This is a genomic window from Pseudomonas sp. MWU15-20650 (assembly GCF_023242475.1).
GTDB lineage: Bacteria > Pseudomonadota > Gammaproteobacteria > Pseudomonadales > Pseudomonadaceae > Aquipseudomonas.
This window is the reverse complement of sequence record NZ_JALJFG010000037.1, coordinates 1-56,457: the sequence shown is the minus strand read 5'-3', so window position 1 is coordinate 56,457 and position 56,457 is coordinate 1. Positions and strand designations below refer to the sequence as shown.

Genomic DNA, 56,457 nt, shown 5'->3' with positions numbered 1-56,457 from the left:
CCGCGCCAGCAGGGTCAATGATGCGACGCTTTGATCGTATTGCACGCCGACGCCGTGGGCGAACCGGTTCACATGGCCGCTTTGGCTCATGCGCTGCAGCACTTGCTCGGCAGTGCGTCGAGCGAGAGCCTGGTTCCCCGTGAAATGCTGGGCCAGCGCACGTAATCGCTGGGCACTCAGATCCAGCAACGGCTCGGTGCGCGGGTCGAGGCGTTCAAACTGCGCGCTCTGTTGCAATGCTTGAGCATAGCGCCCGGCACACAGGTTCACGGCCATATGCCCGGAGACCGCACGCAACTGCCCGGCAAGGTCGTGGCAGGCGATGGCCAGGCGTTCGGCACTGACAAAGGCCGCAATGGTGCGGGGCGCAGCGCCCAGGGCGTGGTAGGAGAGGCTGCCCAGGGCCAATTGCAGTTGCAGCGTCAATTGGATGCTGGGGGTGTTGACCTGGCCTATCAGCGCCAATGCCTTGTCCACATAGCCGCCGTGTTCACGCAGCAATGACAATTCCTGCCACAGGGGCATAGCGCTGACCGTCAGGCGGATGGCCAGCAAGTGCCCGCGGTCATCGGCAAAACCCCAGTCGAGTGCGGCGCGCACGTCTTCGCGCAGCGGCGCATAACGGTCGAGCCAAGGCTGCGTGGCAAGCTGTTCCCAGTCGGCCTGGGCCTGTTCCATCAGCGCCAGGCAGCGGGCCGCGTGGCGCTCTCGCGTGGCTGGCAACTCGGCGGCGAGGCTGAGCTTTTCCAGGGCGTAGGTGCGGGTGATATCCAGCAGGCGGTACACCATCTCGTCATCACCGGCTTCCACATTCAACAACGACTTGGCCACCAATTGGGTGATGGAGCCCAGCACTTCGGCGGGGGCGATTGTTTCCCCGGCGATCACCGCCGCCGCACTGGCCAGACTGAAGCCTGTGCGAAAGACCGCGAGGCGACGCAGGCAGATTTTTTCGCACTCGGTGAGCAGGTCAAAGCTCCAGTCGAGGGTCGCCCGCAGGGTTTGCTGGCGGGGCAGGGCGCTACGCCGCCCGCGGGTCAGCAGGCGGAAGTTGTCTTCCATCTGTACCAGCAGCCCCTGCAAGCCGAAGCGCTCGATTTGCGCGGCCACCAGTTCGATCGCCAGGGGAATGCCGTCCAGGCGCTGGCAGATATCAATTGCCAGGGGGAGTTCGGCTTCGCTGAGGGCAAAGCTGTCCAGATGGGACATGGCCCGCTCGATCAGCAATTGCATGGCCGGGTAGCCCAGGGCCTGGGCACGGTTACCGGTGGCGGGCGGGCAGGCCAGCGGCTCGAGGCGTTGTACAGACTCACCGTCGGCACGCAGCGCTTCGCGGCTGGTGGCGAGGATGTGCAGGTGCGGCGCATGACGCAACAGGGTTTCGCTGATCAGGGCGATGTCGTCGAGCAAGTGCTCGCAGTTATCGATCACCAGCAGCATCTGGCGTGCCTGCAGGCCACGGGCGAAGCTGTCCAGCGGCGCATTTGCGTCAGGTGTCAGGTCGAGCAGGGTGGCGAGATTGGGCAGGATCATCGAGGCTGCGCTGAGCGGCGCCAGGTCCAGCAGATGAATACCGTCGCGGTAATGCCCGATCAATAACTCGGCGACGCGCAGGGCGACGGTGGTCTTGCCGATGCCACCGGCGCCGGTCAAGGTGATGAAGCGCTGTTGCGGCAGTTGCTGCACCAGGGCGTCGATCAGGGCCTGGCGGCCGATCATGCGCGTGCGCCGCAACGGCAGGTTATGGCGCGGGCGTTGGGGCATGCCGTCGGTGGGGAGCGTCATCGGTTCGATGCTCAGTGGCGCAACAAAACTGTAGCCGCGCTGGGCGACGGTGATGATGTAGCGCTGCCCGGCCTGGCCATCCCCCAGTGCCTTGCGCAAGGCCGCCATGTGCACCCGCAGATTGCCGTCTTCCACCACGCTTTTGGGCCAGACCCGCGCGATCAGCTCCTGCTTGCTCACCACATTGCCGGCGTGCTCCAGCAAGATCAGCAGAATATCCACCGCGCGCCGTCCCAGGCGCAGAGGGCGACCGGCCTCCAGCACCAAGCGTTGGCGCGGGTGGATGCGGTAGGGGCCGAAGTGCACGGCCTGGTCGCTCAAGTCGGTCATGGCTGCCCAGGTTCTGTAGTCAGGGATGGGCCAGCATATTCCAGGTGCGTGAAGACCACTAGGCGGCGATCACGTCGGGCTTGCGGCGCGACTGGTGGTTTCGCCAGGTCATCGGGTTCACGCCTTCGCTGCGTGTGAACATATGGCAGAAGTGCGCCTGGTCACAGAAACCACATTCCAGGCTGATTTGCGTGAGGCTCAAGGACGAACCGGTGATCAGCTCCTTGGCGCGCTGGATGCGTTGCTGGCGAATCCATTCCTGAGGCGACAGCCCGGTGGTGCATTTGAATGCGCGGGAAAAATGGCTGCGCGACAAGGCGCAGGCTTGGGCCAGGTCGGCGATGGCCAGGCTTTCGCCGAGGTTGGCGAGGATCAATTGCTTGGCGATTCGCTCGCGCCGGGGGCACAGGCCGCCGGTGGTGGACAAATGCGGGGTGTATTGCTCGAGTCGGGCCATGACAGATATCCGTAGTCGAGGGGAGCGTTCCCGGTGGATGGGTGCAGTGTAGATGCCTCCATTCTTGGCGCCGGACCGCCGGCCTGACGAGTTAATCGTTGTTAATTTCGCCAGCTGTGGAGCTGAAAAAGACAGCACGGGCATGCAAGCGCAGGCGTCCCGGGCATGCTTCCCTGGCCGTCTGGAAACTGTTTGGAAACCGCCATGAACCGCAACGACCTGCGCCGCGTCGACATGAACCTGCTGGTGATTTTCGAAGCGTTGATGTTCGAAAAAAACCTGACCCGGGTCGCCGAAAAACTCTTTATGGGCCAACCGGCGGTGAGCGCCGCGTTGGGCCGCCTGCGCGACTTGTTCGACGACCCATTGCTGCTGCGCAACGGCCGCGGCATGGAACCCACGCCCCGTGCGGTGGCGATACTCAAGGAGCTGCAACCGGCCATGGACACCATCTCGGGCGCCGTCAGCCGCGCCAAGGATTTCGACCCTTCGAGCAGCTGCGCGGTCTTTCGCATCGGCCTGTCCGATGACGCCGAGTTCGGGCTGTTTCCGGCGTTGCTCAGCCAACTGCGCGAAGAGGCACCGGGCATCATCGTGGTCGTGCGCCGGGCCAATTACCTGTTGATGTCGGCACTGCTGGCCAGCGGTGAGATTTCTGTGGGGGTCAGCTACACCACCGAACTGCCGGCCAATGCCAAGCGCAAGAAGCTGCGGGACATCCCTTGCAAGGTACTGCGCGGCGATGACGGCGTGGCGCCGCTGACCCTGGATGACTACTGCGCCAGGCCCCATGCGATGGTGTCGTTTTCAGGGGACTTGAGCGGCAATATCGACCTGGACCTGGCGCGTATCGGCCGCTCGCGAAGGGTGGTGCTGGCCGTGCCGCAGTTCAGCGGGTTGCGCGCATTGCTGGCGGGCACGCAGATTATCGCCACCGTACCGGATTACGCGGCGTGCGCCTTGACCGAGGGTACCCGCTTGCGCGCAGAAGACCCGCCGTTTGCGATTGACGCGGCGGAGCTGTCGATGGTGTGGAGTGGTGTGCATGACAACGACCCGGCGGAGCGCTGGTTGAGGACGCGGATTGCGGAGCATATGGCGGCGTCAAGCGGTTAATGAACATGTGGGAGGGGGCTTGCCCCCTTACACATACTCACTCTCCAAGAAGCCCAAACAGCACATACATCCAATTTCCCGCGCCCCCAGCCCGGCAAACTCACCCCATCGCTCAATCCTGCGGGGGAGTCACCCAACCATGGACCCAACACCCAAAACCGGCCCAGACGAAGTCGTCACCCTGGTCGTCAAGCACCGGGTCAAGCCTGGCCGCGAAACCGAGTATGAAGCCTGGCTACGCCGCATCGTGCGTATCGCCGGCGAACGCCCCGGCCATCTGGGCGTCGACGTGGTGCGCAGCCAGCAGAACGGCATGGCGCTGTTCACCTGTGTATTGCGCTATCGCTCCACCGCCGCCCTGGAATTGTGGCTCGACTCCCCCCAGCGCCAGGCCCTGATCGACGAAGCCGCGCCGATGCTGGCGGACGGCGACCAGACTGAAATCGGCGCCGTCAATGAGTTCTGGTTCGCGCCCCAGGCCGACGGCGCTGCCCAGCCGCCGCGCTGGAAGCAGGCGGTGGTCAGCCTGTGTGTGATTCTGCCGCAGACCTTGCTCCTGCCGTTCATCTGGGGGCCGATCCTGCGCTTGCACCCGTTGCTGTCCAACTACGTGGTCTCCACCTTTCTGGTCACCCTGACCATCGTGCTGCTGGTGGTCTACCTGCTGATGCCGGCGGCCACCCGCCTGTTCGCTCCCTGGCTTCAAGCCTCTGTAAAGGAAACCCTATGAACGCCGATCTGATTCTGTTCAATGGCCAGTTCCACACCGTGGACCGCGAAAACCCACGCGCCACCGCCGTTGCCATCCGCGATGGGCGCTTCGTCGCTGTCGGCACCGACGGCGAGGCCATGGCCCTGCGCGGCAGCGGCACCCAGGTCATCGACCTCAAGGGCCGCACCGTGATACCGGGCCTCAACGACTCGCACCTGCACCTGATCCGTGGCGGGCTCAATTACAACCTTGAACTGCGCTGGGAGGGCGTACCTTCCCTGGCCGATGCCTTGCGCATGCTCAAGGACCAGGCCGACCGCACGCCCACGCCGCAATGGGTGCGCGTGGTCGGTGGCTGGAACGAATTCCAGTTTGCCGAAAAACGCATGCCTACCCTTGAGGAACTTAACCAGGCCGCGCCGGACACCCCGGTGTTTGTGCTGCACCTGTACGACCGTGCCTTGCTCAACCGTGCGGCGCTGCGGGTGGCCGGCTACACCAAGGACACGCCGAACCCGCCGGGTGGCGAGATCGTGCGTGACAGCCATGGCAACCCCACCGGCATGCTGGTGGCGCGGCCCAACGCGATGATTCTGTATTCGACCTTGGCCAAAGGCCCGAAACTGCCCTTGGAATACCAGGTCAACTCCACCCGCCAATTCATGCGTGAACTCAATCGCCTGGGCCTGACCAGCGCCATCGATGCCGGTGGCGGTTTCCAGAATTATCCTGATGACTACGCAGTGATCGAGCAGTTGGCCAAGGACGAGCAACTGACGGTGCGCATCGCCTACAACCTGTTCACCCAGAAGCCCAAGGAAGAACTCAGCGACTTCAAGAACTGGACCGGCAGCGTCACCCTGCATCAGGGCGATGACTATCTGCGTCACAACGGCGCGGGCGAGATGCTGGTGTTTTCGGCGGCGGATTTCGAAGACTTCCTCGAACCACGCCCGGACCTGCCCCTGACCATGGAACAGGAGCTGGAGCCGGTGGTGCGCCACTTGGTGGAGCAACGCTGGCCGTTCCGCCTGCACGCCACTTATAACGAATCCATTTCGCGCATGCTCGATGTGTTCGAGAAGGTCGACCGCGACATTCCGTTCAACGGCCTGCCCTGGTTTTTCGACCACGCCGAAACCATCACCCCGAAGAACATCGAACGCGTGCGCGCCCTCGGCGGTGGCATTGCGATCCAGGACCGCATGGCGTTCCAGGGGGAATACTTTGTCGAGCGCTACGGCGCCAAGGCCGCCGAAGCCACGCCGCCGATCAAGCGCATGCTCGCCGAAGGCGTGCCGGTGGGGGCAGGTACCGATGCCACGCGGGTCTCCAGCTACAACCCCTGGACTTCGTTGTACTGGATGGTCAGCGGCCGCACCGTCGGCGGTCTGGAGCTGCACGCCGAGGGTCTGCCACGTCTCACCGCATTGGAATTGTTCACCCACGGCAGCGCCTGGTTCTCGTCCGAGCAGGGCAAGAAAGGCCAGATCAAGGTCGGCCAACTGGCGGATGTCGCCGCGTTGTCGGCGGACTTCTTCAGTGTCGACGAAGAAGCCATCAAGTGGATCGAGTCGGTGCTGACCGTGGTCGGTGGCAAGGTCGTATACGGCGCGGGTGACTTCGAGGATTTCGCCCCGCCACGCCTACCGGTACTGCCGGACTGGTCCCCGGTGGCCAAGGTGCCGGGGCATTGGCGCCCGGCCTCGCCATTGCAGGCTCAGGTGCACCAGTGCAGCGGCCCGTGCGGCGTGCATGCCCACAGCCATGAAAAAGCCCGTTTTTCCAGCGTGCCGGTCAGCGACTTCCAGGGTTTCTGGGGCGCGTTCGGCTGCTCGTGTTTTGCCTTCTAACCCCCCAAAGGAACAACTCCATGACTTACAAGCGCTTGAACAAAGACGACGCCGTCGTACTGTTGGTGGATCACCAGACTGGCTTGATCTCCTTGGTGCAGGATTTTTCACCGAACGAATTCAAGAACAACGTGCTGGCCTTGGCCGATGTGGCGAAGTTTTTCAATTTGCCGACCATCCTCACCACCAGCTTCGAAAGCGGCCCCAACGGCCCATTGGTGCCCGAGCTGAAAGAGCTGTTCCCGGACGCGCCGTATATCCCGCGCCCCGGCCAGATCAACGCGTGGGACAACGAAGATTTCGTCAAGGCGGTCAAGGCGACCGGTCGCAAGCAGATCATCATTGCCGGCGTGGTAACGGATGTGTGCGTAGCGTTCCCAACCCTGTGTGCCCTGGCCGAAGGCTTCGAGGTGTTCGTGGTGACCGACGCGTCCGGTACCTTCAATGAAACCGTGCAACAAGCTGCCTGGGCGCGCATGACCGCCGCCGGTGCTCAATTGGTGAACTGGTTCTCGGTGGCCTGCGAGCTGCAGGTTGACTGGCGCAACGACATGGAAGGCCTGGCCAACCTGCTGTCGCCGCGCATTCCCAACTACCGCAACCTGATGAACAGCTACTCGGCATTCACGGCCAAATAAGCTGATTTCACCGATGTAGGTAATCCCTGTGGGAGGGGGCTTGCTCCCGATTGCAGTGTGTCAGTCTCACGATCGTTGACTGATGCACCGCGATCGGGAGCAAGCCCCCTCCCACAATGGGTTTGTGGTGTGCGCGCTAACTCGCTATAAATCAGAAAAATGTCCATCGAGAAGCGACAATGAACCCCTTTGAAGACATGCGCCTGTTCTGCCAGGTCATGGAATCCGGCAGTTTCACCGCCGCCGCCGAGCAATTGGGCCTGTCCAAGCAATTTGTCAGCCGACGCCTGATCCAACTGGAAGAGCGCCTCGGCGTACGCCTGCTCAACCGTTCCACCCGTCGCCTGGATGTCACGCCGCTGGGCCAGAGTTACTACGAGTCCGCCTTGCGCCTGCTCAGCGAGGTGGAGCAAGTGGAGCAGGGTATCGCCGGCCAGAACAGCGAGCCGCGTGGCACGATTCGTCTCAGTGCGCCGTTGTCATTCGCCATGGCTCACCTGGGCTGCCTGTTGCCGCAGTTCCTGCAACTTCATCCGCAGGTATCGGTGGAGGTCGACCTGAGCGACCGCCCCGTGGACCTGATCGGTGAGGGCTACGACCTGGTGTTGCGCATTGGCACATTGGAAGACTCCACCCTGATCGCTCGGCACATCGCCAGCGTCCAGCGCGTGTACTGCGCCAGCCCCGACTACCTGGCCCGGCGTGGGACACCGTTGAAGCCTGAGGATCTGGCCCAGCACGACTGCCTGCCCTACGGCCACGGTCGCCAAGTGCAATGGCGCTTCCAGACCAGGGGCAAGCTGCACGCGCTGAATGTCAGTGGGCGCATGCGCGTCAATAACGGCGAGCTGCTGCGCGACACGGCCATCGCCGGTCTTGGCGTGACGTACTTGCCGACCTTCATCGTTGCCGATGCCTTGAAAGACGGGCGCCTGGTCACCGTGCTGGACACGTTCGCCCCCCAAGCCCTGACCTTGTCGGCGGTGTACCCGCAACACCGGCAGAGCTCGCGGCCGGTGCAGGCGTTGGTAGCGTTTTTGCGCGAACGCCTGGCCGGCGGTTGTTAGTTGGCGCGGTTGTCGAGCGCCAGACCACCCACATAACGCTGCAGATTAGCCAGGAATGTCTCGGCAATCTCCTGCTTGCTGTTCGTCGAAATCGCCGAGGTATGGGGGGACAACCGCACCCGTGGGTGATGGTAGAGCGGGTGCCCATCCGGCAAGGGCTCGGGCTCGGTCACGTCCAGGGAGGCCAGGCCGACCTGGCCGTTGTCCAACGCCTCCAGCAAGGCCGCCTGATCGAGCAAGCCACCGCGCGCGATGTTGATCAGGTGCAGGCCCGGCTTGGCGCTGCCCAGCACACCCCGATCAACGATATGCCGCGTGGCTTCGGTCAGTGGCGCGGCCAGCACCACGTGGTCGGCGCGGGCAAACAAGTCGCGGATATCCCGTGCGGCGGTTACACCGTCCACCTCGAACGGTGCGTGGCTTTGGCGCAGCGCAACCACGTGGATCCCCAATGCCTGGGCCTTTTGCGCGAGGCTTCGGCCGATTGCACCAAAGCCGAAGAGGCCCAGCGTAGTGCCCTTGAGCGGGCGCAGCGCAGTGAACTGCCACTGCGCGTCATTGACCCAGATCTGCGGCAACTGCTTGGACGCGGCAAAGATCGCCGCCAAAGCGAACTCGGCCAGGTTGTCGGCGGCACTGCCCCGGGAGGTGGTGACCGGTGGCCCGTTGAAAAGCCACTGCGGGTAGAAGTCGACGCCCGATGACACCAGGTGCACCCATTGCGCACCGTACGGCCAGCCCGGTGGCGGGGTGTCCGGTGCGGTGTAGCCGCGCACGTTGATCGGGCGCAGCAGCAGGATATTGGCCTGGGGTGGCAGGTCGCTTGGTACGCCGACGGGAACGCCGATCACCTGGGCGTCGGGGTGGGTCAAGGCGAGGCGCTCGCGGATCACAGCGTTGTAATCTTCGTCCAACTGGCTGGCGATAATCAGCTGACTCATGTGCGTTCCTTCTGGCGTTGGGCGAAGACGGCTTTGCCGACGCCTTGCAGCACCGCGTCGTTCTGTGGGGTGTGGACGCGACTGCACAGCACATCGCGGTAGTGGCGTTGCAGCGGGCTATGCCGTGACAAGCCGGGGTTGCCCGAGGCTTCGATGGCCAGCTCGACCGCGCGGATCGCGTTGCCGGTCACCAGGTACTTCAACTGCGCCGCGTTGGCGCTTGGCGTATGGCCTTCAGCGGCGGCATCGAGCAGGCTGCGGTTGGCAAACAGCAGGGTGTCGATATGGCCGACGGTTTCCTGGAACCGTGGCAAGCTGGCCAGGGCCGCGCCCAGGTTGGACGGCTTGCGCGTTTCCAGCCAGTTCACCAGCCAGTCCCGCGCGGCCTGGGCCACGGCGTCATACACCGACGACAGCAGCACCGCCATCCACAGGAGTCCATCGCCATCCAGTTCCGGTTGCGGCGCACTCCAGGGGCTGACGCTGACGGCGTGGTCCAGCGGCACCAGCACGTTGTCGAACACCACTTCATGGCTGCAGGTGGCACGCATGCCCAAGTGGTCCCACGTGTCGATGATGCTCACGCCGGGGCTGTCCTTGGGCACCAGCCAGGCGCCCACCAGTGGGTCGGCGTCATCGCTGCGCGCCCAGACGCTGAACCAGCTCAGGCCATGGCTGCCGGTGGAGTAGAGCTTGCGCCCGCTGATACGCCAGCCTTCAGTGGTACGCACGGCGGTGGTCGCCGGCAGGCCGCCACGGGCGGGCGTGCCCAGGTCCGGTTCGACGCGCAGGGCGTTGATCAGTGCGCCACGGCGCACCGCGTCTTCGGCCACGCGTACGCGCAGGTGCACCGGCCAGGTCTTGCTGTCTTGCAGGCGTGTGTGTTGCAGGTATTGCATCACCAGGATCAGCGCCGTGGAAGGCTCGCCCTTGGCAATCGCGCTGATCGCCTTGCGCGCCTGGAGCAGGCTGGCACCGCCGCCGCCCAGCGCCTTGGGCACGGTGAGGGCGACCAGGCCGTGGTCGTGCAGCAGTTTGAAGTTGGCGTGGGGGAAGGCACCGCTGTCGTCGTACAGGTGAGCGGTGCTGGCCAACTCAGCGCTGAGGCGCTCGAGCAGGACGTCGAAGTCGACAACTTCCACAGCGCGTAGGGACGAATGAGTCATAAGTACGTACTCGGTCAAAAGTGTGGCAGGGGGCTTGCTCCCGATGGCGGTGGTTCAGCCACCTATGTATTCACTGACACGCCCTCATCGGGAGATCGGTATCTACACAATTACCGTCGAGCGCAAAGCCGGTGACAACTCGCCACAGGGGAATATGACGGCCTTCAAACGTTGTGTAGATACCTGTGCAGCCTCCTCCCACAGGGGAGGGCGTTCATTCAGGCCAGGGCCTTTTCGGGGGCTTCGATCACGCTGTAGCGGTTCGCGGGCACGTCCAGCCCGAGGTTGTCGCGCAGGGTGTGCCCGCTGTATTCGCTGCGAAACAGCCCGCGCTGTTGAAGCACCGGCACCACCCGCTCGGTGAAGTACTGCAAGCCATCGGGCAGCACCGAATTAATGATGAAACCATCGCTGGCGCCGGTCTCGAACCAGGTCTGAGTCGCGTCGGCGACTTGCTCCGGGGTGCCGACAAAATCCCGCTTGGGCCGCGAGAAACGCAAGGCCACTTCGCGCAGGGTCAAGCCTTCGTCCCTGGCCAGTTGCTTGATGCGCTCGGAGCCGCCTTTCTGGCTGTTGGAGCCCAGGTCACCGAGCTCGGGGAACGGCGCATCCAGCGGGTATTGGCTGAAATCATGGTCATTGAATGGGCGGCCGAGCGCGACGATGGCGTCTTCCACGGTGACCAGCGCCACCGCTTGCTGGTAGCGGCTTTCCACTTCGGCTGCATCCCGGCCGACAATCGGGCGGATGCCCGGCAAGATCGACAAGCTGTCGGCATCCCGGCCAAACCCTTTGGCACGGCGCTTCAAGTCGGCGCGGTAAGTTTTGGCTTCTTCAATGTTCTCGACATGCACGAAGATCGCATCGGCGTGTTCAGCCGCGAAGTTACGCCCGTCTTCCGAGGTGCCGGCCTGGAAAATCGCCGGTTGGCCCTGGCGCGAACGCGCAATGTTGAGCGGGCCTTTCACCGAGAAGAATTCGCCCTTGTGGTTCAACGCATGCAGCTTCTCGGGGGTGAAGAACTCGCCGCTTTGCTTGTCATAGGCAAAGGCGTCGTCTTCCCAGGAATCCCACAGGCCCTTGACCACATTCAGGTGTTCCTTGGCGATGCGGTAACGCACGGCATGGGGCGGGTGCTCGGCCTTGCCGAAGTTGTCGGCGGTGCCGCTGAGCCACGAAGTGACCACGTTCCAGCCGGCGCGGCCGCCGCTGATATGGTCCAGCGACGCGAATTGGCGCGCCACCTGATAGGGCTCGGTGTAGCTGACGGTCACGGTGGCGACCAAGCCGATATGGGTGGTCAGCGCGGCCAGGGCCGAGAGGATTGTCAGCGGTTCAAAACGGTTGAGGTAATGCGGGCTGGATTTGGCGTGGATATGCAGGCTGTCGGCGATAAACACGAAGTCGAACCGGGCCGCTTCGGCCAGTTGAGTCTGCTGCTTGTAGAAACCGAAATTCGTACTGGCGTTGGGTTGCGCCTGCGGGTGGCGCCATTCGCCCCAGCCGTGGCCGACACCGTGGACCATGGCGCCGAGTTTCAATTGACGTGGCTTGCTCATGTGCTGCTCCTTGCTTAGCGCGATGCTTGGGACGTTGGAAAACGCTGGGCGTTAAAGCTCTTGTCGAACCCCTGGGATACGTCGATGTGCTTGGGCAGCAGACCCTCGTGCTGATAGGTGTCGGCGGTGGCTTGCAGGCCACTGATCACGCTGTCGTCAATGTTGACGGGGGACAGGTGGGTTTCCTTGGCGACTTCCACATGCACCGCCAATGGCAAACCGGTGATCTTGGCCTGGGCGGCGGCGTATTCATTGGGATGCACGTTGGCCCAGGCATAGGCGCGATCCACACGTGCGACAAAGTCGTCCAGCTGCGGGCGTTTGTCGGCGATTGCCTGGCCGGTGGCCGCGAAGTACAGGTGATTGCTCAGCAGTTGATTGCCGCTGATCAGCACGCGGGCCTGGCTTTGGGACGTGACCACGGTGGTGTAGGGGTCCCAGGTTGCCCAGGCGTCGACGGTGCCGTTATCCAACACCAGGCGCGACTCGCTGGGCAGCAGGAAAATGAACTGCACATCCTGGGTGGTCAGCCCGGCGCTGGCCAGGGCCTTGATCGCCAGGTAATGGCCGATGGAACCGCGCCCGGTGACGATTTTCTTGCCCTTGAGGTCGGCTACGGTCTTGATCGACGAATCCTTGGGCACCAGCAGCGCGGTGGTGTTGCGCCCTTCGGCATGGATGATGCTGACCACCTTGAGCGACGCACCGGCGCCGAGGGCGAACACATAAGGGGCATCACCCAGTGCACCGATATCCACGGCGCCGGCATTCAAGGCTTCGCCCAGGGGCGAGGCGGAGGGGAACTCCGACCACTGGATCTGGTAGGGCACATTCCGGGTTTCGCCGGCGGCTTCCAGCAGCGCCTTGATCGTGGACTTTTGATTGGCGACCCGCAGCGGTTGCAGGTCGGCCGCGTGGGCGCTGGTGGCCAGGCCAAGCGCCAAGGCGGTGCCCAGGAGCAGGCGTTTAAACAAGTGGGTGTGCAGCATGGGGGTGAACTCCAGGCGTTGGGTAATGGGGATACCTCCGCCTGGAGAAGGGGGCGGATTTCCAGAAAACGTGTGGCTGTGGATCAGATCACGTAGAAACCGTGGGTGCCGTCGCGGGCCAGTTGCTCGACCAGGCCGAACTCCCAATCCAGGTAAGCCTGCATGGCTTCCCGAGGGTTGTCGGTGCCTTCGTAGGGGCGGCGGTAGCGGTCGATACGCGGTGAGGCCAGGTGGGTTTCACCTGCTTGCAGTGGCAACTGCGCGTTGATCCAGCTGGCCGTGCCGTCTTGCAGCAGGAACACCTGCTTGCCGGTCAGGGCTTCGACTTCGGCCACCGCCAGGCGCGCCAATTGGCTGCTGCCGCAGGTCAATACGTAGCGCTGTGCGTTCGGCACCTTGGCCAAGGCTTGGGGCAACTGCGCGCGCAGGGCCCACCAGGCTCCGGGGATATGGCGTTTCACGTAGTTGGCGCTGGCAGTGAAGTCCAGCACCACGGTATCGCCATGGTCCAGCCATTGCGCAAGGGTATGCGGGCTGATCAGTTCGGCCTGGGGCGGGGCGGGGGCCGGTGCAACCCACGCGCCCCGCTCGCTGAAGTGTGCCGGTTGCAGGTCATCCAGCACATGCACCTCCCAACCCAGTTGGGCCAGCCAGGAGGCCGACATGTTGGCACGTACGCCGTCGTCATCGGCCAGTACCAGCCGCGCGCCGCGCACGCTGGCGACGTGGTCGGTTTCCTGCACCAGTTGCCCGCCCGGTGTGGAGCGTGCGCCGGGCAGGTGGCCGGCCTCGAATTCTTCCGGGGTGCGCACGTCGAACAGGTAAGTGGTGCGCGTCGGTGCCTGTTGCCAGCGGTGCAGGTCGCTGAGCGTTGCGCGGCCGACGCGGGCCGTGTCCGCCACCCGGCGTGCAGCTTCGGCGGCAACCTGGCGATGCTCCTCCGGCGTGGGCGCAAATCGCCGTGCTTGGCTATGGGCGAGTGTCTGCCCGGCCAAGGTCCAACCGATAGTGCCGTTGCGCAGGGCCGCCACGGGGTTAGCCACGCCGGCATTGATCAACGACTGGGTGCCGATAATGCTGCGGGTGCGCCCGGCACAGTTGACGATGATGCGGGTAGCCGGGTCGGGCGCGAGTTCACGGGCGCGCAGCACCAGCTCGGCACCGGGCACGCTGATACTGGTGGGGATGCTCATGGTCTGGTATTCGTCGAAGCGACGGGCGTCGAGCACCACCACATCGGCCTGGTTGTCGAGCAGGGCTTGCACGTCTTCAGCGGCCAGGGACGGGGTGTGGCGCTCGCTCTCCACCAGCTCGCCAAACGCCTTGCTCGGTACGTTCACATCAATAAACAGCTCGCCACCCGCCTGGTGCCAACCGCGCAGCCCACCGTCCAGCAGGCTGACCTGGGTGTAGCCCAGCGCAACCAGGCGCTCGGCGGCACGCTTGGCCAGCCCTTCACCGTTGTCGTACACGGTGACCTGGGTATCGCGGCGTGGAATGCGCGAATACACCTCCAGCTCCAGCTTGGACAGCGGGATGTTCGCGGCAAACAACGGGTGGGATTCGGCAAACGGCCCTTCTTCACGCACGTCGATCAGCGCGACTTCTTCACGGTCCAGCAGGGCCTGGCGAATCTGGGCAAAGCTGCGGTTCGATACGGTGGTCATAGGGCAGGGCTCTTTTCTTTGGACACATCCCAGATGTTCGGGAGGTAGGCGTTGGAATAACCGGAAATAAACAGCTTCTCGCTGCCGTCGGGTTGATACACCGCGCGGCGTACCGCACCGATATTGGCGCCGTACACATGAATGCTGATCGACACCTGGTCGCTGTGGGCATTGTTGACCTGATGGATGTCACCGACCTTGGGCGACACCACTTCGACCTGGCCCGGGAGCAGTTGGATGGGCGTGCCTTCGGCTACCAGCCTGCCATCGGGCGCGCGCTCAAAGCCTTGGGAAAACTCCGAACCGCGCAACATGCCGATCAAGCCCCACACCCGATGGTCATGAATCGGCGTGCTTTGCCCTGGCCCCCACACGAAGCTGACGATGCTGAAACGCTGACGCGAATCGGCATGCAGCAAAAATTGCTGGTAGCGCTCGGGGTCGGGTTGGGCGTATTCGTCGGGCAGCCAATCATCATGGCTGACCAGTTGCGCCAGTAGCTTACCGCCACGGTGCAGCAGGTCGCCTTCGCGAGGGTTGCCATCGATCAATTCCGCCAGGGCACCTATGAAGGCTCTTAGTCGCTCGGGGTGTCGGGCCTGGGTCATGACCATTCCATCGTCAGGGGGATGCGACCATATAAGCATAATGTTTGCAGTTAATATTCTATTTTTTAATGATTAACCTATAGCTGAAAGTAATATAGAACCTGTCTGAATAGCGTTAGACGTTATCGATCGCAGCCTGGGCTATCCAGACCGGGTTCCGACAACTATGCTTGGCACACATCTTAATGACGCTTCTCTATGTGCAGCCCAAATGAAAATTGACGATATCGATGCCTTTGTCGAAGTGATTCGTTGCCAGTCCATCAGCCATGCCGCCGAGTCGTTGCAACTGACCCAGCCGGCCATCACTCGCCGCGTGCAGAACTTCGAGCAGGCGCTGGGGGTGGAGCTGTTCGACCGCAACACCAAGCCCCTCAAGCCTACGCTGATCGGCACCCGCGTCTATGAACAATGCCGGCTGATCCTGCGCGAGATGGATGCCCTGCGCGAGTTGGTAGCCACGGATGCACCGCCGACCGGCGTGCTGCGCCTGGGCGTACCGCAGACCATCGGTGATGTGGTGTTGCTGGACGCGCTCAAGCACTTGCGTACGCACTACCAGGACCTGCGTGCCCAGGTCGCTACTGGTTGGGGCAGCCAATTGGTCGGCAAGATCGAACGCGGCGAGCTGGATGCGGCGGTGGCCTTGTTTCCGGCCGGCAAGATTTTCCCTGACAACATCGTCGGTGAGTCCATCGGCAAGATGGAGCTGGTGGTGGTGTGCGCCAAGGCGCAGTTACCAAAGAAGCCGTGCAAGCTGGCCGATGTGTACCAGAACGGCTGGATTCTCAACCCGGATGGTTGCGGCTTTCGCGCCGGCTTGCAGCGCACCTTGTCTGACCAGGGCTTGGCGCTGCGGGTGAACCTGGAGACCTTCGGCACGGAGCTGCAATTGGGGTTGGTGGCCGATGGCTTGGGCCTTGGCCTGGTGCCGCGCCCATTGCTGGAGCGCAGTGCGCATCGTGAACACTTGGCGGTGATGCCGCTCAAGGACTTCAAGCCGGTGATGGATTTGTGGCTGATCTACCCGCATTTTCTTGGCAACCTGCAAGGCCCGGTGGATGCGTTCGGCCAGTGGGTAGCGGAGTCTTTGCATAAGATTCGTAGTGCTGCTTAACCTTGTAGGCGGGGGCTTGCGTCCTTCCGCATTTATCCAGTGTCGTGAGCACGACCTTTATGAAAAACAATAATAATTAGCTTAGATTAAAATGTGCTTTTTATTATTTTTGACCATCCCCTAGTCTTGCCTGGAAGTCCTTAAGGCCATCCAGGAAGATCCGCCATGAGCAGCGTCACTCCGATTTCCAGTGTCTCCAGCAATGTTCGCCAGCGGGTCACCCCGCAAGAGTGGGAGGTGCGGGTCAAGCTGGCCGCCGCCTATCGACTGGCGGCCCTGTACAAGTGGACCGACCATATCTACACCCATTTCTCCGCCCGGGTACCGGGCCCCGAGGAGCATTTCCTGATCAACGCCTTCGGGTTGCTGTTCGATGAAATCAGCGCCTCCAACTTGGTCAAGGTCGACCTTGATGGCACCCTCGTCGATGACCCCACTGGCCTGGGGATCAACTACGCCGGCTACGTGATCCATAGCGCCATCCACGGCGCACGCCACGACCTGCAAGCGGTGTTGCATACCCATACCCGCGACGGCATTGCGGTGTCGGCGCAGCAGGGCGGCCTGCTGCCGATCTCCCAGCATTCGATTGCGTTCTCCGGGCGTGTGGCCTACCACGGTTACGAGGGCGTGGCCCTGGACCTGGACGAACGCGAGCGGCTGGTGGCGGACCTGGGCGACAAGAGTGTGATGATCCTGCGCAACCACGGGTTGTTGACGGCCGGTGTCAGCGTCGAGCATGCCTTCCAGCAACTGCAAGGGTTGGAGCGGGCGTGCAATATCCAGATTGCCGCCCAGGCGGCGGGGAATGCCGAGTTGATCTTTCCTCCCGCAGAGGTGGTGGCCAAGGTGGAAGAGCAGGCCAAGGTGTTCAGCAGTGGGGAAGGGCCGGGTGTGGCACGGCATTGGAATGCACTGGTACGCCAGCTGGAGCGTACCGACACCGACTACAAAAACTGATCCTGAGGGCTCGGTAATCAACGGTGGGAGGGGGCAAGCCCCCATGTCAGTCAGTTAAGCGCTAGAACGAGCAATCGGTAACCTGTGGCGAGCGGGCTTGTCACAGTGATAGTGTTTTCTTGACTGACTGGCATTGGGGCAAGCCCCCTCCCACCGTTCGAGACCTGCTGTGTGCTTAGGCGACGTGTTGGGCCTGTTCGCGCTCAGCGATGAGTTGGCGGGTGAGCGGGATCAAGCGCTTGCCGTAATCAATCGCATCATTGAGCGGGTCGAAGCCACGAATCAGGAACGTGGTAATCCCCAGGTCGTAGTAGTCCAGCAGCGCTTCAGCGACCTGCTCAGCCGTCCCTACCAGCGCGGTGGAGTTACCTTGCGCCCCCAGCAACCCGGCAATCGCGGTCCACAAACGTTTGTCCAATCGCGACCCCTGCGCCGCCGCCGCCAGCAAGCGTCGCGAGCCTTCATTGGGTGGTTCACGGCGCACAAAGCCGTTCTTCTCGGCCAGTGCCGTGGCTTGCTGCAAAATGTGCTCGGCACGCTGCCAGGCCAGCGCCTCGGTCTCGGCGAGGATCGGCCGCAACGACAAACTGAAGCGAATCGTACGCCCGTGCCTGGCTGCTTGCGCGCGCACTTGGGTCACGACTTCGCGCACCTGCTCATAGGTTTCGCCCCACAGTGCATACACATCCGCGTGCTTGCCCGCCACCGCAATCGCTGCGGCTGACGAGCCGCCGAAGTACAGCGGAATATGCGGTTGTTGCGGTGACTTCACCGTGGAGTGCGCACCTTCCACCTGGTAATACGTGCCGGTGAAATCGAAGGGCTGTTCGCGGGTCCATTCCTGGCGCACCACGCTGAGGTACTCGTCGGTGCGCGCGTAGCGTTCGTCCTTGCCGATATGGCTGCCGTCGGCGCGCAGTTCGCGGTCATCGCCCCCGGTGATGATGTGCACGGCGGTGCGCCCGCCGTTGAATACATCCAGCGTAGCGAACTGGCGCGCAGCCAGTGTGGGCTGGGTGAAGCCCGGGCGATGGGCGATAAGAAATTGCAGCGTGGTGGTGACACTGGCCGCATGGGCAGCGATCAGCGTGCTGTCCGGGCTGTTGGAGTGGAAGGCTACCAGGGCGCGGTCGAAGCCGGCCTCTTCGTGGGCGCGGGCCACGGTCTCCACATAATCTGGCTGCAGGGTTGGGCCGCTGCGCGGATGGATCTCGGAGGCGTGGTGGCCGCCAATATAGCCGATGAATTCAATGCTCATGGTCAGGTCCTTGTCGAGGTTGATAAACCAGCCTCCACCGGGCAAGGGGTCGGTCCGTAGCGTGAAAGTAGGGCCAGCAGCCGCGCCTGTAAAATGCCGATTGGTTCTAACCTAATTATTAAAATATAAAATGATAGGGTGTAACTTTATCAGGAACTTGCATTTATTCGGCCGCCTCGCGCATTGCGATACCGCGCTGCGATTGATGACCCGCCACGGCCATGCGAACCGCCAGATAACGTGCCGGCGGTTGCCCCACCGCCTTGCGGAACAGGGTGATAAAGCCGCTGGCGTTTGCATCGCCCAGGTCCAGGGCTACGGTCTGCACGCTTTGGCCCAGGATGAGCAGGTCTCGGATGTGGCGTATTTTTGACTGCGCACGCGCGGATTGTGGCGAGGATTCCGGGCATTTCAGGTATCCTCGTCGCCCCGTTTATCACCCATTCGAAGACAGATGACAGGACAAGACATGCAGGCGATGCTTTCGTCGATTCTCGACGAAGTACGTCCACTGATCGGCCTCGGTAAAGTCGCCGACTACATCCCCGCGCTGGCCGACGTACCCGCCAACCAACTCGGTATTGCGGTGTACGGCAACGACGGTTCGGCCTACTGCGCCGGTGACGCCGACACCCTGTTCTCGGTGCAGAGTATTTCCAAGGTGTTCAGCCTGGTGCAGGCCATCGATCATGGCGGCGAAACCATCTGGGAGCGCCTGGGGCACGAGCCGTCGGGGCAACCGTTCAACTCCATGGTGCAACTGGAATTTGAACGCGGCCGTCCGCGCAATCCCTTTATCAACGCCGGTGCCTTGGTGATTTGCGACATCAACCAATCGCGCTTTGCCGTGCCGATCCTGTCGATGCGCGACTTTGTGCGGCGCTTGTCGGGCAACCCGCAAATCCTGGTCAATAGCGTTGTCGCCGAATCAGAAGCCCAACACGGCGCGCGCAACGCGGCCATGGCCTACCTGATGAAGTCATTCGGTAATTTCCACAATGATGTGGACGCGGTGCTGCACAGCTACTTCAACTACTGCGCGTTGCAGATGAGTTGCCTGGACTTGGCCAGGGCCTTCAGCTTCCTGGCCAACGAAGGCGTCAGCGCCCACAGCGGCGAGCAGATCCTGACCGCGCGCCAGACCAAGCAAGTGAACTCGATCATGGCCACCAGCGGGCTGTATGACGAGGCGGGTAATTTCGCCTATCGGGTTGGGTTGCCAGGTAAAAGCGGGGTCGGCGGGGGGATTGTCGCCGTGGTGCCAGGGCAGTTCACGGTGTGCGTGTGGTCGCCGGAATTGAACGCAGCGGGGAACTCCCTGGCGGGGATGAAAGCGTTGGAGTTGTTGAGTGAGCGGATTGGGTGGTCGGTGTTTTAATCGCCAGGGATGATGACCGTTCCCACGCTGTGGGGGAACGATCTTACCGATCTCAAGCAGCCGGGTGGCTCTCGTTCAGCGCCTTGTCCACCAAAAAATGGAGCTGCCACGATTCGCGGTCAAACGAAATAGGGTGGCAGCTATACGCGGGTTGACCGACCGGCCAAAGAAGCAAAAACCGGCATACCCGAGGGTATCCCGCGCACGGCTGCCGCGACACGAGACATCAGACGTAAAAAAACGCCTAAGATCGGTGTTGGCGCAGTTGCTCTTTGAAGTCGGACGGTCAAATCCGGCCGCTGAGCTGGCAGCGACGGCGCAAAGGTTCGTCAGCGAAGTTCCGAGCGCCAACCTGAAACCTTTGTGGGATACGTCTGCGCTATACCAGCCCCGAAGAACGGCGAGTCGAACGCATCGCTTGCCCGCACACCCAGCCGCGCCACGCAAAATAGCCGCTCCAAACCCCCAGGGTGCCCGACACGGCCATTTGCACCGCCCACACTCCAAGGGCCGGCACGTGCATCGCATGGGCAACGCCCAGCGCATAGCGCGTGACGAAGATCCCCAGGATGACCAGTAACGGGAGCCAACTACCCTGTACGGTCAGCCGATTATCGTGGGTGTCGAGGCTCACGAAATGAGGGCTCATGAGCCGCGAGAGGGTCGTTGCGCTGATCGCCAAGCCCAGCATCCAATAAGCCAACCCTGCGCGCCAATGGCTGGTGTACTGCAATACGCCGGCCATCGACAGGATCAGCATGCCGACCGGCAGCAACAGGGTGATGGCGGGGCGCACACGACGGGTACGGGTTTGCAGGGCGCCGAAGAGGCAAAGCACGATGAGCAGGGCGAATACCCAGTGGGGGGTATGGGTGATGATGTCCAGCATGGTCCCGTCCTTGAGTCTAGGTTGTCGAAAAAATGAGGACGGGTAGTGTGCACGCATGCTGATGACGAAATGACGAAAGGGGTGGGGGATTATTCTGATTTTATTGGCGTTTTTTCATGATCGTTCCCACGCCGGCTGATGACGAAAGGGCTGGGTGATTCAGGTGCTAAAGATAGGGGCGCCCAAGTCACGGTAGATAGGCCCGGCTGCGCTTTTGAGATGTGTGTTTACCCAAACAAAAAAATGCGCCCCTTGGGGTAATGCCAGTCAGTTAAGAAGGAACACTATCACTCGGTTGCTCGTTCTAGCGCTTAACTGACTGGCATTAGCCCCTTGGGGCGCATTCTTCTGTTCGATCAGCAACCGCCAATCAGGCCGTCGCATCCCAGGCGCGATCACCATTCTCGTCTTTGATCCGAGTTGGCAGCCCCATCACATCCAGCGCTTTGAGGAACGGCTCAGCCGGCAGTTCCTCGACGTTGGCCATGTGTTTTACATCCCACTCGCCACGGGCAACCAACAGGGCCGCCGCCACTGGAGGCACGCCAGCAGTGTAAGAGATGCCCTGGCTGTCAGTCTCGGCAAAGGCTTCTTCATGGCACGCCACGTTGTAGATGAACATCTCACGTGGCTGGCCGCCCTTGGTGCCTTTGACCAGGTCGCCGATGCAGGTCTTGCCGGTGTAGCCCGGGGCAAGCGAAGACGGGTCGGGCAGTACGGCCTTGACCAGTTTGAGCGGCACCACTTCCAGGCCCTCGGCGGTGGTGACGGGTTTTTCGGAGAGCAGGCCGAGGTTTTTCAGTACGGTGAACACGTTGATGTAGTGTTCGCCGAAGCTCATCCAGAAGCGCACGTTGGGCACGTCGAGGTTTTTCGACAGCGAGTGCACTTCATCGTGGCCGGTCAGGTACAGGTTCTGCGAACCGACTACTGGCAGGTCGTCGGTGCGTTTGACTTCGAACATGGTGTTGCTGGTCCACTGGCTGTTCTGCCAGCTCCACACCTGCCCGGTGAATTCGCGGAAGTTGATTTCCGGGTCGAAATTGGTGGCGAAGTATTTGCCATGGGAGCCGGCATTGACGTCAAGGATGTCGATCGAGTCAATGCGGTCGAAATGCTGTTGCTGCGCCAGCGCGGCATACGCGTTGACGACACCCGGGTCGAAGCCCACGCCAAGGATGGCGGTGATGTTCTTCTGCTTGCACTCTTCCAGGTGGTTCCATTCGTAGTTGCCGTACCACGGCGGGGTCTCGCAGACCTTGCCCGGCTCTTCGTGGATGGCGGTGTCGAGGTAGGCAACGCCCGTGTCGATGCAGGCACGCAGTACCGACATGTTGAGGAACGCGGAACCTACGTTGATGACGATCTGCGATTGGGTCTCGCGGATCAGGGCCTTGGTCGCTTCCACGTCCAGGGCGTTCAGCGCGAAGGCTTGGATATCGGCGGGTACTTTGAGGCTACCCTTGGCCTTGACGCTGTCGATGATGGCCTGGCATTTGGAGATGTTGCGCGACGCGATAGCAATACGACCGAGTTCGTCGTTGTGCTGCGCGCACTTGTGGGCCACCACCTTGGCGACACCTCCTGCACCAATGATAAGAACGTTCTTTTTCAATTGCTTTATTTCTCCTATATCCGCCAGCTTACGAAAGGCTGGACAGGTAGTCGTCGTAACCAAATTCACGAACCACCTCGACTGTACCGTCGAGTTGTTTCACTACGATGGACGGCATTTTCAGGCCGTTGAACCAGTTTTTCTTGACCATGGTGTAGCCTGCGGTGTCGATGAACGACAGCCGATCGCCGATGGCCAGCGGACGATCAAATTGATACTCGCCGAAGATGTCTCCAGCCAGGCAGGATTTGCCGCACACCATGACGGTGTGTTCACCCTCGCTCGGCGCCAGCTTGGCGTTGAGGCGGTAGATCAGCAGGTCCAGCAAGTGGGCTTCGATGGAGCTGTCTACTACGGCGAGGTTTTTGCCGTTGTAGAGGGTATCGAGCACGGTGACTTCCAGGGAAGCGCTGTTGGTGATCGCTGCTTCGCCCGGTTCCAGGTAGACCTGCACGCCGTACTTCTCGGAGAACGCTTTGAGCCGCGCGCAGAACGCATCCAGCGCATAGCCTTCGCCGGTAAAGTGGATGCCGCCGCCGAGGCTGACCCACTTGACCTTGTGCAGCAGCTCACCGAAGCGTTCCTCGATGGTGCCCAGCATCTTGTCGAACAGGCTGAAATCGCCGTTCTCGCAGTTGTTGTGGAACATGAAGCCGGAGATCTGCTCGATCACGCCTTCGATCTTTACCGGGTCCCATTCGCCCAGGCGGCTGAACGGACGCGCCGGGTCGGCCAGCAGGTAGTCGGAACTGCTCACCTGTGGGTTCACGCGCAGGCCGCGGGTCTTGCCTTCGGAACGTTCGGCAAAGCGCTGCAGCTGGCTGATCGAGTTGAAGATGATCTTGTCGCAGTTCTCCAGCATCTCTTCGATTTCATCGTCGGCCCAGGCCACGCTGTAGGCGTGCGCCTCGCCTTCGAACTTCTGGCGGCCCAGCTTCAACTCATACAGCGACGAGGAGGTGGTGCCGTCCATATATTGCTGCATCAGGTCGAACACCGACCAGGTAGCAAAGCACTTGAGCGCCAGCAAAGCCTTGGCGCCGGACTGTTCGCGCACGTAAGCAATTTTCTGCATGTTGACCAGAAGCTTCTGTTTATCGATGAGGTAGTACGGCGTTTTGATCATTTTTGAGAGCCTGCGGCGGTGCCTGCCAAAAAAGGACACGCATTGTGCCCGCACTTGGAACAGATCGGAAGGTTCGTAGGCGGAATTTGCGCGCCGCGTTTAATCTGGCCTGTGAATATGACAGGCCATCAGTAGGATGAGCCACCGGGGGGAGGGCGCGCCGTTTTGGCGACGAGAGGTGAAAATGAACGTATGGGTATTGCACGGGTCGGGGCTGAACCACAAACGTACAAGAATCCCTGCAAACCGCCTCAGTAGACTCCCCTTACTTCTTCTACTGCAGGTTCCCCATGGACATCTTCCTCTACGCGTTCAGTGTCATGTACAGCCCCGGCCCGGTGAATTTCATGGGCCTTAATGCCGGGCTCACCGGGAAGTTCCGTCATTGCACCGGGTTCTTCATCGGCGTGGGCTGCGCGATGCTGCTGTTGTTTGCGCTGTTTGGCTACACCGGTGAAGCGATCATTTCCCAGGCGGCGTTACCGTACATTTCGCTGGTAGGCGGCGTGTACACGTTGTACCTCGCTTACCAAGTATTCACGGCCCGCACAGTGGTGGATGAAGCGTCTTCAACCACACCGGTCAAAACCCTCACGTTCTGGAATGGCCTGGTGATCCAGTTGCTTAACCCCAAGGGCATCATGGCGGTGTTGCCGATCACCAGTGTGATGCTGCCGGCGGCGCATATTACTGGGGCGTCCATCTTTGGCGTTTCGGTGTTGCTGGCCATCGGCGCGTTTGGTGCGCCGTGGATTTACGCGGCGCTTGGGGCGTTGCTGGGGCGTCGGATCAACGGGGCGTCGGCCTTTACGTGGTTCAACCGCTGTATGGGCCTGGCGCTGGCCGTGTGTGCATATTTCATGTTTCACGCCTTCTATCTGCACTGGGTACAAACATGAGAAAATCTTGTGATGATCTATAATAAAATGAGTTTGTTTCACGATGAAGGTCTGTCGACAATAGGTCCCATAAACGCACCTATTGGAGTTGTAAGTCATGGCAGTCGCTCATTCCCTCGGATTTCCGCGCATTGGACGCGATCGTGAACTGAAAAAAGCGCAGGAAGCGTATTGGAAAGGCGAGCTTGACGAGGCGGGCCTGCGCGCCGTTGGCCGTGACTTGCGCAAAGCTCACTGGGCACTGCAAAAGCAAGCCGGCATCGAATTGCTGCCGGCCGGTGATTTCGCCTGGTACGACCAGGTGCTGACGCACTCGCTGATGTTCGGCGTGATCCCTGAGCGTTTCCGCCCAGCCGATGGCAAAGCCACCCTGCAAACCCTGTTCGGCATGGCCCGTGGTGTCAGCGACAGTTGCTGCTGCGGTGCCCATGCCCAGGAGATGACCAAGTGGTTTGATACCAACTACCACTACCTGGTCCCCGAATTCAACGTCGACCAGCAGTTCCACCTGGGCTGGGACGAGTTGTTCGAAGAGGTCCAGGAAGCCCGCGACCTGGGCCACAACGTCAAGCCTGTGGTGATCGGTCCGTTGACTTACCTGTGGCTGGGCAAAGCCAAGGGCGGTGACTTCGACAAGCTCGACCTGCTTGAGCGCCTGCTGCCGCTGTACGGGCAGATCTTCCAGCGCCTGGCTGACCTGGGCGTGGAGTGGGTGCAGATCGACGAGCCGATTCTGGTCCTCGACTTGCCGCAAGACTGGAAGAACGCCTTTGAGCGGGCCTACAACCTGATCCAGCGTGACCCGCTGAAAAAGCTGGTCGCCACTTACTTCGGTGGCCTGGAAGAAAACCTGGGGTTGGCGGCCAACTTGCCGGTCGATGGCCTGCACATCGACCTGGTGCGTGCGCCGGACCAATACCCGACCATCCTCGACCGTTTGCCGGCTTATAAGGTGCTGTCCCTGGGTGTGGTCAACGGTCGCAACGTATGGCGCTGCGACCTGGAGAAAGCCCTGGCCACCTTGCAGCACGCTCATGAGAAATTGGGTGATCGCCTGTGGGTAGCGCCGTCCTGCTCACTGTTGCACAGCCCGGTAGACCTGGGCCGTGAAGACAAGCTGGATGCCGAGCTGAAAAGCTGGCTGGCCTTTGCCGTACAGAAGTGTGCGGAAGTTGCGGTGCTGGCTCAGGCCGTCAACGCGCCCGAGGCGCCCGACGTCGTCGCGGCCCTGGCTCAAAGCCGTGCTGTGCAAGCGGCTCGCGCGGCGTCGCCACGTATTCACAAGCCCGCCGTGCAGGCCCGAGTGGCGGCGGTCACTGCCAAGCACAGCCAACGCCAGTCGCGGTTCGCCCAGCGCATTGAGAAACAACGCGCGGGCCTGAACCTGCCACTGTTTCCGACCACCACTATCGGCTCATTCCCGCAAACCGCTTCGATCCGCCTGGCGCGCCAGTCTTACAAGGCCGGCAAACTGAGCGAAGCCGAATACGTCGAAGCCATGCACAGCGAAATCAAGCACGCCGTGGAGGTGCAGGAAAACCTCGGCCTGGACGTGCTGGTGCACGGTGAAGCCGAGCGTAACGATATGGTCGAGTACTTCGCCGAACAACTGGAGGGCTACGTGTTCACGCGCTTCGGCTGGGTGCAGAGCTACGGTTCACGCTGTGTGAAACCTGCGGTGATTTTCGGTGACCTGAGCCGTCCGCACGCCATGACCGTAGAGTGGATCCGCTATGCCCAGGGCCTGACCAGTAAGGTGATGAAGGGCATGCTGACCGGCCCGGTGACTATGCTGATGTGGTCGTTCCCACGCGAAGACGTGAGCCGCGAAGTGCAGGCTCGGCAATTGGCCCTGGCGATTCGTGACGAAGTGATGGACCTGGAAGCCGCCGGCATCAAGATCGTGCAGATCGATGAGGCCGCGTTTCGTGAAGGTTTGCCGTTGCGCCAGGCGCAGTGGCAACACTACCTCGACTGGGCGACCGAGGTGTTCCGTCTGTGTGCCTGCGGCGTACGTGACGAAACCCAGATCCACACCCACATGTGCTACAGCGAGTTCAACGATGTGATCGAGTCCATCGCGGCGATGGATGCCGACGTGATTACCATTGAAACCTCGCGTTCGGACATGGAGTTGCTCGACGCCTTTGAAGCCTTCGCTTACCCGAATGATATCGGCCCGGGCGTCTATGACATCCACTCGCCCCGGGTGCCGGAAGTGTCGGAAATGGCTAACTTGCTGCGCAAGGCGGCCAAGCGGATTCCGTCGGAGCGCCTGTGGGTCAACCCGGATTGCGGGTTGAAGACACGGGGTTGGCCGGAGACGGAAGCGGCGTTGGTTCATATGGTCAGTGCTGCGCGTCAACTGCGATCTGAATTGGCCTGACACGGTCTGAATATGTGGGAGCGGGCTTGTCCCGCGTTGGGGCGCGTAGCGCCCCCAAAGAAGGACGAATGCGGTGTACCCGATACTCCGCGCAGACCGTTTTGGGGCTGCTGCGCAGCCCAACGCGGGACAAGCCCGCTCGCCACAGGGGAATATGGCTGCCTTCAAAAGTTGCGTAGATATCTATGGCCATTGGGGGCAAGCGCCCTCCCACATGTGGAGTCGTGATCGGTCAGAGGTATTTGAGCCAGGCGATGTCGCGCCGCCGTGCTTTTAGCCCGGCAAACCAACGCACTGGCGGGTACAACGCCAGCGGCAGCAACAAGGCGGCCAGCCACACCGCGCCCACACTGTCGAAACCGAAGTAGCTGCCGTGGTTGAGGCCAAACAACGCCACGCACGCGATGTACAACACTTTCAGCACATACAGGTGCAACAGATAAAAGAACATCGGCGCGGCGCCAAATACCGCCAGCAAGTCGATCCAGCGTTTTCGCCCCGCGCGTTCAAGCGCCCGCAACAGCAACAGCCCCGTGCCCAGCGTCAGCGCCAGGAACAACAATGAGGGTGGGTACTTGGTGATATTGAAAAAGCTCATCAGTGTCTGTACGTCGCTGTCATACGCCTGCCAAGGCTGATCGCCGTAACCATTGACCGCTCGCAACAGCACAAAACCCACCAGCGCGCCGATACCCGCGGTCAACAAATAGCGCTGACGCGTGGCCGGCAGTGTGACCTTGGCAAACCAGGGGCCGAGGCCGTAGCCCAGGGCAATCACGCCGATCCATGGCAACACGGGGTAGGTCACGCGCAGGCGCAGGTTTTCAGACACCTCGATCCAACTGCGTTCATGCAGGATCAACCACGCTACCTGCAACGTCGATCCCGGACCGAAGTGCACGGCATCGAGCAGGTTATGCCCGGCAATGATCACCACCGCCAAACCGATCAGCAGCGCCCGGGGCAACCACACCAACGCGGCCAGGGCGATCATGCTCACGCCGATGGCCCAGATCACCTGCATATAGATCACCGTGGGCGGCAACTGGAAGGTCCAGGCGAAGTTGACGAGGGTGAACTCCAGCACCACCAAAAACAGCCCGCGCTTGAACAAAAACGCCGACACGTCGCGCCGGCCCTGATACGTCTGGCCATACAACCAAGCCGATAAGCCAGTGAGCAGCACAAACACCGGTGCACACAGGTGGGCGAGGGTGCGGCTGACAAACAGCGCAGGCTCCGTACTGTCGATACTCATCGGGTCGCTGACCTGGCGATGCAGCAGGAAGGTTTCGCGCACATGGTCCAGTAGCATGAATAGAATCACCAGCCCGCGCAGGGCGTCGATGGACTGCAGGCGTTGGCGTAACGTAGTTGCGTCAGTCATAGGTAGGGAATCGCAAGCGGGCAAATAATTGACGTTATCCTATAACACTAATCGAGGCGCATGATGATCAGCATGACTACACAATCGGCCGAGGCCGTGATCGCATTCTGGAAACAAGCGGGGCCCAAGCGTTGGTTCGCCAAGGATGATGGCTTCGATACAGCCTTTCGCGACACCTTCTATGCCACCCATATGCAAGCGTCGCGGCGCGAACTGGAAGAGTGGCTGGCCTCGGCCGACGGCGCGCTGGCGTTATTGATCCTGCTGGACCAATACCCGCGCAACGCCTTTCGCGGTACCGCGCATATGTTCGCCACCGACCCGCTGGCGCGCCTGTATGCGCGCCAGATGGTGGACGCCGGGCTGGATCAACAGATCGAGCCCCAGTTGCGTGCGTTCTGTTACTTGCCGTTTGAACACTCGGAAGAGCCGCAGGACCAGCAACGCTCGTTGGTGCTTAACCAGCAGTTGGATGCCAACACCTACCACTGGGCCAAGGAACACGCCGATATTATCCAGCGCTTTGGACGGTTTCCTCATCGCAATGCAGCGTTGGGCAGGGCTACGACAGCACCGGAACAGGTTTTTTTGGATGAGGGCGGGTTTGCGGGGTAGGACGCAGGAGGGCGCGATTGCAAGCGCCCTGACTTAATCTTTTGATCCAGGATGGTGTTCACCCGCACACACTCAGGTTGCTCGTACCGCAGTGGAGTCAATCATCCACGTCTCCAGATCAATCAACCCTTGCTCGTTGAGCTTGATGGGGAGCCGCTTGAGCATCTGGTCAAACGCTCCGCGATTGCGCCAATCACAAAAGAGTGGGGCAGTTTGGTGAGGCGAGATGAAAAGAAATTAATATTTAGTTGCTCGTCATCGGCGCGCCAGGAATACAGCGCTTTATAATATGGTTATTTGATTTTTAAATGTGTTTGCGCACTTTTTAAATTGGCTATGTTGTCGTAAGTGCTACTGACTGATTTGTTCCGTTGGGCGTACTTTTGCCGGGTCGGTGGCTCACTTTTCCAAGAATATTAGTGGTCAGTCGGAACGAAGCTGTGTCAGTGGGCAATAGTTGTTTTATACGATACTAAATAAAATTTTAGTATGTCGCAGGCATAAATTGACCTAGCTTGTTACTGCCATGGCGCGCCACTTCAGGGCCATAGAAACCTTGTTCCCCGAGCGGGCGGTTGCTCATGCGGTAAAAAGATCAAACTTCTTTTTAATAACAACTTTGATGTCCGATATTTCTACGCGGAGATGAGGAGGTGATGATGTATGTGTCCCGATTGGCATCCGATTACCTGAGGTTTAGATGCAATAAGCACACCCGCCAGGGCATGGTGGACGCTTTGCCTGTCGTGGTTTCCTTTCTATTTGTGTTCTCATCGCTGGGGGCGCTTTATCACGAAAAGGGTGTCGGGTTCCTCCATACCCTTCTTGGGTCGGCACTCATCTTCGCGGCACCGTTGCAAGTGTCCAACGTCGACGCGATCGCCAATAGCCATTTATTAGCAGGGGTGATGTTGACCTTGTTGGTCAATTTCAGGTTTCTCTTCATGTCCCTGATAATGACCCAGTATTTTTATGGTGTACCTCGAACGCAAGTGTTTTTGGCCATGCTGATGTTCAGTGCCAGTACGTTTGCCGTCACTCACGCGCATTTGAAGTCCTCGTCACTGAAGGATGGAACCTCGCAGTTTAATTATTATCTGGGGGTGTGCGTTCCCAGTTATAGCATGGCGGTAATTGCCACCGCGGGTGGGTATTGGCTGGCCGATTACGTCAATTACTCTTCTTGGGATAGCTATATCACCATGATTTTGCCTATTCATTTCACGGCGCTTGTCGCTAAAAATTCAGCCAACGGAATGACGGTTATTGCGACCTTGATAGGCGGTTTCTGCGCGCCTTTGCTCAATGGCGTGGACAGCCTTTGGTTCACCGTTACCCTGCCGGTTATAGGCGGTATTGCGCTTGCGTTCATATCCTTAAATATCGGAAAACGAGGTGTGGCATGACAGTGCTGTTGTGTATTGCGTGGGTGAGTTATGTGCTTAAGGTACTTCCATTGGTGGCGCAAAGCATGCAGCTTGCCTCTACCGGTTTAGTGGCAAAGTCCATTGAGTATGCGGTGTGTTTCATTATGGGCAGCATTATTTTTAATGTGGCATTGGGTAACGCAAGCCTCGTTCAACTTGTGCAGGGAATGCACGCTCAGTTTGCCCTTGCTGTGTTGACTGTCTTGATCGCGTATTTCACCTGCAAAAGATTGGGTTCGATTCTGATTAGCTTGTTTGTATCGATGGGCGTCTATATCTGTGCAAGGGTGATAATTTCATGAAAACAGTTCGTTTTTTCGACACCACCATGAGAGATGGTGAACAAGGCATAGGTTATTTGTTGGGGACACAACAAAAGCTGGCCATCCTGCAGAAGCTTTTACTCCTAAATGTGGCGGTGATCGAACTGGGTATGGTCACGGCCGCTCAGGAAAGCCGAGAGCTTTTTGAGCAGGCGGTTGATATCGCGGGGAATCAAAACATTGCTGCGCTGTGCCGTCTGCATAAAACGGACATTGGTTTGACCGTCAAGGCATTGAGCCAATTTCCACGCTCGACCCTGAATCTGCTGTGCATTGGTTCGGAAATACATCTGCACAAAAAAATGGGTATGAGTGTCTCAGAGGCTGGCCATCTATTGGACAACGCCATAGCTGCTATCAGGGAAACCCAATACCGCGGCAATATCTATGCGATTTTGGAGGATGCGACGCGTGGCAGTGAAGCCTTATTACATGAGCAAATCCAACGACTGATCGAGCACGGCATCCGCGATATCTGTTTGGCAGATACGGTCGGGGCGATGACGCCTTCCAGCGTCTATACATTGTTCTCGACTTTTATCCGCGCCTATCCAGAGGTCCGTTTTTCGACCCATTTTCACAACGATTTGGGCCTGGCGGTGGCGAATACGATTTGTGCCATTGATGCGGGTGTGCATGAGGTGCAAGTAACGCTTGGCGGGGTCGGTGAACGTTGTGGTAATGCGGCTTTTGAGGAAGTAGTGGCGGTATTGGCGCACTGTCGAGGTTACAAGGGGCAGATGAATGCCATTCCTACGCTCAAAGACACCGTTGACCTGTGTCGCTTTTTTTACCAAGCCGTGGGCAAAGAACCCAATCCGAATAAGCCGATCATCGGTGCCCATGCCTTTTTGACCTGCGCAGGCATTCATCAGAGCGCAATACTCAAGCACCCCGAGACCTATGAATTCATCAATCCAGAAAGTCTGGGGCTGCAACGAGGCTTTCACATTAATCGTTTGTCCAGTCAAAAACTAAAAAACCGCAATACCGATTGTTAAGTCCCTATCAAGGAGTACGTCCATGAGCCTGTCCCAATGCATCGGTTTTTCGACTAATATTTTCGACAACCCGGCCAATATTGCCGAGCTGGTTGAGCACTTGGCCGAGCGATTTCCCGTTGTTGAAATCGAATTTGAAAAAGAACTTCGGCTATTAATTGATTCGGATGAACAGCAGTGGAGGCAACAGCGTGACCGGTTGATCGCCATTCGGAGTGCGACCGGGGTCCAGTATTCCACCCACGCGCCCTACATCGGTATCGATACGGATATTGCCAATGGCGATGAGGTCACCCGTCTTAGCGCGGTGGACTACCTGGGCCACTACATCATGCGAGCGGCCGAAATTGGCGCAAAGTTTATCACTCTACATCCAGGCTACGTGGAGCTCGATGAACACGGGCTCAGTTCTTTTGAGTTTGACCAGTTATCCAAATCGCTGGAGTCACTTTCGGTTATCGCAGCCCGGCATCGAATTGACCTTCTCTTGGAGAATACGGGCCCGGATCGGGAAAAATACATCGTTCTGCTCGATGAGCAACACGATCAGCTCTGTCGACACGGTAATATTTTCCTGACCCTGGACTTAGTACATTTTCATGCGTTTTACCATGATCTTCCGCCTGTCGATTACTGGGAGAAACTTAAGAAGATTCTTCCTGATGTGAGAAACGCGCATTTTAACGATGTGATGAATGGCCAACATATTCACCTGCCTCTCGGCGCTGGAAACTTTGATTTTGATCAAGTGCTTCAATTTATGTACGAGCAGGGATATCAAGGGAATTTCATTATTGAAGAGTCGGGCGGTGGGTACGCGCCTGAGGATTTCGTCATGGCAGGAACAGACTACGCCAAGCAATTGAAGGTCAGTTCGTTCCACCCTCATTGAATACCGCAAAGCAACAGATGGGGGCCGTGTGGTGGGTGGAAGATCGCTGCTTTATGGCAGCGATCTTCTTAGGGGAATTGTGGCGCGTGAATATCACGGATCCAGCATAGAGTAAAAGTATGGGACATAACATATTCCTCGAATCTCATAGTGTAAATTTCGCCGCCCGTGAAGACCAAACGATACTGGAGGCGGCCCAACAGCATCATGTCGGTCTGCAAAAAGGATGTGTTGCCGGGGTGTGTCGAGTTTGCAAGTTAAAGTTAATCGCTGGCGATATAGAGTATCGTGCGGGCGCCACGGTATGTTTAACCGAACGTGAAGTTAACGAGCATTATTTCCTACCCTGCTGCGCGGTCGCCAGAAGCGATATTATTTGTTCAACCGGCTCGACTTATGGCGCTGCAGCGCCCCAACATCCCAAGGAAGGGGTGGTGGTCATTTTCAAGGAACGGCGAGGCTCTGTATTTGTGGTGAGGTTAAAGCTCTCACGGTATAGCCGTATGGAGCCAATGCCGGGTCAGTATGTCGAGGTTGAGATGGGAGACAAGGTCTGTCGATCCTTCTCTATTGCCAACGTACCGCAGCGCGATGGGTTTATTGAATTACATGTGCGCTATCGCCCAGACGGCGTGTTTTCCGAACGCTTGAAGGAGGTGATCGAGCTCAACGACGTGCTCTGGATCAAAGGACCCTATGGCGACTTCGTTCTGGACGAAAGCTCAAATCGCCATCTGCTTTTCATAGCCACAGGAACGGGGATGGCGCCCATTCAGGCGATGCTCACGAGTGGACGGATCAGATGCGATCAGGCAATTCACCTCTACTGGGGGGCCACGTGTGCGCAGGATTTGTATTTTATGGAGATGATTCGGGATCTGCAGAGTCGCTATGAAAGGTTTTATTTCACCCCTGTTTTATCCAGAGCAACGGTTGATGATCATTGGCCAGGAGCAACTGGGTACGTTCAGCATTGCGCAAAAAACAGGATCGGATGCCTCAAAAATTTCGATGTCTATGCTTGTGGATCCCCGCTCATGATTCAGGACGCGTTTCGTGAATTTACAACCCTGTGTCACCTGCCGCCGGTCCAATTTCATTCAGATGCATTTTACGGCTAAAGTAATTGCTGTGGTTGAGCCCAAGCCAGGTAACACAGGCGACATACAGCACTTTCAGCACATACGGGTGCAACAGATAAAAGAACATCGGCGCGGCGCCAAATACCGCCAGCAAGTCGATCCAGCGTTTTCGCCCCGCGCGGTCAAACGGTAGGTCAAATATATCTGGAGAGCCTGAAGTACAGCCATATGCAAGGATACTGACGTTAGCCAGCAGTACGACCATGATGGCGCAGTTGGGGGTGACGCTATATCTACCAGCAATGCCTGATATTGTTGAAGCGTTAAGTATGAGTGAGGCAGAAGGGTACAATGCCTTGCTGATGTATTTGGGCGGTGCCGTGGCTCCAATTGTGCTGGCTGCCTATATTATCCGTATTGTTGGCCGTTCAGTCGTTCTACTCGGGGTCGCACTATTGTTCGGAACCTTGGCGTCACTGGCCATTCCTTTTGGAATGCACATTGTGGCTTTGCTGGCCCTCGGTCTAAGTGCCTTGGGTACGGTGATGATGATTCTACTGTCAATAAAAAGGATTTTATAGGGATAGGCTGGCTAGAAGTGGGTTGTGTATTCCTGCCTTAAAAGCAGGTGTCGTGGATTGCGTTCACGTGAACGCCACAGGTAAGCACACGTTGATGTCTCGTGAGTTTCCGCTTGAGCTTGTGCCTCGCTCGATACTGCTCGTCGAGGATCGAGAGGTGGCTATCAGAGAAGCGGGAAGTTATCACCACCATTCGATTTCGATTTCTGAAATGCTTCAGGCAGAACACAGTGAATATCAAAGCCAAACCACCCTCTTTTCTTCGGTTGGTACGGCTTTCCAAGATGCATGTATCTGTATAGCTATTTTGAAAAAGCTACAGCTCATGGGGGTGTAAGTTCTATCGGGTAGGTACACCGCTCACGCTTGCGCCAGGCTCTGCTCGGCTCCGATGCTACGAAAACGCCGCAACCCCTTCAGATCAATGGCCCAGCGCAGGGCTTCGGTGGCCGAAGGGCGTGGGCCTTGAGTGATCGCCTGTTCGTCCTTGCCAAGTGCGCCGAGGTAACCCTGGGCGCCGCCGCGTTCACTCCAGTAGTGGGTATGGCTGAGCCAGGACTTGGCGAGCCAGCCTTTCCACGTGCCCACGCTCACCGGCAGGTCCAGCACGCCGTTGCCCATCACCGGTTTGACCGGGCCACCGACGATGTCGCCAAACAGGCCGAAGGGGGCAGGGAAGTACAGGTTGGTCCAGCGTGTCACCGCAAACGCCGCCGCATGGTGCAGGTAGTGCGGGGTGAAGTGTTTTTGCCCGAGCATTACCGGTTGGCGGGCGTTGTAACCGTAGCCTTGGTTGTCTTCGGTGGGCGGGCAGGCCGGGGCTTCGCGGCGCTCCATACGTTGCTTGAAATCGCTGACGCTGCGGCCCAGCAACAGGCTGGCATGGGCCATCGGGCTGCCGACGGTGACCAGGTCGCTGATGCGCCAGGGGTTGCCCAGGCCACGCTGTTCGATAAATGCCTCGGCCTGCTGCTCACGAAACTTCAACGTGCGGCCCAGGCTGCCGTCGAGGGCGGCGCCGGATTCAGGCAGCGTATCCTTGACCACCGGTTGCAGTGCTTCGTGGTTGGCATAACGGGCGGCCAGCGCCAGGTTACTGGGGATCACCTGGGTCAGTTGGTCATGATGTTCATGCCAGAGGTAGCCGACGATCTCGTAGGCAATCACGCTGCCCAAACTGTGGCCGACGACGATGATGCGGTCGTAGTCGCCCTTGTTGTGCAGGGCACGCAGCAGGGCTACGCCGTCGGCACGGATCTGTTCGCGCACCATCACGTTCTGCGGGTTGGGGCTGAGGTAGCGGGCCGCATCGCCCAGGTAAGACAGCGCCGAATAGCGCAACCCCAGGCCGATGGCCGCGAGCAGCAGGGGAATCAGTGCGAAAGGGTTGTCGTTGTGATCGAACTGGCCCCAGGCGGTGGCCAGGGTGCCGCTGGCGATCAGCAGCACGATCCCTATCACCGTCCAGCGTGTGCTGCGCCAGATCGGCACGATGGCATCGGGAATATCGCGGCGCGGGCGCTTGAAAATATCCCACAGCCAGGCCAGCAGATGGCCGACCTTGGTGCCCTGCATCTTGTGGGCCCAATAGTACTCGTAGAAGTCCGTGGAGGTACGGCCTGACGACTTCAGGACGCGCAGGTCGAAATTGCGCGACAGCCGATCCGGTTTGCTCCAGTAGAAGGGTTTGCCGTCAGGCGTGTCCGTGGGGATCATTGCCTCGACAAAGCCGCGCAGGGTGTCCATCGGGCGCTGTTCGCCGATGCCGTGGATGACCACAACCGCTTGTTTCATGTGCTGTTCAATCCTTGAATATCACGATGGGCGGGGGGATTTGGCACACTAGCCAATTGCCCTAATATTGCCAGTATTGCAGCCATTCCCGCCAGGAATGCCCCCATAAAAACCTCGCATTGTCTTTATCGGCCCGGATCTCGTAGCGTGGGGGCTCAACCCAGGAGATTGTCCATGAGCCACCGTCCGCTGCGCCTCTACGTTGATTCGATGTTCACCAGCCCCTACGCCCTGTCGGTGTTCGTTACCCTGCGGGAAAAAGGCCTGGCGTTCGAGACCCTTACCTTGGACTTGGACGCGGCGCAAAACCAGGCAGCGGATTACGCTCAACTGTCCCTGACCCAGCGGGTGCCGACGCTCCTGGACGCAGACTTTGCCCTCTCGGAATCTTCGGCGATCACGGAATACCTGGACGAAGCCTACCCCGAGCGCCGCGTTTACCCGGTCGACCTGCAACGGCGGGCGAGGGCGCGTCAGGTCCAGGCATGGTTGCGCAGTGATTTGCTGCCGATTCGCCAGGAGCGTTCGACGCTCGTGGTGTTCTATGGGCAGAAGATGCCGCCGTTGTCGCCGGTGGCACAAGCCGCCGCAGGCAAGTTGATCAGTGCGGCGCAAGCGTTGTTGGCCGGTAACCCTGAGTACCTGTTCGGCGACTGGTCGATTGCCGATGTGGACCTGGCATTGATGCTTAACCGCCTGATCCTCAACGGTGATGCGGTGCCTGCCGAGTTGGTGGCCTATGCGCAACGCCAGTGGCAAAGGCCGTCGGTGCAAGCCTGGGTCAACCTGCAACGGCCTGAGTGAAAGGGCGTTAGAGCCATTCTTGAGTGACGCGCCGGTCGAGGTCTTCCCAATCGGCCATGCCCAGCACCCGCGTGGTGTTCAAGCCACGCAGGTAACCGCGCAGCTGCTGGGCGCTGGCGCAGTGTTGGTCGGCGTCAGCGGTGGTGTCCTGCAGCACGGTTTCATAATCGACCAGGTAATCGGCGACCCGCTCGCGAAACTCCGGCAGTACGGCTTCGCGGATGCGGTCGAAGGTTTTCTGGTGAGGCTTCATAGCGGGTTCCTTATAGGTTTTATGGGCTGCCTGAGACTATCGGTTCAAATGATAGTCACCATCAAGGATCACACGTTCTGTTTTTGTGGAAAACAAGGACAATTGCCCCATCGAGACACGGCTCAAGGAGATTGCGCGATGAGGATGATGATCCAACGGGTATTAATGACCCTGATGCTGGGCACGGCAGTCGTGACCACCCCGGCAATTGCCGATGAACTGCATGCAGGCCATTTGCTGCCACTCGTCGGTAGCGTAGACTTCCTGCAGCGCGCGCAATCGGTGGGTGTGTTGTACAGCGAAAATACCCGCGACAACCTCAGCTACCTGGAACGCTACCATGACATGGCTCTGAACGGCGCCAAAGGTGCCCTGGACGGGCGCATTCGCGAGGCGTTCGTCAACAGCTCTGACCCGGAACTGGCCATCGATTGGTTAATGCACTCGCTGCACGGCACTTTTCTCTCAGTGACGGTCTATAGCAGCCTGGATGCCCTGGTGCAGGCGCATCCGGACGTGGTGGCGGTGCTCGATACCCATAACCAGTTGCTGACCCAGCGTAACGACATCGTCCAAGCGCGCTTTACCGCAAGGTTCTATGACGCGAACCTGCAATACATCGCCAAGGCCGAAGGCTCGGTGGATAAGCAGGTGCCGTCGGTGTGGGTGCACGACAAGTCGGCGCCCGAAATCGCCGCTCTGATCGAGCAGCAAAGAGATGTACAGCAAGATGCCTTGAAGCAGTTTGATGCGTCGCTCAAGGCGCTGGTCCGCACCGGTTGACCCGCGGATCGATGTGAACCCTATTGGTTTTTCTCAGGAATGTTTATGCGCTCTTTTTTCGTCCCGGCCCTGGCCTTTGCTTCTTTGTTGCTGACCGGTTGTATCACTGCTCCCAACTCACCGTCGTTGACCCTGCAAACTGACAAGACCCCTGAAGGCTATGTGCAGTGTGTACTGCCCAAGCTTGAAAAGCATGGCATCACCTCGACCGTGACCCAGAATTCGCGTCACGCCAAAGTGCTGTTGACCAGCAAGATTGCCGCCGATGATGTGCTGGAAGCCTACAAGTCCCAGGACGGCACCAAGGTCTTCCTGTATGAGCGCAAACCGCTGGCCTCGGCGATCAAACCGTCGCGACTCGAGCAGGCGGCCCAGGACTGCAAGTAAGCCCAAGCCCTAATGCCAGTCAGTTAAGAAGGAGAAAGGCTAAAAAGTAACCTGTGGCGAGGGAGGCCACAGATACAGCGTTCAGCCTTAACTGACAGGCATTAGAGCAAGCCCCACAGATTTGGATCGGTATTCGACTCAGGGTTTGGCTTCGTTGCTGAAGCTATCGACTGTCTTGATCAACCCTTTGGCCGCCAACGCCACCAACTCACCACCTTTTTCCACGGTTGCCAGGGCCGGGTCCGAGCCCATGCGCCCATCGGGGAAGCGTGCGCGGAAGTCCAGCGCTTCGCGGATCGGACCGGTGTTGGCGATTTGTGGTGAATAGTCGGCGGACTTGATCGACTCCGGATAAGCCCATTGCGTCACCGCAATTTCCGAGGGGGTTGCGTGGCTGCCGTGGCCCACTGGGAATTGGCGCTGGGCCAGGTCGTTGACGCCTTCCAGGTCCCACCAGTTCACCAGCTTGAGCGCGAACCCGGCCGGGCGGCGGGCGTAGCTGGCCTCGGCGTACAGCTCTGAAAATGCGGCTTCAATGGTGGCGATGTTGCCGCCATGGCCGTTCAAGAACAGGATCTTCTCGAAACCATGCCCGGCCAGCGAACGCACCCAGTCGCCAATCGCGGCGATGAAGGTGGAAGGGCGCAGGGAAATGGTGCCGGGAAAACCCAGGTGGTGCTGGGCCATGCCGATATTGAAGGTCGGGCCGACCAGGATGTCGGCGTTTTTCTGTGCTTGATGGGCGATGATTTCCGGGCACATCCAGTCGGTGCCCAGCAAGCCGGTAGGGCCATGCTGCTCGTTGGAGCCGATGGGAATCACCACGGTACGGCTGCGTTCCAGAAATTGCCCGATCTCGATCCAGGTGGACGTGTGTAGAAGCATGCGAGGCTCTCTTTTATCGATGGGGACAGGCTATCCGCCACGGATTGTACGACTACTCGCCACTTGTTGGGGCTTGCAGTTCAGGTACGTCGAAGACTTCAGCCAATGCTGGTCCGGGTACCAGGAAAACATGAACTGCCCATCCTTGAGCTTGTCCACGACCTGGCGTGCCACCTGCGGGCGCACTGCGGGGCAACCCTGGCTGCGGCCGATACGGCCTTCGCGCTTGCTCCATGCCGGGTTGACGTAGTCGGCGGCATGAATCACCAGGGCGCGATCGCGGGCCTGGTCATTGAAACCGGGTTCCAGGCCGTCCATGCGCAGTGAGTAGCCATGGGTGCCCAGGTAGCTTTCCTGGGTGCGGAACAGGCCCAGGCTGGACTGGTGGCTGCCCTCGAGGTTGGAGAACTGGGTGGCGAAGTTCTCCCCGGAATTGGCGCCGTGGGCCACCAGGTCGCGTAATACCAGGGTCTTTTTGCGCAAATCGAAGATCCACAGCCGACGAGCGGTCGAGGGTTGGGAGTAGTCAATAACCGCTAGGCGATCGGAACGTTCTTCGCCGTTATTGACCGCGCACTGCACCGCGCTCAGGGCGCTTTTCAGTACGGTGGGATTGAGTTCTGGAGCCGAGCGCGCCAGGCTGCTATACAAAGAAGGAGCGGTACCATTGGCGGCGAGCGCACCCGTGCTCAGCGTCGCCAGCGTCACGGTGATCAAGCCGAGGCGGCCTATGAAAGTCAGCATCTACAGAGCATCCCCCGCGGTGGATTGGAGCCAGGTCAATTGTTCAAAAAACACGCATGTTACTTGAGCATTTGCTTGCTCGTTGCACCACTGGTCGCGACAGCCGATGTGCTGCCGGTGGACGTTGTACCCGTTTTAGCCACCAGCCCGCTGCAACAGGCCCTGGCGCAGTTGCCCGGCGTTTGCCCCGGCCTCGCCCCACACATCGATGCTGCCGCGCTGCTGCGCCTGCAAGCGTTCTATCAGCAGCAGGGTGATGGGCCGCTGTGGTCCGTCGACGGGCGTCGTCACGCCTTGCAATCCCAGTTGCTGATGTTGGCTGACGATGGCCTGGACCCCACCCACTATAGCCTGCCTGCGGTGGATGCCACGGCCAACGTGTTGTGCAGCGATATCGACAGCAGCCGGCAGTACCTGCAAGCCTTGCAGGACCTGCATTACGGGCGCCTGCAACAATCACGTTTCGAACCGGTCTGGCATTCCCAGCCGCCCACCCGCGATCCGAATACCGAGGTGCTGGCATTCGCCGCCACGGGCCTGCAAGACATGCCCAAAGCCTTCGACCAGGCGCGTCCCAGCGCCGACTTGTACCGCAGCCTGCGCAATGCCTATGCCACGGTGCGCCAGCAACCGCTGCCCCATTGGGGCCCGGTCGCCGGTGGCCCCCTGTTGCGCCCGGGGATGGACGACCCACGTGTGCCGGAACTGGCGCGGCGCTTGTACAGCGGTGGTTACCTGGCCAAGGCACCCAGCGGCAACGGCAGGCAATACCAGGGCGAAGTGGTCAAGGCGGTGAAGGCGTTCCAGCTCAGCCACTCGTTGCAAGCCGACGGGGTTATCGGCGCGGGCACCGTGGCCGAGCTCAACATCAGCCCGGCCATGCGCCGCGAACAATTGCGCATCAACCTTGAGCGTTTCCGCTGGCTGGCCCAGGACCTGGAACCCGAAGGCGTGGTGGTCAACGTCGCGGCGGCGCAACTGAGTGTGTATCAGAGCGGTATTCCCGTCTGGCAAACCCGCCTGCAAGTGGGCCGGGCTGAACGCCAGACGCCGCTGCTCAAGTCGCGCATCACCCGGCTGACCCTCAACCCTACCTGGACCATCCCGCCGACCATCATGCGCGAGGACAAGCTCCCGGCTATCCGCCTCAACCCCGAATACCTGCGCCAGCAGAACCTGCAAGTACTTGACGCCCAAGGTCGCCCACTGGCCGCCGACCAGGTTGACTGGACGCGCCCCGGCAACATTCTGCTGCGCCAGGACGCCGGCCCGCGCAACCCCTTGGGCCGGATCGTGATGCGCTTTCCCAACCCGTTCTCGGTGTACCTGCATGACACGCCCAGTCAGCCACTGTTTACCAAAGGGCCGCGGGCCTTCAGTTCAGGGTGTGTGAGGGTGGAGCAGCCCTTGCTGCTGCGCGACTTGCTGGTCAGCCCGGCCGAACGCACCCGCACCGATGAGTTGCTGGCCACCGGTGTGACCCATGAATTCAGGCTGGCCACGCCGGTGCCGGTGTTGTTGGGGTATTGGACGGTGGAAGTGGATCGCCAGGGTGGGCTGGTGTACGCGCCGGATATCTATGGGCGTGACCCGGTGTTGATCAAGGCGATGGGGAGCGTGCTCTAGGCTAAATGGGGGAGGGGCATGCCTCCTCCCGCATTTTGATCGCCTTACCTTTTACGCGACCTATTCGGGCATCAACTGCCGGCGACATTCCAGCACCAGGCGGGCGCCGCCCAGTTCGCTGGTGCCGACTTCGAGCTTGAAGCCATGCAAGTTGATGATCGCCGCCACAATCGACAGCCCCAAGCCAAAGCCACCTTGCTGGTCACTCTCGTCCACGCGGTAGAAACGCTGGAACACGGAGTCGCGCTCAGCCATCGGAATGCCGGGGCCGGAGTCGAGCACTTCGATGCGCGTGCTGCCGGCATCGTTGATCGCACGCAAGATGACCTTGCCGGCAGGCGGGGTGAACTTGATCGAGTTGCTCAACAGATTGGCCAAGGCTTCGAACAAGAGGGCGCGGTCGCCCGTAATCCACGGCAGCGAGTCGGGGGTTTGCAGCACCAACTCCATTTCGCCTTCTTCTGCCAGGGGCAGGTAGAAATCATGCAGTTCGCGCAACAGTGGCAGGGGGTCCATCACCAGGAAGCCCGAGCGGCGTTGGTGGTCTTCCAGTTCGGAAATCCGCAATAACCCACGAAAGCGCGCCATCAGCGTGTCCGTTTCGGCAATGGCGTCATCCAGTTTCACCGCGTGGGCCGAGTCTTCTTCGGCTTGTTGCTTGATGCGGTAAAGCTGTGCACGCAAGCGCGTCAGCGGGGTGCGCAGGTCGTGGGCGATGTTGTCGCACACGCCCTTGACCTCGTTCATCAGCTTCTCGATGCGGTCGAGCATGGCGTTGACGATGGCGGCGAGCATGTCCAGTTCGTCGCGACGGTTGGACAGGGGCAGGCGGTGGGTCAGGTCACCGGCGACGATGGCCTCGGCGCTGGCCTGGATGCTGCGAATCCGCCGCAGCGGGCGGCGGCGTAACAAGTGCCAGCCGGCGGCGCCCGGGATGATGGTCAGCGACAGCGCCCACAGCAGGGCATGCCAGATGATGCGGGTCACGCCAAACAATGAACCGTTGGCGCGCACCAGCACCAGCCAGCGGCCATCTTCGGTGTGGGTGGCCACGGCGTCGCAGCTGTCCTTGGGCAGTTTCGGGTCGTCGGAGTCGACGCAGTTGGCCAGGGCGTGGATCTTGCCATCCAGGGGCAGGTCAGGCGGCACCGCGCGGATCGGCCCGCTCAAGGGGCGAAATTGGTTATCGAACAGGCCGTAGGCATCAACGCCCTTCATGTCGAAGGTCATGCTGGTGGTCAGTGCTTCCACCAGCTCTTCGCCGTCGAAACGCTGGAACAGGTGCTGGCGCTGCATCAGCGAATGGCGCGACAAGTCGCCGAGGTAGCCTGACACCTCGTAATACAGCACCCCCATGAGGATGCAGCTCCAGGCCACAAACAGCGAACTGTACAGGGCCAGCAAGCGACTGCTGGAAGAACGCCAGCCCTTAGAGGGGTTCAGCAATGACATAACCGGAACCTCGTACCGTGCGGATCAACGGCGTGAGGCCCGGTGGATCGATTTTCTTGCGCAAGCGCCCGATGTGCACGTCGATCAAGTTGGTGCCAGGGTCGAAGTGATAGCCCCAGACTTCCTCGAAGATCATCATGCGCGACAGGATCTGCCCGGTGTTGCGCATCAGGAATTCAAGCAGTTTGTATTCGGTCGGCAGCAGGCTCAGCGGCTGTTCGGCACGGCTGGCTTCGCGGCTGATCAGGTTCAACTCCAGGTCGGCCACGCGCAGGGCCGTCTCGAACTCCTTGACCGTGCTCTTGCGGCGCAGCAGTACTTCGACACGTGCGGCCATTTCGTCGGAGGCGAACGGTTTGGTCAGGTAGTCATCGCCACCGGCACGCAGGCCGCGGACGCGCTCGTCGACATCGGAGAGGGCACTGATCATCAGGATCGGCGTGGACACCCCGATGGTACGCAGGGTGGTGACGATGGCCAGGCCATCCAGCTCGGGCAACATGCGGTCGAGGGTGATCAGGTCGTAATCACCGCTCACGGCACGGACCAGGCCTTCGCGGCCGTTGTCCACCCAATCTACGTCCAGTCCATGGCTACTCAGCTCGGCGACGATCTCGCGGGCCGTTACGGCGTCATCCTCGATGGTCAAAATGCGGGTCATAGGATTACCTGGTGAGCGTTCACACTAGAAGTGGGGGCATTTTGCCAAGAAATGATAGTCGGCTTACTAAAAAAAAGTTCATGTTGGCAAAACCTGTACATTTCCCCCGGGGATGCATAACGCACGCTTGCCTGGGCGCATTCTTGCATCTTGCACGGGTTCGGGGAGTTCAAATTATTTAATGCGTTGAAATATATGGAGTTTCATTTATACGGCGACTGGCATGGTGCCTGCACTGTCCCTTTTGAGACTTGTAACACTATTTTTCATGCCTGGAGCGAAACAACAATGATCACATCCTCATCCATGCTGCAAGAGTCAAGCACGCTCTCCGGGGTTTCCTGGGGGGCGATTTTTGCTGGGGCCGCTGCCGCGGCTGCACTGTCATTGATTCTGGTGTTGCTGGGCTTCGGCCTGGGCTTTTCGGCGGTGTCGCCGTGGGCCGACAGCGGTATCAGTGCCAAGGGCCTTGGCATTTCCACGATTGTCTGGCTGGCCTTTACCCAGATCGTCGCGTCCGGCCTGGGCGGCTACATTGCCGGCCGGTTGCGCGTGAAATGGGCCAACATGCATGGCGATGAGGTGTACTTTCGCGACACCGCCCATGGCTTCCTGGCGTGGTCGGTGGCCACACTCCTCACGGCGGTGCTGGTGGTCGGTTCGGTCAGCAGCGTTGTCAGCGGCGGTGTGAAAGCCGGTGCCCGCGTTGCTTCGGGTGCCGCCAGCGGCCTGACGCAAGCGGCCGGTAGCGCAGCAAAGGGCGCCGACAGTGGTGACTTCGGCTATTACGTCGACAGCCTGTTCCGTGATGATCGCCCAGCTGCCGTCAGTGAGGATTCGGCCCATGCCGTGGTCGGTCGCATCTTCGCCCGTACCCTGGGCAATGATGGTCAATTGGCTCCCGAAGATCGTACCTACCTCGCACAGTTGATCAGCCAGCGCACCAACCTCAGCCAGGCCGATGCCCAGGCGCGAATCGACAAGGTGTATGGCGATGCCCGCAAAGCCGTCGAAGACGCCAAGCTCAAAGCCAAGCAGGCCGCAGACACAGCCGCGAAAGTCGCCGCCTACACCTCGCTGTGGACCTTCGTTGCGCTGTTGATCGGGGCCTTTTTCGCCAGTTTCGCGGCGACCTTCGGCGGCCGTCGCCGGGATGCCGTGGTCTACGTCGAAACCGAACACTTCGCCCGTTAACTCAAGGAGAACATCATGCGCTCATTATTGCTGTGGTTCCTCGGTGTACCGATCCCGGTCATCATCCTGATCGCGATCTTCATGCACTGATTCCGGGCCTGGCTCGGTCCATTGTGGGAGGGGGCTTGCCCCCGATGGCAGTGGGTCAGCTGAGGATAAGCTGACTGATCCACCACTATCGGGAGCAAGCCCCCTCCCACACTTTGATCTGCTGTGTATCAGTGAGTGAAGGTGCTGACTTGTACTGGCTGTTCACCCAATGGGCCTGACACTGCACCGTAAAAAGGTGGGAGGGGGCTTGCCCCCGATGGCAGTGGGTCAGCTGAGGATAAGCTGACTGATCCACCGCTATCGGGAGCAAGCCCCCTCCCACACTTGGATCTGCTGTGTGTCAGTGAGTGAAGGTGCTGGCTTGTACTGGCTGTCCACCCAATTGGCCTGACACTGCACCGTAAAAAGGTGGGAGGGGGCTTGCCCCCGATGGCTGTGGGTCAGCTGAGGATAAGCTGACTGATCCACCGCTATTGCCAGCCAGCTCCCTCCCACCTTGGGTTTTGCGCAGTGTCAGCCAACCCGCCACCAGGAGTGCACTGGCCAGCGCGGTCATGATCACTAACGGTTGCGACGTTCCATCGGAGAGTAACCCGGTGGCCCAACTGCTCAGGGCCGTCAGGAACATCTGGATGAAAAAGAACAACCCCGACACCGTCCCAGCGATCGCGCCGTAAGGCTGTAGCACCGACAGTTGGCAGGCCGGAATCGCCATCCCCACCGACACCATGATCACCACCATCGGCAGCACGATCGCCAGCCACGCTTGCGGCCATGCCGCCGTGGTGGCGGCGAGGGCGACACTGCCCAGCACGTTCAGCCCGATCGCGGCGCCGATCAAACGGTCCGCTTCCAAGCGCATTACCAGGCGCCTAAACAGGTGGGCGCCCAACAGGTAGCCGCTGATCGTCGCCGCAAATACCAGCGCGTACTCGGTTGTAGACAAATGAAAGCCCCGTTGTAGCAACGCCGACGACTCGCTGATAAACGGGAAATAGGTGCTGTACACACAACCGATCGCCAAGGCGTAACGCAGGAAATAACGGTCGCGCAGCACGTGGCTGTAGGTGCGCCACAAATGGGCGGGCGGTGCCGCCGCCACTTCTGGCGGTCGCGTTTCCGGTAGGCGCCGCTGTACCACCAGGCACAACAGCGCGCCGGTCACACCCAGTAATACGAACAGGCCACGCCAACCCATCAGCGGCAGTAGCAGGCTACCGAGCACGGGCGCGACCATGGGCGATACGGCCATGGCCATGGAGATCAGCCCCAGCATCCGCGCCTGTTCCTGACGGTCGAAATAATCACGCACGATCACCCGCCCAATCACCGTAGTACAGCATCCGCCGAGGGCCTGGAACAGACGCGCGATGATCAACACGCCCAGGCTGTCGGCCAGCGCGCAGGTGGCGCTCGCCAGCACATAGAGCGTCAACCCGGCCAGCAGCACCGGGCGACGGCCGAAGCGGTCGATGAGCGGGCCGCTGACCAGCAAGGAAATCGCCGAACCGAGGGTGTACAGGGTGAGGACCAGTTGCAATTGGCTGTCACGGGTCTGGAAGTAGTCGGCCATGGCGGGCAGGGCGGGCAAGTGCAGGTCCAGGGTGAGGCGCGGCAGGCCCACCAGTACCGTCAGCAGGGTTAACCAGAACCAGGGGGCGAGGAGGCGTTGAGTCATGGAAAAGGTGTCTCGCAAGGAGTAGAACCCGAACTCTAGCGACTTTGTGGTTTAATCCTGAGAGCCACTTATGCCTTAAATGACTGGACCACTATGAGCCGAAGAAAAGCCCCGTCCACTCCGGACCTGCCGCGTCCCGAAACGCTGGATGCGGGCAAACAGCAGGGCGCTTACGAGGCCCTGCGTCGCGCGATCCTGAGTCGGCAATTACCCGCGGGCAGCCGCTTGCCGTCCACGCGCAGCCTGGCCGTGCGCTGGCTGGTGTCACGTGGCACGCTGGAAGCGGCCTTCGATCGTTTGCATGACGAAGGCTATGTGCAGCGCGTGGCCGGGTCCGGGACGCGGGTGTGCGCCGTGATCCCCGAGCAATTCATCGCGGCCCCGATGCTGGCCCAAACCCCACGCCGACCGCCCGAGCCCGACCCGCCCCATGGCGGTGTGCAGAGCCATGTGCCCTTTGTCGCCCGGCGCCCGGATGCCAGCCTGTTCGACCTGAAAACCTGGGCACGCTGTATCGCCCGTGGGCTGCTGGCGGCGGGCCCTGGTGCATTGGAGGCGGCCCATCCTGCGGGGCTGCCGGCCTTGCGTGAACAGATCGCGGACTACCTGCGCAGCTATCGCGGCATGCACTGCGAGGCCGATGAAGTGATTGTCACCAGCGGTATTCGCCATGGCCTCGACCTGATCGCTCGCACGTTGCTCCAACCGGGTGACACCGCCTGCGTCGAAGACCCTGGGTATAAACCGGCACGGCAGCGGTTCAGCCTGGCCGGTGCACGCATTCAGGCGATCCCGGTCACCGACGAGGGGCTCGATACCGAGCAACTTCCTGGGCAGGCACGGCTGGCTTATGTCACGCCTGCCCACCAGGCTCCCCTGGGCATGACCCTGTCGGTCTCGCGTCGTTTGGCGTTGCTGGATTGGGCGGCCCGCGCGAACGCTTGGGTGGTCGAAGACGACTATGACAGCGAGTACAACTACACCAGCGCGCCCTTGGCGGCACTCAAATCCCTGGACTCGAACGACCGCGTGATCTATTGCGGCAGCTTCAACAAGAACCTGTTTCCCGGCTTGCGGGTCGGTTTTATGGTGGTACCCAAAGCGCTGCGCCCGTCATTGCTGCGCACCTTGCAACTGACCGGGCAGGCGGTGGGCGCTACGGATCAATTGGGCTTGGTGGAGTTTCTGGGCAGCGGTGCCTTTGTGCGCCACCTGCGCGCTTCGCGACAGGCTTATCAGGCGCGGCGGGATACGTTGCTCGCATGTCTGCCGCAAGGCTGCACGGTCACAGGCCAGCACGCCGGGTTGCACTTTGTGTTGTGGTTGCCGGCGGGGTCGGCAGAGCTCGAGTTTTGCGCCCGCGCCGCCGCCGTCGGGTTGACGTTGCAGCCGCTGGGCAGGTTCTGTGTGGAGGTGGCTTTGCCGCCGGCGGTGATTATTGGCTACACCGCATTGACGCTGGCGCAGATCCGTTTTCACGGCCGCGCCCTGGCACAGTTGCTGTAGGCGCGGTCAGTCGTCGAACCCGACCTGCTCGTGAATCTCATCCACCTTCAGTTCCAACCGGTACGCCACCGCAATGAACAACGCCTGGCACAGGCACAACGTGGCGCTCAGCGAGCGGAACGCAAACGAGGAACCTTCATTGACCAACAGCACCGCGTTCGCCCGCTTGGCCAGGGGCGACAGGTTGCTGTCGGTGATGATCAGGGTCTTGGCCTGGTGATGCTGGGCAATGCGCAGGCAATGCTGGGTTTCTTTACCGTACGGCGTAAAGCTGATCGCAATCACCAAGTCATTGGCCCGCACACTGCGCATCTGCTCGCGGTAGCTGCCGCCCAGGCCCGAGATCAGGTGGATGCGTTTATTGGTGTGCTGCAGGTTGTAGACCAGGTAGTCGGCCACCGCAAACGAGCGGCGTACGCCGACCACGTAGATGTTGTCGGCGTTGACCACCAGGTCCACGGCTTTCTCGAAGGCCGTGTCATCGAGCTCCAGCCCCAGGCGCTCGATGCCCGACAACGTGGCGTTGACACACTCGCGCGCCAGGTCGCCACCGCTGGCCTTCTGCGACTTGTTGGCGATCATGCTGCGAATGCGTTGCTGGTAGTTCTGTACCGGCGTGGTCTTGTGGGTATAGGCCTCGCGAAACAGCGTCTGCATCTCACTGAACCCGCTGAAGCCAAAGCGTTGGGAAAACCGCACGATGGCTGACGGGTGCACTTCGCATTCCCGGGCGATGTCGCTGATGCGGTCGACCATGATCCGGTCGCTCTGCTGGCTCATGTAGCTGGCAATGCGCTTGAGCTGGCGTGGCAGGCTCTCGTATTCGTCGGTGATCAGCTGCAACAGGCGTTCGGCATTGATCGGAGGGCTGGCGATGGTGTCTTCCAGGGGAGTCTCGGGATCGGTGCGGGACATGGGCAATCCTTCTGGCGTATTCGTCTGGTGCGCTGATGGGTGGCGCAAGTCTACAGGGTAGGCGCAAAAAAATACCCCGGCATCACGGCCTGCATGGCCTGCTGAAACGATGCATGGGCGCTGGCGTGCCCCTATGCTGACGTATTGGAAAAAATATTCCACAAAAAATAATTATGGAATAAATATTGATTGCCGTCGCCGGACGTTCTAGTCTGCTTCCACCAAGAGCGTTTGCCGTCACCACGGCGGCACAGCGCAGGCTGATAAAAATAACAGGAGCCAGCATGGGCCAGACTCGTTTTGCCAGTGGGCGTCAATTGGATCTGATTTGCCTCGGGCGCCTGGGCGTCGACCTCTATGCACAGCAAGTCGGTGCACGGCTTGAGGACGTATCCAGCTTTGCCAAGTACCTCGGCGGTTCCTCCGCCAATATCGCCTTCGGCACCGCCCGGCTGGGCCTCAAGTCGGCGATGTTGAGCCGTGTGGGCGACGACCACATGGGCCGTTTCCTGGTGGAGTCCCTGGCTCGTGAAGGCTGTGATGTCAGCGGCATCAAGGTTGACCCGGAACGCCTCACTGCGCTGGTGCTGCTGGGCCTCAAGGACCGTGAAACCTTTCCCTTGGTGTTCTACCGCGAGAACTGCGCCGACATGGCCCTGCGCGCCGAAGACATCAGCGAAGCCTTTATTGCCTCCAGCAAGGCGCTGCTGATCACCGGTACGCATTTCTCTACCGACGGCGTGTACAAGGCCAGCCTCCAGGCCCTGGATTACGCGGCCAAGCACAACGTCAAGCGTGTGCTGGATATCGACTACCGCCCGGTCCTATGGGGGCTGGCAGGCAAGGCGGATGGCGAAACCCGCTTCGTCGCCGACCAGACTGTCAGCCAGCACGTGCAGAAAATCCTGCCGCGTTTCGACCTGATCGTCGGCACGGAAGAAGAATTCCTGATCGCCGGTGGCAGTGAGGATTTGCTCACGGCCCTGCGTACCGTGCGCGAGCTGACCCCGGCCACCCTGGTGGTCAAGCTGGGCCCCCAGGGGTGCACGGTGATCCACGGCGCGATTCCTGCGCGTTTGGAAGACGGCGCCCTCTACCCCGGCGTGCGCGTTGAAGTGCTCAATGTGCTGGGCGCCGGCGATGCCTTCATGTCGGGCTTCCTCAGTGGCTGGCTCAATGACGCCAGCGATGAGCGTTGCAGCCAACTGGGCAACGCTTGCGGTGGCCTGGTTGTCTCGCGCCATGCCTGCGCCCCGGCCATGCCGACGCCTGCCGAGCTGGACTACCTGTTCAGCAGCCCGGTGCCCATCACGCGCCCCGATCAAGACGTGACCCTGCAGCGCCTGCACCGTGTCACGGTACCGCGCAAGGCGTGGAAGCAACTGTTCGTGTTTGCCTTCGACCACCGCTGGCAACTGGTGGACCTGGCGCAAAAAGGCGGCCAGGACCTGGCGCGCATCAGCGACATCAAGCAGCTGTTTATCCAGGCCATCGAACGCGTGGAGCGCAAACTCAGCGAGCAGGGGGTCGAGGCGGATGTGGGCCTGCTGGCCGACCAACGCTTCGGCCAGGATGCACTCAACGCCGCCAGCGGTCGCGGCTGGTGGATCGCCCGTCCAGTGGAGGTGCAGAACTCACGCCCCTTGGCGTTCGAGCATGGCCGCTCGATTGGCAGTAACCTGATTGCCTGGCCCCAGGAGCAAGTCATCAAGTGCCTGGTGCAGTTCCACCCCGACGACGAGCCGATGCTGCGCCTGGAGCAGGAAGCGCAACTCAAGGCGGTGTACGAGGCGTCCGTGGTCAGTGGTCATGAACTGCTGCTGGAAGTCATCCCGCCCAAGGATCACCCGTCCACCTATCCCGATGTGCTCTACCGCAGCCTCAAGCGGTTGTACAACCTGGGCATTTACCCGGCGTGGTGGAAGATCGAAGCGCAATCGGCCGAGGACTGGAAAAAGCTCGACGAACTCATCCAGGAGCGCGACCCGTACTGTCGTGGCGTGGTGCTGTTGGGCCTGAATGCTTCGGCGCAGTGCCTGGCCGATGGCTTCCAGCAAGCACGCCTGAGCACCACTTGCCGTGGGTTTGCGGTGGGGCGCACGATCTTCCAGGAACCGAGCCGCGCGTGGATGGCGGGGGAGATTGATGATGAAACGCTGATCCAGCAAGTGCAGGCGACCTTCGAACAACTCATCAACGCCTGGCTCAGCGCGCGAAATTAAATGGGGTCAAATGTGGGAGGGGGCTTGCTCCCGATAGCCGTGTGTCAGGCAACACTTGTGTCACTGAACTACCGCTATCGGGAGCAAGCCCCCTGCCACCTAAAGCAGATCTCAGTGATACCTGAAAATAATAAAGGTGCAGCCATGCCCGCAATCCGAATTGGCATCAACCCGATCTCCTGGAGCAACGACGACCTGCCGGCCCTCGGCGGTGAAACGCCGCTGAGCACCGCCCTGAGCGAAGGCAAGGAAATCGGCTACGAAGGTTTTGAACTCAACGGCAAATTCCCCAAGGATGCCAAGGGCGTCGGCGATGTGCTGCGGCCCTATGACCTGGCGTTGGTGTCCGGTTGGTACTCCAGTCGCCTGGCCCGGCGTTCGGTGGCCGAGGAAATCGAAGCCATCGCCGGCCATGTCGACCTGCTCAAACACAATGGCGCCAACGTGCTGGTGTACGGCGAAGTCGCTGACTCGATCCAGGGCTCGCGCATCCGCCTGATCGAACGCCCGCGGTTCCACGGCGAGCAAGCCTGGCAGGACTACGCCGACAAACTCACTGAGCTTGCGCGCTTCACCCTGTCCCAAGGCGTGCGCCTGGCCTATCACCACCACATGGGCGCCTACGTCGAATCCCCGCAAGACATCGACCAACTGATGGCCCGGACGGGGCCGGAAGTCGGTCTGCTGTTTGACTCGGGCCACTGCTACATGGGCGGCGGTGAGCCTATCGAGGTCTTGCGCAAGCACATCGACCGCGTCTGCCACGTGCATTTTAAAGACGTGCGCAAACCGGTGGTGCAACTGGCGCGCAACCAGATGTGGAGTTTTCCCGATTGCATCGTCAACGGCACCTTCACCGTGCCGGGGGATGGCGATATCGACTTTGCGCCCCTGTTGGACGTCCTGCTGGCCGCGAACTATGAGGGCTGGCTGGTGGTGGAAGCCGAGCAGGACCCGGCCGTGGCGCCCAGCTATATCTACGCGAAAAAGGGCTATGACACCTTGCGCGCGCTGCTCAATGAGAGGACCCGGACATGAGCTTGCTGGTAAAAAGCAGTCAACGCGGCCAAACCATGGTCGCCCTGGAAACCGGGCGCCTGAAGTACGTGGGCTTCGCCGCCTACCGCCTGAGCCTGGGGGAAACCCTGCCGGTCAGCACCGGCGATCAGGAGCTGTGCCTGGTGTTGCTCAGTGGTCGAGTCAGCATCGAAGGCGAGGGTTTCAGCTGGCAGAACCTCGGTGATCGCCAGTCGGTGTTCGAGGACAAATCTCCGTTCGCCGCGTACCTGCCGCCCGGCACCACGGCCCAGGTCAGCGCGTTGAGCGATGTGCAGATTGCCGTGTGCGCCGCGCCCGGTGCCGCCGGTTACGCGCCGCGCCTGATCCGCCCCGAGCATTGCAAGCGTAGCGTGCGCGGCAAAGGCGCCAACACCCGCTACGTGTGCGACATCCTGCCCGACAGCGAGCCGGCCCATTCGCTGTTGGTGGTGGAGGTGCGCACGCCGTCTGGGCATTCGTCGAGCTACCCGCCCCATAAGCACGATACGGATGACTTGCCGCACCAGAGCTTTCTCGAGGAGACCTACTACCACCAGGTCAACCCGCCCCAGGGGTTCGTGTTCCAGCGGGTGTACACCGACGACCGCAGCATCGACCAGGCCATGGCCGTGGAAAACAGCGACCTGGTGGTGGTGCCCAAGGGGTATCACCCGGTCAGCGTGCCGTATGGCTACGAGTCCTACTACCTGAACGTCATGGCCGGCCCCAAGCGCGCCTGGCATTTCCACAACGACCCGCAGCACAGTTGGCTGCTGGACCTCTGATACGGTTTTGGACGGAGAACACCCATGAAGTTGCCTCTACGTTTTGCCCTTAACCGCATGGTCGCGCCCAACCTGGCCCTGCCGGATTTCATCCAGTTGGCGGTTGCGCTCCAATGCGACGCCATCGAGCTGCGCAATGACCTGGCGGGCAAGGAAATCGAATTCGGCACCCCGGCCGACCAGGTACGCCAACTCTGCGCAGAGCAGGGCATCAAGGTGCTGTCGATCAACGCGCTGTACCCCTTTGATGTGTGGAACGATGAACGCCGTGCCCAGGCGATCAAGCTCGCCACCTATGCCCGTGAATGCGGCGCCCAGGGGCTGGTGATGTGCCCGCTCAACGAGCGTGATGACAGCCGCGATGAGGCCCGGCGTGCCGCCGGGTTGCGTACCGCACTGAGCGAGCTGGCGCCGATCCTGCGTGAGTACGGGATTCTCGGCTTTATCGAACCCTTGGGTTTTGAAGAGTGCGCCCTGCGCCGCAAGCGTGTGGCGGTGGATGCAATCCAGTCCATCGGTGGCCTGGATGTGTTCCGCCTGGTGCACGACACCTTCCACCATCACTTGGCCGGCGAGCATGAGTTCTTCCCGGAGCTGACTGGCCTGGTGCATATCTCCGGCGTGGAAGATGCCGAGGCGCCGCTCAACGCGATCCGCGACGGCCACCGCGTGCTGGTGGGCGAGGGCGATATCCTCGGCAATGCGGCGCAGATCGACACCTTGCTCAGCACAGACTACAGCGGCTACCTGTCGTTCGAGCCGTTTGCCGAAAGCGTGCACGCGTTGGCGGATATCCAGCAGGCAGTGGGGGCAAGCATTGCCCACCTGCAAAAACGATAAGGGGCGCGACATGACCACAACCCGTTTGACCATGGCCCAGGCCCTGGTGAAGTTCCTGGATAACCAATACATCGAAGTCGATGGTGTACAGAGCAAGTTTGTCGCCGGGGTGTTCACGATTTTTGGCCACGGCAATGTGCTCGGCCTGGGCCAGGCGCTGGAGCAGGACAGGGGTGACCTGGTGGTGCATCAGGGCCGCAACGAGCAAGGTATGGCCCACGCGGCCATCGGTTTCGCCAAGCAGCACCTGCGTCGCAAGATCTATGCGTGCACGGCCTCCGTGGGCCCCGGTGCGGCGAATATGCTGACCGCTGCGGCAACCGCCACGGCCAACCGGATCCCATTGCTGCTGTTGCCGGGCGACGTCTACGCCAGCCGCCAGCCCGACCCGGTGCTGCAACAGATCGAGCAGTTCCACGACCTGAGCATCAGCACCAATGATGCGTTCCGCTCGGTGAGCAAATACTGGGACCGTATCAACCGCCCTGAGCAACTGATGAGCGCAGCGATCCACGCCATGCGTGTGCTGACCGACCCGGCCGACACCGGTGCGGTGACCTTGGCCTTGCCGCAAGACGTGCAGGCTGAAGCCTGGGACTATCCCGATTACTTCCTGCAAAAACGTGTCCACCGTATCGAACGGCGCCCAGCCACCAGCGCGATGATCGGCGACGCGCTGGCGGCTTTCCGGGGCAAGCGTAAACCGCTGGTCATCTGCGGCGGCGGGGTCAAATATTCCGGCGCCAACGCTGCGCTGCAAGCCTTTGCCGAGCGCTTTGATATTCCCTTCGCGGAAACCCAGGCGGGCAAGAGCGCGGTGGTCTCCAGCCACCCGCTGAATGTCGGCGGTATTGGCGAAACCGGTTGCCTGGCGGCGAATTTGCTGGCGCCCCAAGCTGACCTGATCATCGGTATCGGCACCCGGTATACCGACTTCACCACCTCGTCCAAGTCGCTGTTCAAACACGCCGACGTGACGTTTCTCAACCTCAATATCAGCCCGTGCGACGCATTGAAGCTGGACGGCGTGCAAGTGCTGGCCGACGCCAAAGTCGCCCTTGAAGCGCTGGCTGATGCCCTTGGGGATTATCGCTCCGGCTGGGGCGAGCAGGTCGGTGACGCCAAGGCGCAACTCGACGCCGAAGTGGACCGCGTGCATCAGGTGCAATACCAGGGCGATCACTTTGTGCCGGAAGTCGACGACCACCTGGACCGCGCGGTGCTGCGTGAGTTTATCGAGCTGACCGGCTCGTGCCTGACCCAAAGCCGCGTGCTCGGCGTGCTCAACCAAACCCTGGCCGACGACGCGATCATCGTGGCCGCTGCTGGCAGCCTGCCCGGTGATCTGCAGCGCGCCTGGCGCAGCAAGGGCGTCAACACCTATCACGTCGAATATGGTTATTCGTGCATGGGCTACGAGATCAACGCCGCCCTCGGCGTGAAATTGGCCGAGCCGACCAAGGAGGTCTACGCCCTGGTCGGGGACGGCTCCTACATGATGCTGCACTCGGAGCTGGCCACCTCGATCCAGGAACGCCGCAAGATTAACGTGGTGCTGCTGGACAATATGGCCTTCGGTTGCATCAACAACCTGCAGATCGGCAATGGCATGGACAGCTTCGGCACCGAGTTCCGCTTTCGCAACCCCGAGAGCGGCAAGCTCGACGGTGGCCTGGTGCCGGTGGATTTTGCCATGAGCGCCGCCGCCTACGGTTGCAAGACCTACAAGGTCAGCACCGTGGAGCAGCTTGAAGCGGCCCTGGCGGATGCGCGCACGCAAACGGTCTCGACGCTGATCGATATCAAGGTGCTGCCCAAGACCATGATCCACGGCTACCTGTCGTGGTGGCGGGTGGGCGTGGCGCAGGTGTCCACCAGCGAACGCACCCAGGCCGCCGCAAAAAAACTCAATGAACACCTGGCCAAGGCCCGGCAGTACTAATAACAAGAGGAGTGTTTGTATGTCTTTGAAGCTAGGTGTGATCGGTACCGGCGCCATCGGCTGTGACCATATTCGTCGTTGCAGCCAGGCGCTGCTCAACAGCCAGGTGGTGGCGGTCACCGACATCAATCTTGAGCAGGCCGCCAAGGTGGTCGCGGACCTGAAGCTGGACGCCGAGGTGTACCCGGACGGTCATGCATTGATCAACTCGCCCCAGGTCGAGGCGATCCTGGTGACATCCTGGGGCCCGAGCCATGAAGCGTTCGTGCTCGCCGCCATTGCCGCCGGCAAACCGGTGTTCTGTGAAAAACCCCTGGCAGTGACCGCCGAAGGCTGCCGCAAGATCGTCGAGGCCGAAGTGGCCTACGGCAAGCGCCTGGTGCAAGTGGGCTTCATGCGCCCCTACGATGAAGGTTATCGCGCCTTGAAAGCGGTGATCGACAGCGGCCAGATCGGCGAGCCGCTGATGCTGCACTGCGCGCACCGTAACCCGTCGGTCGGCGAGAACTACAAGACCGACATGGCGATTACCGATACGTTGATCCACGAGCTGGACGTGTTGCGTTGGCTGCTCAACGACGACTACGTCAGCGTACAAGTGGTGTTCCCGCGCAAGACCAGCAAGGCGCTGGCCCACCTGCGCGACCCGCAGATCGTGCTGCTGGAAACTGCCAGGGGCACGCGCATCGACGTGGAAGTGTTTGTGAACTGCCAATACGGCTACGACATCCAGTGCGAAGTGGTAGGGGAGACCGGCATCGCCAAGTTGCCGGAACCGTCCCAGGTACAGCTGCGCAGTGGCGCCAAGTTGTCCAATGCGATTTTGATGGACTGGAAGGATCGGTTTATCGCTGCCTATGACGTGGAGTTGCAGGCGTTTATCGACAGCGTGCTGGCCGGCCAGGTCGGGGGCCCATCGGCGTGGGATGGGTTTGCCGCGGCGGTGGCGGCGGATGCGTGTATTGAAGCCCAGGGCAGTGGGCAGATTGTGAAAGTCAGCCTGCCGGATCGCCCGCGCTTCTACGGCTAACCACTATCCAACCTTGGAATGCAGTCTGTGTGGGAGCGGGCAA

General features: G+C 60.6%; 52 protein-coding genes and 1 pseudogene (1 of these 53 only partly in view). 30 read left to right on the top strand and 23 right to left on the bottom strand.

Annotation, left to right across the window (positions count from 1 at the left end):
- Both M5B43_RS22810 and M5B43_RS22805 read right to left on the bottom strand, forming a co-directional pair.
- On the bottom strand, positions 1-2,115 hold the 5' portion of the coding sequence (locus tag M5B43_RS22810) for a winged helix-turn-helix domain-containing protein (protein ID WP_248752199.1). 657 nt of this gene lie to the left of the window's left edge; only the first 2,115 of its 2,772 coding nucleotides appear in the window; its start codon is at positions 2,113-2,115; its stop codon lies beyond the left edge, outside the window.
- Positions 2,116-2,173: 58 nt separating this feature from the next.
- Positions 2,174-2,572, bottom strand: a complete 399-nt coding sequence (locus M5B43_RS22805) for an AraC family transcriptional regulator (protein WP_248752198.1) — start codon at positions 2,570-2,572, stop codon at positions 2,174-2,176.
- Between the two features lie 204 nt (positions 2,573-2,776).
- Here M5B43_RS22805 and M5B43_RS22800 point away from each other — a divergent pair, with 204 nt between their 5' ends.
- The 5 genes from M5B43_RS22800 (at position 2,777) to M5B43_RS22780 (ending at position 7,958) form a co-directional block, all read left to right on the top strand.
- The gene (locus tag M5B43_RS22800; RefSeq protein ID WP_248752197.1) at positions 2,777-3,688 is read left to right on the top strand and encodes a LysR family transcriptional regulator; all 912 of its coding nucleotides are present in this window, start codon (positions 2,777-2,779) and stop codon (positions 3,686-3,688) included.
- Between the two features lie 139 nt (positions 3,689-3,827).
- Positions 3,828-4,418 carry an antibiotic biosynthesis monooxygenase gene (locus M5B43_RS22795; RefSeq protein WP_248752196.1) on the top strand — a complete coding sequence of 197 codons (591 nt, stop codon included), beginning with the start codon at positions 3,828-3,830 and terminating at the stop codon, positions 4,416-4,418.
- Positions 4,415-6,253, top strand: a complete 1,839-nt coding sequence (locus tag M5B43_RS22790; RefSeq protein WP_248752195.1) for an amidohydrolase — start codon at positions 4,415-4,417, stop codon at positions 6,251-6,253. Before M5B43_RS22795 ends, M5B43_RS22790 begins: the two co-directional genes overlap by 4 nt.
- A 20-nt stretch (positions 6,254-6,273) precedes the next feature.
- Positions 6,274-6,891 carry an isochorismate family cysteine hydrolase YcaC gene (gene ycaC, locus M5B43_RS22785; RefSeq protein WP_248752194.1) on the top strand — a complete coding sequence of 206 codons (618 nt, stop codon included), beginning with the start codon at positions 6,274-6,276 and terminating at the stop codon, positions 6,889-6,891.
- Between the two features lie 179 nt (positions 6,892-7,070).
- Positions 7,071-7,958 carry a LysR family transcriptional regulator gene (locus tag M5B43_RS22780; protein WP_248752193.1) on the top strand — a complete coding sequence of 296 codons (888 nt, stop codon included), beginning with the start codon at positions 7,071-7,073 and terminating at the stop codon, positions 7,956-7,958.
- Here M5B43_RS22780 and M5B43_RS22775 read toward each other — a convergent pair.
- The 6 genes from M5B43_RS22775 to M5B43_RS22750 all read right to left on the bottom strand — a co-directional run bounded on the left by M5B43_RS22775 (position 7,955) and on the right by M5B43_RS22750 (position 14,888).
- Complete coding sequence (locus M5B43_RS22775; protein WP_248752192.1) at positions 7,955-8,899, bottom strand: D-isomer specific 2-hydroxyacid dehydrogenase family protein; 945 nt, start codon at positions 8,897-8,899, stop codon at positions 7,955-7,957. The two genes, M5B43_RS22780 and M5B43_RS22775, sit on opposite strands and share 4 nt — an antisense overlap.
- The gene (locus tag M5B43_RS22770) at positions 8,896-10,065 is read right to left on the bottom strand and encodes an acyl-CoA dehydrogenase family protein (protein WP_248752191.1); all 1,170 of its coding nucleotides are present in this window, start codon (positions 10,063-10,065) and stop codon (positions 8,896-8,898) included. The genes M5B43_RS22775 and M5B43_RS22770 overlap by 4 nt, the downstream gene beginning before the upstream one ends.
- A gap of 218 nt (positions 10,066-10,283) precedes the next feature.
- Positions 10,284-11,624, bottom strand: a complete 1,341-nt coding sequence (locus tag M5B43_RS22765; RefSeq protein WP_248752190.1) for an LLM class flavin-dependent oxidoreductase — start codon at positions 11,622-11,624, stop codon at positions 10,284-10,286.
- Positions 11,625-11,638: 14 nt separating this feature from the next.
- Positions 11,639-12,613: an ABC transporter substrate-binding protein gene (locus tag M5B43_RS22760; RefSeq protein ID WP_248752189.1), complete on the bottom strand. Its 975-nt coding sequence runs from the start codon at positions 12,611-12,613 to the stop codon at positions 11,639-11,641.
- Between the two features lie 83 nt (positions 12,614-12,696).
- Positions 12,697-14,280, bottom strand: coding sequence for a rhodanese-related sulfurtransferase (locus M5B43_RS22755; protein WP_248752188.1), 1,584 nt, complete (start codon positions 14,278-14,280; stop codon positions 12,697-12,699).
- Positions 14,277-14,888, bottom strand: coding sequence for a cysteine dioxygenase (locus M5B43_RS22750; protein WP_248752187.1), 612 nt, complete (start codon positions 14,886-14,888; stop codon positions 14,277-14,279). The genes M5B43_RS22755 and M5B43_RS22750 overlap by 4 nt, the downstream gene beginning before the upstream one ends.
- 211 nt (positions 14,889-15,099) lie before the next feature.
- Here M5B43_RS22750 and M5B43_RS22745 point away from each other — a divergent pair, with 211 nt between their 5' ends.
- Both M5B43_RS22745 and M5B43_RS22740 read left to right on the top strand, forming a co-directional pair.
- A complete protein-coding gene (locus M5B43_RS22745; protein WP_248752186.1) occupies positions 15,100-16,005 on the top strand; it encodes a LysR family transcriptional regulator in 906 nt (301 codons plus the stop codon).
- Positions 16,006-16,170: 165 nt separating this feature from the next.
- Entirely contained in the window at positions 16,171-16,965 is a 795-nt protein-coding gene (locus M5B43_RS22740) for a class II aldolase/adducin family protein (RefSeq protein WP_248752185.1), read from the top strand.
- 175 nt (positions 16,966-17,140) lie between these two features.
- On the opposite strand, the gene M5B43_RS22735 is transcribed toward M5B43_RS22740, so the two are convergent.
- Both M5B43_RS22735 and M5B43_RS22730 read right to left on the bottom strand, forming a co-directional pair.
- On the bottom strand, positions 17,141-18,223 hold the full coding sequence (locus M5B43_RS22735) for an LLM class flavin-dependent oxidoreductase (RefSeq protein ID WP_248752184.1): 1,083 nt from the start codon (positions 18,221-18,223) through the stop codon (positions 17,141-17,143).
- A 163-nt stretch (positions 18,224-18,386) separates the two neighbouring features.
- Positions 18,387-18,638 carry a helix-turn-helix domain-containing protein gene (locus tag M5B43_RS22730; protein WP_283099584.1) on the bottom strand — a complete coding sequence of 84 codons (252 nt, stop codon included), beginning with the start codon at positions 18,636-18,638 and terminating at the stop codon, positions 18,387-18,389.
- Between the two features lie 54 nt (positions 18,639-18,692).
- Here M5B43_RS22730 and glsB point away from each other — a divergent pair, with 54 nt between their 5' ends.
- Positions 18,693-19,601, top strand: a complete 909-nt coding sequence (gene glsB, locus M5B43_RS22725) for a glutaminase B (RefSeq protein ID WP_248752183.1) — start codon at positions 18,693-18,695, stop codon at positions 19,599-19,601.
- A 379-nt stretch (positions 19,602-19,980) separates the two neighbouring features.
- Here glsB and M5B43_RS22720 read toward each other — a convergent pair whose 3' ends face one another.
- The 3 genes from M5B43_RS22720 to M5B43_RS22710 form a co-directional block, all read right to left on the bottom strand.
- The gene (locus M5B43_RS22720) at positions 19,981-20,490 is read right to left on the bottom strand and encodes a DUF6622 family protein (protein ID WP_248752182.1); all 510 of its coding nucleotides are present in this window, start codon (positions 20,488-20,490) and stop codon (positions 19,981-19,983) included.
- Between the two features lie 370 nt (positions 20,491-20,860).
- Positions 20,861-22,105 carry a saccharopine dehydrogenase family protein gene (locus M5B43_RS22715; protein WP_248752181.1) on the bottom strand — a complete coding sequence of 415 codons (1,245 nt, stop codon included), beginning with the start codon at positions 22,103-22,105 and terminating at the stop codon, positions 20,861-20,863.
- Between the two features lie 28 nt (positions 22,106-22,133).
- Positions 22,134-23,231 (bottom strand): carboxynorspermidine decarboxylase, encoded by a 1,098-nt coding sequence (locus tag M5B43_RS22710; RefSeq protein ID WP_248752180.1) that lies wholly within the window; start codon positions 23,229-23,231, stop codon positions 22,134-22,136.
- A 290-nt stretch (positions 23,232-23,521) separates the two neighbouring features.
- Between M5B43_RS22710 and M5B43_RS22705 the strand changes: the two genes are divergently transcribed.
- The gene (locus M5B43_RS22705; protein WP_248752179.1) at positions 23,522-24,130 is read left to right on the top strand and encodes a LysE family translocator; all 609 of its coding nucleotides are present in this window, start codon (positions 23,522-23,524) and stop codon (positions 24,128-24,130) included.
- Between the two features lie 97 nt (positions 24,131-24,227).
- A complete protein-coding gene (gene metE, locus M5B43_RS22700) occupies positions 24,228-26,516 on the top strand; it encodes a 5-methyltetrahydropteroyltriglutamate--homocysteine S-methyltransferase (RefSeq protein ID WP_248752178.1) in 2,289 nt (762 codons plus the stop codon).
- Between the two features lie 232 nt (positions 26,517-26,748).
- Here metE and M5B43_RS22695 read toward each other — a convergent pair whose 3' ends face one another.
- Positions 26,749-27,903, bottom strand: a complete 1,155-nt coding sequence (locus tag M5B43_RS22695; protein WP_248752177.1) for a DUF1624 domain-containing protein — start codon at positions 27,901-27,903, stop codon at positions 26,749-26,751.
- 72 nt (positions 27,904-27,975) lie between these two features.
- Between M5B43_RS22695 and M5B43_RS22690 the strand changes: the two genes are divergently transcribed.
- Positions 27,976-28,518, top strand: a complete 543-nt coding sequence (locus M5B43_RS22690; RefSeq protein WP_248752176.1) for a DUF924 family protein — start codon at positions 27,976-27,978, stop codon at positions 28,516-28,518.
- Positions 28,519-28,593: 75 nt separating this feature from the next.
- Here the strand turns inward: M5B43_RS22690 and M5B43_RS22685 are convergent.
- Positions 28,594-28,719 (bottom strand): annotated as a pseudogene (locus tag M5B43_RS22685) (IS5/IS1182 family transposase); the annotation flags it as partial.
- A 458-nt stretch (positions 28,720-29,177) separates the two neighbouring features.
- Between M5B43_RS22685 and M5B43_RS22680 the strand changes: the two are divergent.
- The 7 genes from M5B43_RS22680 to M5B43_RS22650 all read left to right on the top strand — a co-directional run bounded on the left by M5B43_RS22680 (position 29,178) and on the right by M5B43_RS22650 (position 34,161).
- Entirely contained in the window at positions 29,178-29,924 is a 747-nt protein-coding gene (locus tag M5B43_RS22680) for an AzlC family ABC transporter permease (protein ID WP_248752175.1), read from the top strand.
- Positions 29,921-30,247, top strand: a complete 327-nt coding sequence (locus M5B43_RS22675; RefSeq protein ID WP_248752174.1) for a hypothetical protein — start codon at positions 29,921-29,923, stop codon at positions 30,245-30,247. Before M5B43_RS22680 ends, M5B43_RS22675 begins: the two co-directional genes overlap by 4 nt.
- Positions 30,244-31,269, top strand: a complete 1,026-nt coding sequence (locus M5B43_RS22670; RefSeq protein WP_248752173.1) for a LeuA family protein — start codon at positions 30,244-30,246, stop codon at positions 31,267-31,269. Before M5B43_RS22675 ends, M5B43_RS22670 begins: the two co-directional genes overlap by 4 nt.
- A 22-nt stretch (positions 31,270-31,291) precedes the next feature.
- Positions 31,292-32,161: a sugar phosphate isomerase/epimerase family protein gene (locus tag M5B43_RS22665; RefSeq protein WP_248752172.1), complete on the top strand. Its 870-nt coding sequence runs from the start codon at positions 31,292-31,294 to the stop codon at positions 32,159-32,161.
- Between the two features lie 119 nt (positions 32,162-32,280).
- Complete coding sequence (locus M5B43_RS22660) at positions 32,281-33,282, top strand: FAD-binding oxidoreductase (RefSeq protein ID WP_248752171.1); 1,002 nt, start codon at positions 32,281-32,283, stop codon at positions 33,280-33,282.
- 224 nt (positions 33,283-33,506) lie between these two features.
- On the top strand, positions 33,507-33,824 hold the full coding sequence (locus M5B43_RS22655; RefSeq protein WP_248752170.1) for a hypothetical protein: 318 nt from the start codon (positions 33,507-33,509) through the stop codon (positions 33,822-33,824).
- Between the two features lie 67 nt (positions 33,825-33,891).
- On the top strand, positions 33,892-34,161 hold the full coding sequence (locus M5B43_RS22650; protein ID WP_248752169.1) for a hypothetical protein: 270 nt from the start codon (positions 33,892-33,894) through the stop codon (positions 34,159-34,161).
- A 23-nt stretch (positions 34,162-34,184) separates the two neighbouring features.
- Here the strand turns inward: M5B43_RS22650 and M5B43_RS22645 are convergent, their stop codons facing one another.
- The gene (locus M5B43_RS22645; protein ID WP_248752168.1) at positions 34,185-35,618 is read right to left on the bottom strand and encodes a lipase family protein; all 1,434 of its coding nucleotides are present in this window, start codon (positions 35,616-35,618) and stop codon (positions 34,185-34,187) included.
- A 174-nt stretch (positions 35,619-35,792) separates the two neighbouring features.
- Between M5B43_RS22645 and yfcF the strand changes: the two genes are divergently transcribed.
- Positions 35,793-36,422 (top strand): glutathione transferase, encoded by a 630-nt coding sequence (yfcF, locus tag M5B43_RS22640; protein WP_248752167.1) that lies wholly within the window; start codon positions 35,793-35,795, stop codon positions 36,420-36,422.
- Positions 36,423-36,429: 7 nt separating this feature from the next.
- Here the strand turns inward: yfcF and M5B43_RS22635 are convergent, their stop codons facing one another.
- Positions 36,430-36,675, bottom strand: a complete 246-nt coding sequence (locus M5B43_RS22635; protein WP_248752166.1) for a hypothetical protein — start codon at positions 36,673-36,675, stop codon at positions 36,430-36,432.
- Positions 36,676-36,813: 138 nt separating this feature from the next.
- Here M5B43_RS22635 and M5B43_RS22630 point away from each other — a divergent pair, with 138 nt between their 5' ends.
- Together M5B43_RS22630 and M5B43_RS22625 are read left to right on the top strand one after the other, a co-directional pair.
- A complete protein-coding gene (locus M5B43_RS22630) occupies positions 36,814-37,458 on the top strand; it encodes an ATPase (protein ID WP_248752165.1) in 645 nt (214 codons plus the stop codon).
- 45 nt (positions 37,459-37,503) lie between these two features.
- On the top strand, positions 37,504-37,845 hold the full coding sequence (locus M5B43_RS22625; protein ID WP_248752164.1) for a hypothetical protein: 342 nt from the start codon (positions 37,504-37,506) through the stop codon (positions 37,843-37,845).
- A gap of 138 nt (positions 37,846-37,983) precedes the next feature.
- Here M5B43_RS22625 and M5B43_RS22620 read toward each other — a convergent pair whose 3' ends face one another.
- Together M5B43_RS22620 and M5B43_RS22615 are read right to left on the bottom strand one after the other, a co-directional pair.
- Entirely contained in the window at positions 37,984-38,730 is a 747-nt protein-coding gene (locus M5B43_RS22620; RefSeq protein WP_248752163.1) for a creatininase family protein, read from the bottom strand.
- 30 nt (positions 38,731-38,760) lie between these two features.
- Positions 38,761-39,474: a murein L,D-transpeptidase catalytic domain family protein gene (locus tag M5B43_RS22615; protein ID WP_248752162.1), complete on the bottom strand. Its 714-nt coding sequence runs from the start codon at positions 39,472-39,474 to the stop codon at positions 38,761-38,763.
- Between the two features lie 39 nt (positions 39,475-39,513).
- Here M5B43_RS22615 and M5B43_RS22610 point away from each other — a divergent pair, with 39 nt between their 5' ends.
- Positions 39,514-41,100: a L,D-transpeptidase family protein gene (locus M5B43_RS22610; protein ID WP_248752161.1), complete on the top strand. Its 1,587-nt coding sequence runs from the start codon at positions 39,514-39,516 to the stop codon at positions 41,098-41,100.
- 60 nt (positions 41,101-41,160) lie between these two features.
- Here the strand turns inward: M5B43_RS22610 and M5B43_RS22605 are convergent, their stop codons facing one another.
- Positions 41,161-42,552: a HAMP domain-containing sensor histidine kinase gene (locus M5B43_RS22605; protein ID WP_248752160.1), complete on the bottom strand. Its 1,392-nt coding sequence runs from the start codon at positions 42,550-42,552 to the stop codon at positions 41,161-41,163.
- On the bottom strand, positions 42,530-43,213 hold the full coding sequence (locus M5B43_RS22600) for a response regulator transcription factor (RefSeq protein ID WP_003219726.1): 684 nt from the start codon (positions 43,211-43,213) through the stop codon (positions 42,530-42,532). The genes M5B43_RS22605 and M5B43_RS22600 overlap by 23 nt, the downstream gene beginning before the upstream one ends.
- 288 nt (positions 43,214-43,501) lie before the next feature.
- Between M5B43_RS22600 and M5B43_RS22595 the strand changes: the two genes are divergently transcribed.
- Positions 43,502-44,407, top strand: coding sequence for a hypothetical protein (locus tag M5B43_RS22595; RefSeq protein ID WP_248752159.1), 906 nt, complete (start codon positions 43,502-43,504; stop codon positions 44,405-44,407).
- 391 nt (positions 44,408-44,798) lie between these two features.
- On the opposite strand, the gene M5B43_RS22590 is transcribed toward M5B43_RS22595, so the two are convergent.
- Entirely contained in the window at positions 44,799-46,136 is a 1,338-nt protein-coding gene (locus M5B43_RS22590) for a multidrug effflux MFS transporter (RefSeq protein WP_248752158.1), read from the bottom strand.
- Between the two features lie 93 nt (positions 46,137-46,229).
- Here M5B43_RS22590 and M5B43_RS22585 point away from each other — a divergent pair, with 93 nt between their 5' ends.
- The gene (locus M5B43_RS22585) at positions 46,230-47,642 is read left to right on the top strand and encodes a PLP-dependent aminotransferase family protein (protein ID WP_248752157.1); all 1,413 of its coding nucleotides are present in this window, start codon (positions 46,230-46,232) and stop codon (positions 47,640-47,642) included.
- 6 nt (positions 47,643-47,648) lie between these two features.
- Here M5B43_RS22585 and M5B43_RS22580 read toward each other — a convergent pair whose 3' ends face one another.
- A complete protein-coding gene (locus tag M5B43_RS22580; RefSeq protein WP_248752156.1) occupies positions 47,649-48,557 on the bottom strand; it encodes a MurR/RpiR family transcriptional regulator in 909 nt (302 codons plus the stop codon).
- Between the two features lie 284 nt (positions 48,558-48,841).
- Here M5B43_RS22580 and iolC point away from each other — a divergent pair, with 284 nt between their 5' ends.
- From iolC to M5B43_RS22550, 6 genes are all read left to right on the top strand, one after another.
- Positions 48,842-50,779 (top strand): 5-dehydro-2-deoxygluconokinase, encoded by a 1,938-nt coding sequence (iolC, locus tag M5B43_RS22575; protein WP_248752155.1) that lies wholly within the window; start codon positions 48,842-48,844, stop codon positions 50,777-50,779.
- Between the two features lie 144 nt (positions 50,780-50,923).
- Positions 50,924-51,817, top strand: a complete 894-nt coding sequence (gene iolE / locus M5B43_RS22570) for a myo-inosose-2 dehydratase (protein ID WP_248752154.1) — start codon at positions 50,924-50,926, stop codon at positions 51,815-51,817.
- Positions 51,814-52,602 (top strand): 5-deoxy-glucuronate isomerase, encoded by a 789-nt coding sequence (gene iolB, locus M5B43_RS22565; RefSeq protein ID WP_248752153.1) that lies wholly within the window; start codon positions 51,814-51,816, stop codon positions 52,600-52,602. Before iolE ends, iolB begins: the two co-directional genes overlap by 4 nt.
- A gap of 24 nt (positions 52,603-52,626) precedes the next feature.
- Positions 52,627-53,442: a TIM barrel protein gene (locus M5B43_RS22560; protein ID WP_248752152.1), complete on the top strand. Its 816-nt coding sequence runs from the start codon at positions 52,627-52,629 to the stop codon at positions 53,440-53,442.
- A 10-nt stretch (positions 53,443-53,452) separates the two neighbouring features.
- Entirely contained in the window at positions 53,453-55,384 is a 1,932-nt protein-coding gene (gene iolD / locus M5B43_RS22555) for a 3D-(3,5/4)-trihydroxycyclohexane-1,2-dione acylhydrolase (decyclizing) (protein WP_248752151.1), read from the top strand.
- Between the two features lie 19 nt (positions 55,385-55,403).
- Positions 55,404-56,414 (top strand): Gfo/Idh/MocA family oxidoreductase, encoded by a 1,011-nt coding sequence (locus M5B43_RS22550; RefSeq protein ID WP_248752150.1) that lies wholly within the window; start codon positions 55,404-55,406, stop codon positions 56,412-56,414.
- Positions 56,415-56,457 lie beyond the last annotated feature (43 nt).

Coding starts and splice junctions, on each gene's coding strand:
- iolC (WP_248752155.1), top strand. CDS start 48,842: ATGGGCCAGACTCGTTTTGCCAGTGGGCGTCAATTGGATCTGATTTGC.
- M5B43_RS22620 (WP_248752163.1), bottom strand. CDS start 38,730: ATGCTTCTACACACGTCCACCTGGATCGAGATCGGGCAATTTCTGGAA.
- M5B43_RS22755 (WP_248752188.1), bottom strand. CDS start 14,280: ATGACCACCGTATCGAACCGCAGCTTTGCCCAGATTCGCCAGGCCCTG.
- M5B43_RS22805 (WP_248752198.1), bottom strand. CDS start 2,572: ATGGCCCGACTCGAGCAATACACCCCGCATTTGTCCACCACCGGCGGC.
- M5B43_RS22550 (WP_248752150.1), top strand. CDS start 55,404: ATGTCTTTGAAGCTAGGTGTGATCGGTACCGGCGCCATCGGCTGTGAC.
- M5B43_RS22675 (WP_248752174.1), top strand. CDS start 29,921: ATGACAGTGCTGTTGTGTATTGCGTGGGTGAGTTATGTGCTTAAGGTA.
- M5B43_RS22630 (WP_248752165.1), top strand. CDS start 36,814: ATGAGGATGATGATCCAACGGGTATTAATGACCCTGATGCTGGGCACG.
- iolD (WP_248752151.1), top strand. CDS start 53,453: ATGACCACAACCCGTTTGACCATGGCCCAGGCCCTGGTGAAGTTCCTG.
- M5B43_RS22740 (WP_248752185.1), top strand. CDS start 16,171: ATGAGCAGCGTCACTCCGATTTCCAGTGTCTCCAGCAATGTTCGCCAG.
- iolB (WP_248752153.1), top strand. CDS start 51,814: ATGAGCTTGCTGGTAAAAAGCAGTCAACGCGGCCAAACCATGGTCGCC.
- M5B43_RS22775 (WP_248752192.1), bottom strand. CDS start 8,899: ATGAGTCAGCTGATTATCGCCAGCCAGTTGGACGAAGATTACAACGCT.
- M5B43_RS22600 (WP_003219726.1), bottom strand. CDS start 43,213: ATGACCCGCATTTTGACCATCGAGGATGACGCCGTAACGGCCCGCGAG.
- M5B43_RS22590 (WP_248752158.1), bottom strand. CDS start 46,136: ATGACTCAACGCCTCCTCGCCCCCTGGTTCTGGTTAACCCTGCTGACG.
- M5B43_RS22795 (WP_248752196.1), top strand. CDS start 3,828: ATGGACCCAACACCCAAAACCGGCCCAGACGAAGTCGTCACCCTGGTC.
- M5B43_RS22680 (WP_248752175.1), top strand. CDS start 29,178: ATGTATGTGTCCCGATTGGCATCCGATTACCTGAGGTTTAGATGCAAT.
- M5B43_RS22595 (WP_248752159.1), top strand. CDS start 43,502: ATGATCACATCCTCATCCATGCTGCAAGAGTCAAGCACGCTCTCCGGG.
- M5B43_RS22625 (WP_248752164.1), top strand. CDS start 37,504: ATGCGCTCTTTTTTCGTCCCGGCCCTGGCCTTTGCTTCTTTGTTGCTG.
- M5B43_RS22770 (WP_248752191.1), bottom strand. CDS start 10,065: ATGACTCATTCGTCCCTACGCGCTGTGGAAGTTGTCGACTTCGACGTC.
- M5B43_RS22560 (WP_248752152.1), top strand. CDS start 52,627: ATGAAGTTGCCTCTACGTTTTGCCCTTAACCGCATGGTCGCGCCCAAC.
- M5B43_RS22670 (WP_248752173.1), top strand. CDS start 30,244: ATGAAAACAGTTCGTTTTTTCGACACCACCATGAGAGATGGTGAACAA.
- metE (WP_248752178.1), top strand. CDS start 24,228: ATGGCAGTCGCTCATTCCCTCGGATTTCCGCGCATTGGACGCGATCGT.
- M5B43_RS22800 (WP_248752197.1), top strand. CDS start 2,777: ATGAACCGCAACGACCTGCGCCGCGTCGACATGAACCTGCTGGTGATT.
- yfcF (WP_248752167.1), top strand. CDS start 35,793: ATGAGCCACCGTCCGCTGCGCCTCTACGTTGATTCGATGTTCACCAGC.
- M5B43_RS22780 (WP_248752193.1), top strand. CDS start 7,071: ATGAACCCCTTTGAAGACATGCGCCTGTTCTGCCAGGTCATGGAATCC.
- M5B43_RS22585 (WP_248752157.1), top strand. CDS start 46,230: ATGAGCCGAAGAAAAGCCCCGTCCACTCCGGACCTGCCGCGTCCCGAA.
- M5B43_RS22605 (WP_248752160.1), bottom strand. CDS start 42,552: ATGTCATTGCTGAACCCCTCTAAGGGCTGGCGTTCTTCCAGCAGTCGC.
- M5B43_RS22690 (WP_248752176.1), top strand. CDS start 27,976: ATGACTACACAATCGGCCGAGGCCGTGATCGCATTCTGGAAACAAGCG.
- M5B43_RS22645 (WP_248752168.1), bottom strand. CDS start 35,618: ATGAAACAAGCGGTTGTGGTCATCCACGGCATCGGCGAACAGCGCCCG.
- M5B43_RS22695 (WP_248752177.1), bottom strand. CDS start 27,903: ATGACTGACGCAACTACGTTACGCCAACGCCTGCAGTCCATCGACGCC.
- M5B43_RS22655 (WP_248752170.1), top strand. CDS start 33,507: ATGATGGCGCAGTTGGGGGTGACGCTATATCTACCAGCAATGCCTGAT.
- M5B43_RS22790 (WP_248752195.1), top strand. CDS start 4,415: ATGAACGCCGATCTGATTCTGTTCAATGGCCAGTTCCACACCGTGGAC.
- M5B43_RS22745 (WP_248752186.1), top strand. CDS start 15,100: ATGAAAATTGACGATATCGATGCCTTTGTCGAAGTGATTCGTTGCCAG.
- M5B43_RS22705 (WP_248752179.1), top strand. CDS start 23,522: ATGGACATCTTCCTCTACGCGTTCAGTGTCATGTACAGCCCCGGCCCG.
- M5B43_RS22635 (WP_248752166.1), bottom strand. CDS start 36,675: ATGAAGCCTCACCAGAAAACCTTCGACCGCATCCGCGAAGCCGTACTG.
- M5B43_RS22750 (WP_248752187.1), bottom strand. CDS start 14,888: ATGACCCAGGCCCGACACCCCGAGCGACTAAGAGCCTTCATAGGTGCC.
- M5B43_RS22760 (WP_248752189.1), bottom strand. CDS start 12,613: ATGCTGCACACCCACTTGTTTAAACGCCTGCTCCTGGGCACCGCCTTG.
- M5B43_RS22660 (WP_248752171.1), top strand. CDS start 32,281: ATGGGACATAACATATTCCTCGAATCTCATAGTGTAAATTTCGCCGCC.
- M5B43_RS22765 (WP_248752190.1), bottom strand. CDS start 11,624: ATGAGCAAGCCACGTCAATTGAAACTCGGCGCCATGGTCCACGGTGTC.
- M5B43_RS22580 (WP_248752156.1), bottom strand. CDS start 48,557: ATGTCCCGCACCGATCCCGAGACTCCCCTGGAAGACACCATCGCCAGC.
- M5B43_RS22710 (WP_248752180.1), bottom strand. CDS start 23,231: ATGATCAAAACGCCGTACTACCTCATCGATAAACAGAAGCTTCTGGTC.
- M5B43_RS22720 (WP_248752182.1), bottom strand. CDS start 20,490: ATGCTGGACATCATCACCCATACCCCCCACTGGGTATTCGCCCTGCTC.
- M5B43_RS22615 (WP_248752162.1), bottom strand. CDS start 39,474: ATGCTGACTTTCATAGGCCGCCTCGGCTTGATCACCGTGACGCTGGCG.
- ycaC (WP_248752194.1), top strand. CDS start 6,274: ATGACTTACAAGCGCTTGAACAAAGACGACGCCGTCGTACTGTTGGTG.
- M5B43_RS22665 (WP_248752172.1), top strand. CDS start 31,292: ATGAGCCTGTCCCAATGCATCGGTTTTTCGACTAATATTTTCGACAAC.
- glsB (WP_248752183.1), top strand. CDS start 18,693: ATGCAGGCGATGCTTTCGTCGATTCTCGACGAAGTACGTCCACTGATC.
- iolE (WP_248752154.1), top strand. CDS start 50,924: ATGCCCGCAATCCGAATTGGCATCAACCCGATCTCCTGGAGCAACGAC.
- M5B43_RS22735 (WP_248752184.1), bottom strand. CDS start 18,223: ATGAGCATTGAATTCATCGGCTATATTGGCGGCCACCACGCCTCCGAG.